We start from the raw sequence: 56,737 nt of genomic DNA on the forward strand, positions 1-56,737 counted from the left end.
GAAGGACCGCCTGCTGATCGTCACGCTGGCCGACGTGGCCAGCCGGGTGGAGATCGTCACCCCGGGCGAGTGGCGCCGGGAGCCGGTCGCGGGCATTCCGGCCGCGACCAACACCGTCGTCGTCGCGGCCGACGACACCGGCGACGAGTTCTTCCTCGATTCCAGCGGATTCGTCACGCCCTCCCGCCTGATGCGCGGCGCCGGCGACTCGCGACTCGACCCGATCAAATCCGCTCCGGCGTTCTTCGACGCCGAAAAGCTGTCCGTCTCACAGCATTTCGTGGGATCGAAGGATGGGACGTCGATCCCGTACTTCGTCGTGCGCCGCAGCGATGCCAACGACCCCGGCCCCACCCTGCTGAGCGGGTACGGCGGATTCGAAACGGCCAACACGCCCGCTTACAGCGGCGTGCTGGGCCGGCTGTGGCTGGACCGCGGGGGCACCTATGTGTTGGCCAACATCCGCGGCGGCGGCGAGTACGGGCCCGGCTGGCACACCCAGGCGATGCGCGAGGACCGGCACAAGGTCGCCGAGGACTTCGCCGCGGTGGCAACCGATTTGGTGGACCGGGGAATCACGACGGTCGGGCAGCTGGGCGCCCGGGGCGGCAGCAACGGCGGACTGCTGATGGGCATCATGCTGACCCAGTACCCGGAGAAGTTCGGCGCGCTGGTCTGCGACGTGCCGCTGCTGGACATGAAGCGCTACCACCTGCTGCTGGCCGGGGCCTCGTGGATGGCGGAGTACGGCGATCCGGACGACCCGGATGACTGGGGATTCATCTCCGAATACTCGCCATACCAGAACATTTCGGTGGATCGCAAGTACCCGCCGGTGCTGCTGACGACGTCCACCCGCGACGACCGGGTGCATCCGGGCCACGCCCGCAAGATGACGGCCGCCCTCGAGGCCGCCGGGCACGAGGTCTGGTACTACGAGAACATCGAGGGCGGGCACGCCGGCGCGGCCGACAATGAACAGGTCGCGTTCAAGTCGGCGCTCAGCTTCTCGTTCCTGTGGCGGATGCTGGCCTCCTGACGCCGGCCGGCATCAAGGGGCAGGGAACCGGGCGCGCGTCTCCCGCCACTTGTCCATGCCGCAGGGCACGGCGTCGCGGGTGTCGTACAGGATCAAGCCGTTAAGCTCGATGGTGATGTAGCGGATGTTGTCGAGGAAGGCGTGGATCATGAGAGCACTGAGGTTCATCGGCTTGGCGACATTGACGGCGGTCGCTCCAATCGCGGTCCTCATCGGAAGTGGCCCGGCGCACGCCGATACCGATCTTGGTAAAGCATGCTCGCCGGAAGGCGCGAAAGTATGGGGGAACCCCGGCCCGATCTACTGCGAGCGCCAGGCGGATGGGCAACTGCAATGGGTGTCCATTCCTGTCTCAGCAATGTGCGTGGCGTTCTGCGTGAATCACCCCTAGGGGCGATCGGGCATTGCGGGTAATTGGCTGCGCCGCAGGGGTTTACGGTCTTCACATGCCCGTCGCGGTCGAGAGGGCCCAAGCCACCCGGGCAAGCCGTCACACGTAATGCGCGGCTCGCGCAGCGAACCCGCCATGTCGCGCAGACGACGGACGACGGGCGGGCCGCTAGGAGCCAGCGGTCAGATCCTCGCGCCGTTTCCGACGATCGATCATCCAGGCGACAAGGCCCACTGCTATCGCGAGCCCCCCATACCTCAACGCCGGGGGCCACCAGGGTTCGGAGGGTTGGGTGGGCTCCTTGAGAGCGGTCAGCGCCACCAAGAAGCTGCCATTGTCCGTCGGCCCGGCACCCGGTAGCGACTGGGTCCTGGTAACCCTGATCTTGGCGAGGCCGCCGGGATCGTTCACCTCACCCCAGGCCAAGGTGGAGTCGTCGAGCAGGAAGGTGTCCTGGCTGCCCGCGGGTTGGCTATCGTCGTGGCCCAGCACCTCCACTTGGCCGACTTCGACGGTCTGGTTATCAGCGGCGACATAGGCGGAGACGTCTTGGTACACCTCCGGGGGCGCCGGCGGGGTGTAGCTCGGCGGCGGCGGGCCGTCCGAACCCGCCGGCGGTATCGAGGCCCCGCCGTAGAAGCTGCCCGCCGCGACATGACTGTAGCCGACCGCGGTGAACGGGAACAGGCCAACGGTGGCGACATCGAGCACGATCCGACCACCGGCTGGCACGAACGCCTCCCGATAGGCGCCGTTGTAGAAGTAGCGGAAGGTCATGGCCTCACCGAGCGGGTTGTACAGGGCCGGGCGGTGGTTGTCGTCGTAGTCGATGTAGTCCCAATGTCGGGGGCGCACCAGTTCCTGGTTGTCGACCTTTACCAGGTCAACGTTGCCACTATGGGCGTCGACCGCATTCTGCACCTGGTGATCGAAGTCGTACACCTGGCTCGGCGGCTCCAGTGGGCTGGCGGGGTCAATCCGCGTCGCCGGTGCGGCCTTGGCATCCGCGACCGCGTGCGGTGGCGCATCCAGACCCTTCGGCGGTGTCACCACCGAAGCGTTCATTGGCACCCCGGGGCCCGCCGGATTGAGCTTCGGGGTCTGCACGGCAACCGTGCTCGGGGGCAGGGGATTTGGCGGAACGACCTGTGGCGTGCGCACCGGCGGCGCGGGCTCCAGCGGCGCGGGCTCCAGCGGAGCCGGCTCCGGCGGAGCCGACACCGTCACCCTGCTCGGGGGCGGCTGGGCGGGTCGGGGCGGCGCGGCGTTGTAGCACACGTTCGCAGTGTGATATGCCTCCACGTAAGCCAGACAGTTCTGGCAGGACACGGGATTTGCCCCATCGCCGGCACATGGAGCCGCTTGTGCCACACCGGATTTGGTGGCTACCACCGAGAACGGGGCGAGCGCTATCGCAGCGGCCGCCGCCGCGATGACCTTGCCCATTCCGCCCTGGCCGATCAGCCCCGGCAGCCGGTAACGCTCGAACGCCACCCCGCGCACTGGCAGACCTTCCTACACCCCACCTGTTTGGCCATGCTAGCGACCCACCGGCTGAAGGACGAGTTTTGCGAGGGATAGGTATTCACCGAACGCCTCGTCGGCGGCCTGGCACTTCTCGACGGCCGCCGGGAAAGAACCGCTTCCACGCCGACTCGGGTCGGCGGGGCCCAGAACTTTCCTTGCCTTTCCTTGCCTTTCCTTGCCGGCCTCTGGCCCGGCCATAGGATCGTCGACGTGGCAGCGACCGAACGTATCGAACTCACCTTGCTGGCAACCGGGTTGATCTTCATCGTGGCCGGGGCGGCGCAGGCACGCTACCGCTTCATCGCCGACCGGCGTCCGGGTCGACGGTTCTACTGGGCCACCTCGATCATCGGCATCGTCTCTTTCGCAGCCGGGGTGGGCAGAATCTGGCCCAACGCCGTCGCCGTGGCAGCCATCTTTTCGGCGGTCGTTGTCTTCTCGGCCTACCTGACGACGCCCTATCTCAAGATTGGCAACCGAATCTATGCCTCGTCGCCCGAAAACCGTCAGCCCGACCCCTAAATTTGGGTCATGCGCAGACCCGACTTCGAAACCTTGCTGTACACGACTGCCGGCCCGGTCGCCACCATCACGCTGAACCGCCCGGAGCGCCTCAACACCATCGTCCCGCCCATGCCCGACGAGATCGAGGCCGCCATCGGGCTGGCCGAGCGGGACCAGGACATCAAGGTCATCGTGCTGCGCGGCGCCGGTCGCGCCTTCTGCGCGGGCTACGACTTCGGCGGCGGCTTCCAGCACTGGGGCGAGGGCATGATGACCGACGGCAAGTGGGACCCCGGCAAGGACTTCGCCATGATTACCGCGCGCGAGACCGGGCCGACGCAGAAGTTCATGGCCATCTGGCGCGCATCCAAACCGGTGATCGCGCAGGTACACGGCTGGTGCGTGGGCGGGGGCAGCGACTACGCGCTGTGCGCCGACATCGTCATCGCCAGCGAGGACGCCGTGATCGGCACCCCCTACAGCCGGATGTGGGGGGCCTACCTGACCGGCATGTGGCTCTACCGGCTGAGCCTGGCCAAGGTGAAGTGGCACTCGCTGACCGGCAGACCGCTCACCGGCGCCCAGGCCGCCGGGGTCGAGCTGATCAACGAGGCGGTGCCGTTCGAGCGTTTGGAGGCCCGCGTCGCCGAGATCGCGGCGGAGCTGGCGCGGATCCCGTTGTCGCAGTTGCGCGCGCAGAAGCTGATCGTCAACCAGGCCTACGAGAACATGGGCCTGGCCTCGACGCAGATGCTCGGCGGGATCCTCGACGGCCTGATGCGCAACACCCCCGAAGCGCTGGACTTCATCGAGACGGCCCAGGCACAGGGCGTGCGCGCGGTGATCGAGCGCCGCGATGGCCCGTTCGGCGATTACAGCCAGGCCCCGCCGGAGCTGCGGCCGGATCCCAGTCACGTCATCGTGCCTGATCGCAATGGATAGTGAGATGGACTACGAATATGCCCCCGGCCCCCCACCGGGACCCTGAAAGTGCTACGGTAACGACTATGTCTCGGCTGAGTTCCGGCCTGCGTGCAGGCGTCGTTTTTCTTGCTTTCCTGGTAGCCCTGGGCATCGCGGCTGCGACCTTCCCGAAGACGGCGGTGGCCGATTCCACGGAAGACTTCCCGATCCCCCGCAGGCAGATCGCGACCACCTGCGACGCCGAGCAGTACTTGGCGGCCGTCAGGGATACCAGCCCGGTGTACTACCAGCGGTACATGATCGACTTCAACAACCACGCCAACCTTCAGCAGGCAACGATAGACAAGGCGCACTGGTTCTACTCGCTGTCACCGGAGGACCGCAGAAATTATTCCGAAAACTTCTACAATGGCGATCCACTAACGTTCGCCTGGGTCAACCACATGAAGATCTTCTTCAACAACAAGGGCGTCGTCGCCAAGGCCACCGATGTGTGCAACCAGTACCCACCCGGCGACATGTCGGTGTGGAACTGGTCCTAGATCCACCCTGGCCTTTATTCGCCCGCCGGTTTAAGATCTGCGACTGTCGGGAATCATTTATTTCCCCGGTTTAAGGGGACAAATCAATAGTTCTTGACTGGTATTCCGCGCACGCGGCAACTCCAGTCCGCTCGACCACCGTTACAGGACTTACATCATGCTCATGCCGGGATGCTGCGGCCCAGTGGGGACGCGATGAGCGCGGTAGACCCCCAGTCAGACGCGCTGGCAACGCTCGACTGGCAGGAGATCACGTGCCAATCCGATGCCGGCTGCACCAACCGGGCAACGCACATCGTGTACCGGCACGCCGTGGACCAATGCAATCGGCCGAACCTCGACCCGTCCGGCAACATCGTCGAGATCCTGTGCATCGGTTGCTTGCGCCGGCTCAAGGCCCAGGTCTTGCAGCAGGTCGATCGAATCAACCGCTGCCCGGGCGGCTACTGCCTGACATGTGGGGCGCCGGTGCACAAGCTGAGTGACGTCATGCGCAAGATGGTGCAGCTGCGCACCTACGCCTGACCCCCCATCAGTAGTGCGCGCTCGTCCGGAACCGATCGGTGTCGGCGTCAGCCCTTTCACCATTCTGTCCGGGCGCCGTATCCCTCGGCAGTAGCAGGGCGCGAACCAGCGGACGGGGCCCGTACGCGCGCAGCAGCTGGCTGGCCGGGCGCGTCCGCACCTGCGTCGGCCACCAGAACCACCGGCCCATCAGCGCGGCGACGGACGGCATCATGAACGAGCGCACGATCAACGTGTCGAACAACAGGCCGAGGGCGATGGTGGTACCGACCTGGCCCATGACCTTCAGATCACTGGCGACGAAGGACGCCATCGTTGCGGCGAACACCAGGCCCGCGGATGTCACCACGGCGCCGGTGCCGGCCATCGAGCGGATGATCCCGGTCTTTATGCCCGCGGGGATTTCCTCTTTGAAGCGCGAAACCAACAGCAGGTTGTAGTCGGATCCCACCGCCAGCAGCAGGATGACCGACATCGCGAGCACCATCCAGTGCAATTCGAAGCCCATGATGTCCTGCCACACCAGCACGGAGAGCCCGAACGAGGCGCCCAGTGAGATCAGCACCGTGCCCACGATGGTGACCGCGGCGACCAGGCTTCGGGTGATGATCAGCATGATGATCAAAATGAGGCAGGCCGCGGATATTCCGGCGATCATGAGGTCGTACTTGGACCCGTCGCGCATGTCCTTGTAGACCGCGGCCGTGCCGCCGAGCCAGATCTTGGCGCCCTCCAGCGGCGTCCCCTTGATGGCTTCCTTAGCCGCGTTCTTGATCGGCTCGACGTGCGAAATGCCTTCCGGCGTAGCGGGATCGCCGTCGTGAGAGATGATGAATCGGGCCGCGTGGCCGTCCGGGGACAGGAACATCTTCAGGCCCCGCTTGAAATCGGGGTTGTCGAAGACCTCCGGCGGTATGTAGAAGGAGTCGTCGTTCTTGGCGGCGTCGAACGCCTGACCCATCGCGGTCGAGTTCTGGCTCATCACGTCCATCTGGTCATACAGCGACGACATCGAGCTGTGCATGGTCAGCATCATCTGCTTCATGGTCGTCATGGTCGCGATCATCGGCGGCATCTGGGCCAGCATCTGCGGCAGCAAGGCATCCAGCTGGGATATGTCGTTTGTCGGGTAACCGAACTTTTCGACGATCTGATCCAGGCCGTCGAGCGCGTCGAAGATGGACCGGAAAGCCCAGCAGATCGGGACGTCGAAGCAGTGCCTCTCCCACCAGAACAAGCTGCGAATCGGCCGGAAGAAATCATCGAAATCAGCGATATGATCGCGCAATTCGCTTGTGACATCAAGCATTTCATGCGTGAGGCCGTCCATGTGGTGCGTGACGGCGGCCATCTGCGCCGTGATGTTGTACATCCGCTGCATCGTGTCGATGGACTGCTGCATGGCATCGGCCTGCTGGAGCATGTCCGCCATGCGTTGATGCATGTACTGCTGGTTCTCGACCTGCGTCGTGTTCTGCATGCTGATCTGGAACGGGATCGAGGTGTGCTCGATCGGCGCTCCCAACGGCCTGGTTATCGCCTGCACCCGCGCGATGCCCGGGACGTGGAAGACGCCCCTGGCGATCCGGTCCAGCACCAACATGCCGGCGGGGTTGCGCATGTCGTGGTCGGTCTCGACCAGCAGCAATTCGGGATTCATCCGGGCGTTGGGAAATGCCGCTCCGCGGCGTCGTACCCGATATTCGCCTTGGTGTATCCCGGCAGATACTTGCGGTTGTCGTAATTCGTCTTGTACCCGGGCAGCGCGAGCAAGCCGATCAGGGCGATGGCGATCGACACGGCCAGAATCGGGCCGGGCCACCGCACGATCGCGGTGCCGACCCGGCGCCAACCCCTGGTCCTCATCTTGCGTTTGGGGTCGAACAGGCCGAAGCGGCTCCCCACCGTCAGCACGGCCGGGCCGAGCGTGAGCGCCGCGCAGACGGCGACGAGCATCCCGACCGCGCAGGGCAGGCCGAGCGTCTGGAAATACGGAAGCCGGGTGAAGCTGAGGCAATACATCGCGCCCGCGATGGTCAGGCCGGAGCCCAACACCACGTGCGCGGTCCCGTGGAACATGGTGTAGAACGCCTGGTCGCGGTCCTCTCCCAGCGAACGTGCCTCTTGATATCGGCCGAGGACGAAGATCGCATAGTCCGTGCCGGCGGCGATCGCCATCAACACCAACAGATTCACCGCGAAGGTGGAAAGGCCAATGATGTTGTTGTAGGCCAGGAAAGCGACGACCTGCCGGGACGCGAACAGCTCGAATACCACCATCAGCAGCGTGATGAACACCGTGACGATCGAGCGGTAGACCCACAGCAGCATCACGATGATGACGATGAAGGTGAGGATCGTGACCTTGATGACTCCCTTTTCACCGGCTGACGACTGGTCGGCGGTCAGCGCCGCCGCGCCGGTGACGTAGGCCTTGACCCCGGGCGGTGGCGGCGAGCTGTCCACGGCTTGGCGGACCGCCCGGACGGATTCGTTCGCCTTGCTCTCGCCCTGGTTACCGACGAGATAGACCTGCACATAGGCCGCCTTGCCGTCGTTGCTCTGCGCGCCGGCGGCCGTCAGCGGATCTCCCCAGAAGTCCTGGACGTGCTCGACGTGCTTCTTGTCCGCCTCGAGCTTCTTGATGAGCTGGTCGTAATAGTGGTGGGCGTCGTCGCCGAGCGGCTTGTCGCCCTCCAGGACGATCATGATGGCGCTGTCGGAGTTGAATTCGTTGAACACCTGGCCGACGCGCTTCATCGCCTGCATCGACGCCGCCTCTTTCGGGCTCATCGACACCGTGTGTTCCTTGCCGACGATGTCCAGCGAGGGCACGAACACGCTGAGGGCGACGACGAGCCCTATCCAGCCCAGGATGATCAGCGGCGCGAACTTGTGCACCGTGCGCGCGAAAACGGGCATGTGCGGGAGCCCTGCGGCCTGGTTATTCGCGGTCATGCGGACTTCACTATGCAGAAGGTCTGGGCATTCACTCCGTTGACGGACCTTTCGTCCTTGACCACGTCGTTCACGATGATCCTGCAGCCAATCTCGTCACTGGTGCTTTGCGCGACGACGTTGACGCTCACCGACGGAAGGGTCGTGATTACCGAAAGCGTCCACGGCAGCGGCACGTTGCTGACTTTCTGGGGCTGGGCATTGATGTCCAGGTAATTGATATTCGCCATCGTCCCCGGAGCGCCGAAGACCTCGTAGACGACGTGCTTGGGATTGAACGGCTTGATGTCATCGGCCATGCCGCTGGTGATCGGGCGATTGTCGTGACTGCCGAAGATGCTCCGCAGCCGCATCACGCAGAATCCCGCGACCGCGACGACCGCCACGATGACCAGTGCTATCCACACTTTCTTCACCGCATCGGCCACAGGAGTCTTTGCCACCCAATTACCTTCCGCTAACCCGCTTGCCCGCGACCAACAGACCGTTTGCTTTGGTGCGCTAAGTACGTTAACCGCATCGCATCACCGGCGCGTTATTGACCGATTCGACATCGGGCCCTTCGTTTGGCACACACCAATCCCCTTTCGGCTCATTGCGATTCGGAGACGAGGCCGATGCACGTTGCCGTGAGTACTCGGGTGAGGGCGGACGCGAAATCGATGTTCCACTCGGGCACCAGCACCTCCGACTCCTCGGCATAGGCGTCGGCGAGCCGCTCCGGCGGGTTCGCGATGTGCCAGAAAGCCGAGGCCAGGGAGTACGCGGCGATCAACGTGTCAAAGGCGCCGGACCGGCCAAGGACGGGCAATGCACGCTCGATCGCGTCGGCGAGCGCGACCGCCACGGCGGCAATGGTCCGCCGGATCTCGACGACGCGCTCGATCTCCACCTCGTGCTCGAGGTGCAGGTGCAGGTTGGCGAGCAGGTCACAAAACAGCGGGTCGGCCGCCAGGCCGTTGGCCAGCGTCTCGGCCACCCGCGCCGGGGACATCGGACCGGGCTCGCCGAGTTGCTCGCACACCGCATTCGACCAGCGCACCCAGCCTTCGGCGGCGAGGTGCAGCAGGACCTCCTTGTGAGAGGTGAAGTAACGCCGCACCGCGGAGTAGTGGATTCCGGCGCGACCGGCGACGGCGGTCAAGGTGACCGACGCGACGCCCGTCTCGAGCGCTAGTGACCGCGCGGCTTCGACGAGCGCCGCCGCACGCTGGCGCTTGTTTTCCTCCGTGCGGGCGCGCTGGAAGGCGAGTTGCGCCATCGGCAGAGGATAACGCACGTGGTGTGATTTGTATAACGCACGCCGTGTGATTTGTGCCAGGTCACAGCTCTGGTCGTAATTTTCCGGTTACGCACGTGATATGCGTTACACTCCAGGGCGCGAGGGGAAGGAGTCAACGGTCCCGGACAGACAAACCAGCCGTGATTTACTTAGGTAAGCCTTGGCTGTTCTCCCACCAGGGATCGGCGGACGGGCGCAGCGCGGCGATCCGTAGTTGACCACGTTCGGCGGCGACGGACCGAACGCACAATCACCGACCGCTGAAAGGGATTCCAATTTTCAAGGTGCTGTCCCGAACGTGGATTCCACTCGTCGTCGTGGCGGTGGTGATGGTCGGTGGCTTCATCGTGTACCGGGTCCACGGCTACTTCGGCTCGGAAAAGCGCGAATCGTATGCCGACAGCAACCTGCAGAATCCCAAGCCGTTCAACCCAAAACGAATTGTCTACGAGGTCTTCGGGCCGCCCGGAACGGTCGCCGACATCAGCTATTTCGACGTCAACGCGGACCCGCAACGCGTCGACGCCGCACCATTGCCCTGGTCGCTCCGCATCACCACCGACAAGGCGGCCGTGATGGGAAACCTGATGGCGCGGGGCAGCGGCGATAGCGTCGGCTGCCGCATCACGGTGGACGATGTGGTGAAGGCCGAAAGAACTTCCAACGAGGTCCACGCCTACACCTTCTGCGTGGTGAAGTCCGCGTGACGACACGATTCGCGAACCTTGCGGGCACCCACGCCGAAAGGCCGTTGCTCGCGAGGACGATCCACCGCCTTTCAGTGCCGATCATCCTGTTCTGGGTGGGGATGGCCGTCGTCTTCAGCCTGCTCGTCCCGTCGCTGGAAGTGGTCGGGCAGGAGCGGTCGGTGTCGCTGAGCCCCACGGACGCGCCGTCGTTCCAGGCGATGAAGCACATCGGCCACGCCTTCAACGAAGGCGAGACCGACAGCTCGGCGATGATCGTGCTGGAGGGCAACCAGCCCCTCGGCGACGACGCCCACAAGTACTACGACGCGATGATTCGCAAGTTGCGCGAGGACAGGGCGCACGTGCTGAGCGTCCAGGATTTCTGGGGTGACCCCCTCACGGCGGCGGGCGCGCAAAGCAACGACGGCAAGGCCGCAACCGTCCAGGTGAATCTCGCGGGCAATCAGGGCGAGCCGCTGGCCAACGAATCCGTCCAGGCCGTCCGCAAACTCGTGAACAGCGTGCCCCCGCCGCCCGGCGTCAAGGCTTACGTCACCGGGGTGGCGGCGCTCGCCGCGGATCTGCACCACAGCGGCGACAAATCCACGGTCCGGATCACGCTGACGACGGTCACGGTGATTCTGATCATGTTGCTGTTCGTCTACCGGTCAATCATCACCGTGGTTCTTCTGCTGGTCACGGTCGGTTTCGAGTTGACGGCGGCGCGGGGAGCAGTCGCGGTGATCGGCCACTTCGGATGGATAGGGCTTTCCACCTTCGCGGTATCCCTCCTGACCTCGCTGGCGATCGCGGCCGGCACGGACTACGGCATCTTCATCATCGGGCGGTACCAGGAGGCCCGGCAAGCCGGCGAGGACAGGGAGACGGCCTTCTACACGATGTACCGCGGGACGGCCCACGTCATCCTGGGCTCCGGTTTGACGATCGCCGGGGCGACGTTCTGCCTCAGCTTCGCGCGGATGCCGTACTTTCAAACGCTCGGTATCCCGTGCGCGGTGGGCATGCTCGTCGCCGTGGCGGTCGCGCTGACGCTGGGTCCGGCGGTCCTTACCGTCGGCAGCCGGTTCGGCCTGTTCGACCCCAAGCGCAAGCTCGCGGTCCGCGGCTGGCGGCGGGTCGGTACCGCGGTGGTTCGCTGGCCGCTGCCGATTCTGGCCGTCACGTGCGCCGTCGCCCTGGTCGGCCTGCTCACCCTGCCCGGATACAAGGCCAACTACAACGACCGGGAGTATCTGCCCGGCTCCATCCCCGCCAATGAGGGCCTGATGGCCGCGGATCGCCACTTCTCCCAGGCCCGGATGAAGCCCGAGATCCTGATGATCGAGTCGAACCACGACATGCGCGATCCGGCCGACTTTTTGGTCCTGGACAGGCTGGCCAAGGGCATCTTCCGGGTCCCGGGCATCTCCCGTGTCCAGACGATAACCCGGCCCGACGGTACGACCATGGACCACACGTCGATTCCGTTCCAGATGAGCATGCAGAACGCCGGTCAGATGCAGACCATGAAATACCAGCGTGACCAGATGAACAACATGCTCAAGCAGGCCGACGAGATGACCAAAACCATCGCCAACATGCAACGGATGTACGACCTGATGACGCAGCTCGTCGCCACCACGCACCGCATGGTCGGCGACACCGAAGAGATGCAGCAAATCACCAATGAACTACGCGACCGCATCGCGGACTTCGACGATTTCTGGCGGCCGATCCGCAGCTATTTCTATTGGGAGAGACACTGTTTCGACATTCCGATCTGCTGGTCGATTCGGCAGATATTCGACGCGCTGGACGGCGTGGATCAGATCACCGACAAACTCAACACGCTCGTCGGTGACATCAAAGATCTCGATCGGCTGATGCCGCAGATGGTCGCCCAGTTCCCGCCGATGATCGAGACCATGGTGAACATGCGCACCATGATGCTGGACATGCACAGCACCATGTCCGGGATCTTCGATCAGATGGACGAGATGAGCGACAACGCGACGGCGATGGGCCACGCTTTCGACGCCTCCAAGAACGACGACTCGTTCTACCTGCCGCCAGAGGTCTTCAAAAACAAAGACTTCAAGCGCGCGATGAACAGCTTCCTGTCCCCGGATGGGCACGCGGCGCGCTTCATCATCCTGCATCGCGGCGATCCCGCATCGGCCGAGGGCATCGCGAGCATCGAAAAGATACGCACCGCGGCCGAGGAGTCGCTCAAGGGAACACCTTTGGAGGACGCGAAGATCTATTTGGCGGGAACGGGTGCCGTCTTCAAGGACATCTCCGATGGCGCCAGATGGGACCTGGTGATCGCGGGAATTTCCTCGCTGTGCCTCATTTTCATCATCATGCTGATCCTCACCCGCGCCCTGGTTGCCGCCGCGGTCATCGTGGGCACGGTGGCCGTTTCCCTGGGGGCGTCCTTCGGGCTATCGGTGCTTTTCTGGCAGCACATTCTCGGCATCGAACTGCACTGGCTGGTGCTCGCCATGTCGGTCATCGTGTTGTTGGCCGTGGGATCCGACTACAACCTGCTGTTGGTCTCCCGGTTCAAGCAGGAGATTCACGCCGGCCTGAACACGGGCATCATCCGTTCGATGGGCGGCACCGGCAAGGTGGTGACCAACGCCGGCCTGGTGTTCGCGTTCACGATGGCGTCCATGGCCGTCAGCGACGTGCGGATCATCGGGCAGGTGGGCACCACGATCGGACTGGGCCTGCTGTTCGACACGCTGATCGTGCGCGCGTTCATGACCCCGTCCATCGCCGCCCTGCTGGGACGCTGGTTCTGGTGGCCGATGCGGGTGCGCTCCCGGCCCGCCAGGGTGGTATCGCAGCCGGTCGAACCCCATCCGCCGGACCGTTCCCTGGCCTACAGCGACTAGTCTCGACCCGTCCCTGGCCCCGGTCGTTCCGAATGACAGTCATGCCAACAGTCGCGCTGATCGGATTCCTCGGCGGCCTGATCACCGGCATCTCGCCGTGCATCCTGCCGGTGCTTCCGGTGGTGTTCTTCTCCGGGGCCGGCAGCACGCGTGACAGCAGCCCCGCGACCCGTCCGTATCTGGTGATCGCCGGGCTGGTCTGCAGCTTCAGCGTGGTCACCCTGGCTGGCTCGGCCCTGCTGTCCGCGCTGCGCCTGCCGCAGGACGCGATCCGTTGGGCCGCCCTCGGGACGCTGACCCTCATCGGCCTCGGATTGATCTTCCCGCCGCTGCAGCATCTGATCGAACGGCCCTTCGCCCGCATCCCGCTGCCTCAAATCGGCTCAAAAACCTTGGGCAGAAGTGGTTTCGGGCTGGGACTCACGTTGGGCGCGCTGTATGTGCCGTGCGCCGGACCGGTGCTGGCCGCCATCGTTGTCGCCGGCGGCACCGCCGCTATCGGCCCGGCGGTGCTGGTGTTGACCGCGGCGTTCGCGATCGGTGCCGCCCTGCCGCTGCTGGTTTTCGCTTTGGCCGGGCGGCGCCTCACCGAGCGCGTCTCCGCATTCCGCCGCCGGCAACACATCATCCGCGTCGCCGGTGGAATCACGATGATCGTGCTGGCCGTCGCGCTGGTCTTCAACCTTCCCGCCGTGCTGCAGCGCGCCGTCCCCGACTACACGACGGCGATGCAAAGGGGAATGGCGGCCGCTGACATCCAGGACATTCGGCACGAGCTGGGCGGCACGGTGAAGGGCCAGCTGGTCGACTGCAGCGGGGACTTTGGGGCCGCCGCCCAGCTGCAGCAGTGCGGGCCGGCGCCCGCCGTCACGGGGATCACCGAGTGGCTCAACACCCCGGGCGGCGCGCCGATCGACCTGGCGTCGCTGCGGGGCAAGGTGATCTTGATCGACTTCTGGGCGTACTCCTGCATCAACTGCCAGCGCGCCATCCCGCACGTGGTGGATTGGTACAACCGGTATCGCGACGACGGTTTCGTCGTCATCGGGGTGCACACCCCCGAGTACGCGTTCGAACGGGTCCCCGGCAACGTGGCCAGCGGCGCCGCCGCGTTGCACATCACTTACCCCGTCGCGCTAGACAACGACTACGCGACCTGGAACAGCTACCAGAACCTGTATTGGCCCGCCGAGTACCTCATCGACGCGAACGGGACGATCCGCCACACCAAGTTCGGCGAGGGCGACTACGACACGACCGAAAAGCTGATCCGCCAACTGCTCACTGAAGCTCTTGTCGCCAAGCCGGATGTCAAGTTGCCCGCCGCGACGAACACGGTGGACGCCACCCCGCACACCAGGCTGACGCCGGAGACCTACCTGGGCGCCGGCAAGGCCGTCAACTACGGCGGCGGCGGCGAATACAAGGCGGGCACCGCCACCTTCGCCTACCCGGCGACGTTGCCCGACGACCGGTTCGCCGTGCGCGGCCGCTGGACCTTGGACGACCAGGGCGCCACCGCCGACAGCGACGACACCGCCATCCGGCTGAACTACACCGGCAAAAGCGTCTATGTTGTCGTCGGCGGCACCGGCACCATCACCGTGACCAGGGGCGGCAAGACGACCGCGACATCGATCGGCGGACCTCCGGCCCTGCACCAGATCGTCGCGGACGACACCGCGCATCGCGACCTGCTCGACATGCAGGTCGGCAAAGGCCTGCAAGTGTTTTCGTTCACGTTCGGCTGAGACTTCGGCATTTTGGGAAAGCCCGTCCAGCGGGTCGGTGGCTCCGAATGACTGGTGTGGATCAGCCAGAAGCCCGCTCGGTAGCGGTAATCGGCAGCGGGGTCGCCGGCCTCACCGCCGCCTACGTCCTGTCCGGGCGCGACCGGGTCACCCTGTACGAGGCCGATGCGCGGCTCGGCGGCCACGCGCACACCCACTATGTCGACGACGGCACCGACGTCGGGGGCCGGGTTGTCGGCATCGACTCGGCGTTCCTAGTGCACAACGACCGGACCTACCCGACGCTGTGCCGATTGCTCACGGAACTCGCTGTGGCGACGCAAGAGTCGGAGATGTCGATGTCGGTGCGCGCCGACAACATCGGGCTCGAATACGCCGGGGCCCTGGGCATTCGGGGCCTGTTCGCCTGCCGGCAGTCGCTGCGGCCGCGCCATCTGCTGATGCTCGCCGAGATCGTCCGCTTCCACCGCGCCGCCTCCCGCCTGATGCAGGACAGCGCCCAGGACGGTCTGGAGACCCTGGCAGCCTTCCTGAACCGGCACCGCTTCTCCCCCTATTTCGTCGACTACTTCATCACGCCCTTGGTGGCGGCGGTGTGGTCCTGCGCCGGCGACGGCGCCCTGCACTATCCGGCCCGGTATCTCTTCGTCTTCCTCGCCCACCACGGCATGCTGTCGGTCTTCGGGTCCCCGACGTGGCGCACCGTGACCGGCGGTTCGGCAAACTACGTTCGGGCCATCGCTTCTCGCCTGCATCGGGTCTCGACCGGAACGCCGGTGCACTCACTGCGTCGGCTGTCCCACGGTGTGCTGGTGCGAGCGGGTCGCGACGCGCCGCGAATCTTCGACGCCGCCGTCATCGCGGTGCACCCCGACCAGGCGCTGCTGCTGCTCGACGACGCCACCCCGTCGGAGCGCGCCGTCCTGGGCGCCATTCCGTACTCGACCAACCGGGCGCAGCTACACACCGACGAGTCCGTATTGCCCCGCCATCGCCGCGCCCGCGCCTCGTGGAACTACTTGGTGACACCCGGAACCGATCACGTGGTGGTCAGCTACGACGTCAGCAGGCTGATGCGGCTGGACACCAAGCGCCGTTACCTGGTCACCCTGGGCGGCCGGGACCGGGTGAATCCCGGCTCGGTGATCGCCGAGATGACCTACAGCCATCCCCTGTACACACCGGACTCTGTTGCAGCCCAAGCAAAGTTGGCGACCCTCGACGACGATCGGGTCGCGTTCGCGGGCGCTTACCACGGCTGGGGATTTCACGAGGACGGCGCCGTGTCCGGACTGCGCGCGGCCCGCCGGCTCGGCGCCGACTGGCCCGCCACCGCCCGGCACGAGGCGGTGGCCCCGTGCTGACCCACGCGCTTACGCCCGCGATCTACCGCACCACGATCACCCATTCCCGACGGGCCCCGGTGCACCACTGCTTCGAATACCGAAGCTACAGCTGGTATGTCGACATCGACGACCTGCCACGCCTGCCGTGGTGGCTGCGACCGTTCGCGCGGTTCCAGGGATCAGACCACTTTTCAAACTATTCAGCCGGGCCTCCACGCGGCTCGCTGCGCGAGAGGCTCGGCGCCTTGTTCGCCGACCACGGGCTGACCCTCCCCGAGGGCCGCGTCACGGCCCTGCTGCAGGCGCGCGTCTTCGGCTACGTCTTCAACCCCCTGAGCGTCTTCTGGTGCCACGACCGAAAGGGCCGGCTGTGCCACGTGATCGCCGAAGTCCACAACACCTACGGCGAGCGCCACGCATATCTGTTGCCGCCGGCCGATCTCCCGGTCGTGACGCCCAAGAACTTCTACGTCTCACCGTTCAATCAGGTGGACGGCTACTACCTGGTGCAAGCGCCACGACCGGGCAACGAGGTGGACATCACCGTGGCGCTGCATCGTGAGCACCGGCAGGTGTTTCTCGCAAACCTACGCGGCACACGCCGACCGGCCACCACGAGACGGGTCGCCGTCATGCAGTTCATCTCGCCGCTGGCACCGCTGGTGGTGGCAGCGCGGATCCGGATACAGGGGATCACGTTGTGGCTACGTCGAGTTCCGGTGGTGCCGCGATGAGTGTGGCAGCCATCGAAACACCCGCGCCAGCAATCGATTCTGGCCGCTGGCCGGCGGTCGCGACCGTGCCGTCGGGCCCGTTCGCCGCGACGTCGGGGATCATCGCCGGCCGGCTGCTCCACCGCGCCGCCGCCCGCCTACCGCTTCGCCTGGTCTACCCCGACCGCACCGTCGTCGGCGCGGCCGACCCGGCGGCACCAACCCTGTTCATCCACCGACCGGAGTCGCTGGCACGCCGGATCGGGCGGTGCGGCCTGATCGGCTTCGGCGAGTCCTACATGGCCGGCGAATGGTCGTCGAATGACCTCACCGGCGCGTTGACGGTCTTGGCCACTTCGGTGGCCGACCTGGTGCCGGGCACGCTGCAGCGGCTGCGGCCGATCGGTCCGGCCTTCCGGCCTCGTTGGCGGGCTCCCAGCCGGGAGCGGGCCCGGCGCAACGTCGCCGAGCACTACGACCTGTCGAACGAGTTGTTCGCCGAGTTCCTCGACGACACAATGACTTACTCCGCCGCGCTGTTCACCTGGCTGCCGGCCGCGCCGGAGGAGCTGGCCGCCGCGCAACGGCGCAAGATCGATCGGCTGCTCGACGTGGCCGGAGTCGAACGCGGCGGCCGCGTCCTCGAGATCGGCACCGGCTGGGGCGAGCTGTGCATCCGCGCCGCCGCCCGCGGCGCACATGTCCGCTCCATCACTTTGTCGGTCGAACAGCAGCGGCTGGCGCGGCTCCGGGTTGCCGCGGCGGGTCTGTCGGACCTCGTGGAGATCGAGCTGTGCGATTACCGCGACGTCGCGGGCCGCGACGACGCCTGTGACGGCTACGACGCGGTGGTCTCGGTCGAGATGATCGAGGCGGTCGGATACCGTTCGTGGCCAACGTATTTCGCCGCGGCGGAGCGGCTGGTACGGCCCGGCGGGCGGGTCGCAATCCAGGTGATCACGATGCCGCACGCCCGGATGCTGGCAACCCGCAACGCGCACACCTGGATCCAGAAGTACATCTTTCCCGGCGGGCTGCTGCCGTCCACGCAGGCGATCTCCGCTATCACCGCGCGGCACACGACATTACGCACGGTCGACATGGTCTCGCTGCGAGAGCATTACGCCGAAACGCTGCGGCTCTGGCGCGAACGGTTCCTGCAGCGGCGAGATCCGCTGGCGCGCCTGGGTTTCGATGAGGTGTTCGGCCGCATGTGGGAGCTGTACCTGGCGTACTCGGAGGCGGGATTCCGGTCGGGCTACCTTGATGTGCATCAGTGGACGTTCGCACGCGAGGGGGGCCGATGAGCGCACTGGATCCGGTGAACCTCCTCCAAGTTGCCGGCGCTTCCGTCCTGGCCCTGGCGGTCGTGCACTCGGTCACCTTCGCCATCGGCAGGCGAATCGGCCGCTACAACGTCGTCGACGTGGCCTGGGGCGTGGGCTTCGTGGCCGTCGCCGCCGTCGCCGCCACGCTCGGCCGCGGTGACGCGCCCCGTCGGGGGCTGCTGCTGGCACTCGTGGCGATCTGGGGGCTGCGGCTGAGCTGGCACATCCAGCGCAAGACGGCGGGCAAGGGAGAGGACCCCCGCTATGCCGCCCTGCTCCGGGGCGCCACCGCTGCCCCGGGGGCACCTCCCGCTTGCGGGGGAGTCATCCGCAAGGTCTTTGTGCCGCAAGCCCTGATCACCTGGTTCGTCTCGTTGCCGCTGCAGCTGTCGTCGGTGACCGGTCCCACGCCGGCGCCGCTCACGGCCGTCATCGCGGTGGGGGTGGCCGTGTGGCTGGTGGGATTCGCATTCGAATCCGTCGGCGATTGGCAGCTGGGGGTCTTCAAATCCGATCCGGCGAATCGCGGTGTGGTGATGGACCGCGGCCTGTGGGCCTGGACGCGTCACCCCAATTACTTCGGTGACGCCACCGTTTGGTGGGGATTGTGGCTGATCACCATCAACGGCTGGTTGCCTTTGGTCACGGTGGGCTCGCCGCTGCTCATGACGTACTTCCTGGTGCAGGTGAGCGGCGCGCGGCTGACCGAGAAGCTGATGGCCGGGCGTCCCGGCTTCGACGAATACCGGGAACACACGGCGTATTTCTTCCCAAGGCCGCCGGGATCGGCAGATCGATGACTGGCGATAGGCTACCGATCGATGAGCAACGAGCTGGACGCCCTGCTGCGCCAGGCCGCGAGCGGGGACGGCGCCGCCTTCGCCACGATCTACGACCTCACCAAGGCCCGGGTGTATGGACTGGTGACGCGGGTGCTGCGTGACCCCGGCTACAGCGAAGAAACCACCCAGGAGATCTATCTCGAGGTGTGGCGCTCGGCGTCGCAGTACGACCCGGCAAAAGGTTCTCCCCTGGCCTGGCTGCTGACCATGGCGCACCGGCGGGCCGTCGACCGGGTGCGCGCCGAACAGGCCGGCAGCAGGAGGGAATCCCGCTACGGCGCCGCAAACACCGACAGGGCCGCGGACACCGTCGCGGAGTCGGCGATCGCGGGTGACGAGCGTCGCCGGGTGACCCAATGCCTGGACGCGTTGAGCGATGCGCAGCGGCAATGCATCGAGCTGGCCTACTACCAGGGGCTGACCTACAGCGAAGTGTCGCAGCGGTTGGCCGCCAATTTGTCGACGATCAAGTCGCGCATCCGCGACGCGCTGCGCGGCCTGCGTAACTGCCTGGACGTGCCATGACCGAACCGACCGATTTCGACCTGCTCGAACTCGCCGCGCCGTATGCCCTGCATGCCGTGTCGGACGCGGAACGCGCCGAGATCGAGCGCCGGGTTGCGGCGGCGCCGTCGCCGGTGGCGGCGGCCTTCAACGACGAGGTCCGTGCCGTCCGCGAGACGATGGCGGTCGTCTCGGCGGCGACCGCGGCCGAACCGCCGGCACACCTGCGGGCGGCCACGCTGTCCGCCGCAAAGCCGAACAATGTCCGCCAGATGGCTTGGCGCAGAACCATTTTGGCTTCCGCGGCGGCGGTGGTCGTGGTCGGTGCCGCGGCGTTCGGCGTCGGGGTGCTGATGCGTCCGCCGGCAAAGTCAACGGTCGCCGAACAGATTCTGACGGCCCCGGACGTCCAAACGGTCTCGCGCCCGCTGGCCAACGGGACCGCGACGGTGATGTTCTCCCGCGACCGCAACGCGGGGATGCTGGTGATGAACAACGTGCCGCCCCCGTCCCCCGGCACCGTCTATCAGATGTGGCTGATCGGGGCCAACGGCCCCACCTCCGCGGGGACGATGGGCGCCGCGGCGGTGTCGCCGTCGACGAAAGCGATGCTCACCAACCTGGGCGCCTCGACCGAGCTCGCGTTCACCGTCGAACCCGGCAACGGGTCGCCGCAGCCGACCACCCCGATCCTGGCCGAGCTGCCGTTGAGTTAGGCCTTCTTCGTGAGGCCGCCCAGGATCGCGAGGAGCACGCCCAAACCGACCAGCGCGGCGCCGGCGAGCAGCGTCAGGTTGAGCCATTGGCGCAGGCCGGCCTCGGCCTGGGCGACCATCACCTCGGCGATTTGACGGACGTTCCCGGTGGTGCGATTGAGCGCGTCGTTGATGTGGCGGCTGCCGGCCTCGATGCCCGCCCACCCCGCCGCGCCGACGAGCAGCGCCGAGACACCGAGGCTGGTCAGGGCCTTGCCGCGGTGGCGCGCGGCGGCCAGCGTCAGCAGCGCGAACAGACCGGTGCCGGCGGCCGCGCCGAGACTCACCCAGGGGCCCCACGTCGCCAGCCGGCTCAGCTGTCCCTGCCGTAGGGACGCGGGCATCGACTCCGCGAGCGGAACCGTCAGGTGCGCGGGCGGCTTCACGTTGTGGCTGCTCAGTATCTGCCGAAACGAGCTGTCGTTGAGCATCGGGGCCACGTCGACCACCCATTGATTTCCGTCCTGGCCCGGCCGCGGATCGGTGAACAACCAACTGTGCGCCACCCGGTTCGCCTGGGCGAACAGCGGCGGAAACCCTCGCCCGGCCGTGAAGGCGCTGGCGACGTCGTGCACCTCCGAGCTGTCCACGGGGTAGTTCTCCCCGCCGTGAGCGGCGATCAGCGCCATCGCCCGGGTGGTGAGTTCGGACGCCATGGCCGACTGCAGGGCGGGGTCGCCCGCCGCCTTGCGTGCCAGCGCGGCGTAGCCGTCCTCGCTGACGACATTGCGCTGCGCCCATGACGCCGGGATCGCTGCGGCCAGGGCAAGCGTCGCGGCCAGCCACAGCACCACGGTCGCGGCGAATCGCACGCCCTAGAACCTACTGAATTCCCCGCACATAGGCGGCCTGCCCGAGGTGCTGGGCGCAGTCATCGATGATGCTCACCAGCCGCGCACTGGCCGTCACCGGTGGGTCCCAGTTGGTGTCGACGACGCGGGACAGCTCGTCGGCGGTCACGCTGGCGATGTATTCGAGGGTCAGCTTGTGCACCGCGTGGTAGTAGCCGGCCAGCAGCTCGGCTGGCGCCTTCACCTTCGCCACCTCGTCGGGGCCGTGCCCGTAGCCGGTGTCGTTGCGCGGCAGGTCCAGCCCGAACCGGTCCACCCAGCCGTCGCGGGTCCACACCTGCTCGACGCCGGCCACGTGGGCCAGCTGAATGTCCTGCACCCGCGCGCTGTGCCAAATCAGCCAGGCGATGCTGTTGGCGTTCGGCGTCGGGCGGTAGACGGACACCTCGTCGGTCAGCCCGTCGGTGAGCTCGTCGACGTGCTCGATCAACCGGGTGAACGCGTCGCGAAGCAGTTCCTGAATGGCGGCATCGCTGCTCTGGGTGTTGGCCATACCAGCGACATTACGGGCCCCGTGCCAGACCGCCTCGACGTTATTGCCGTCGGGGTCGCGCACGAACGCACCGAAGTAACCGGGGTGATATTCGGGCCACTGCCGCGGCTCGTGCAACGACTCGGCGCCCAGTTCCACCGCCGCCCGGTGGAAGGCGCGCACCGCGTTTTCGTCGGCGGCCTCAAAGGCCAGGTGCACCTCCCGGGCGGGACCCATGCCCGCCCCATCCGCGATCCAGAACGATGCCTTGCCGTCACGGCCGTACCCGATGGCCCGGCCGAAATCCATCTGCCGCGAGCCGAGCACTCCCAGCACGTTGTCGTAAAAATCTTGCGATTTCGGATAATCAGCGCAATTGATTCCGAGGTGGTCGATCACGGAAGAGATCCTGGCACGACCACCGGCGCGGCCGTAGATTATTTAGATGACCTACGACCTCATCATCCGCAATGGCACCATCGTCGACGGGCTGGGGGCTGACCCGTACGTCGGCGACGTGGCGGTAAAGGATGGTGTCATCAAGAAGGTAGGGGCCGTCGGCTCCGCGAACGGCGATGGCGCCACGCGGGAGATCGACGCCACCGGTCTGCTGGTCACGCCCGGTTTCGTCGATCTGCACACCCACTATGACGGCCAGTCCATCTGGTCGGAGCGGCTGACGCCGTCGTCGGCGCACGGGGTTACCACGGTGGTGATGGGCAACTGCGGAGTCGGCTTCGCGCCGTGCCGCCAGGAGGACCACGACGTGCTCGTCGACGTGATGGCCGGGGTCGAGGACATTCCCGGCGTCGTCATGACCGACGGCCTGCCGTGGAGCTGGGAAACCTTCCCCGAATACATGGACGCAATAGAGGCGCGACAGCGTGATATTGACGTGGCGGCCTATCTGCCGCACTCGCCGCTGCGGGTGTACGTGATGGGTCAGCGCGGCGCCGACCGGGAGCCGGCCACGGCCGAAGACCTCGCCAAGATGCGGGCGATGGCCAAGGAGGCGATCGAGGTCGGTGCGCTGGGCTTCGCGTCGTCGCGGTTGACGATCCACAAGACCGAAAGCGGTTCGCCGATACCGAGTTACGACGCCGCCCGCGAGGAGATCGAGGAGATCGCCAAGGGTGTGGTCGACGGCGGCGGCGGCCTGCTCCAGTTCGTGCCGGACATCCCGGCCGGCGGCTACCAGCCCGTGCTGCAGACGGTGTTCGACGTGGCCGAGGACGTCGGGCTGCCGGTCACCTTCACCCTGGTCGTCGCCAACGCCGGCGACCCGACGTGGCCGGATGCCATCACCATGATCGAGAAGGCCAACGGAAGGGCGGGTGCCGACGGCGCACAATTCACCGCGCAGCTGCTGCCTCGTCCGATCGGGTTGATCATCGGGCTGCAACTGTCCGCTAACCCGTTCGTGCTCTACCCCAGCTACCGCGAGATCGCGCACCTGCCGCTGGCCGAGCGGGTCGCCGAGATGCGCAAGCCGGAGGTCCGGGCCCGCATCCTGGCCGACAAGCCGGGCGTCGGCCACCCGATCCTGTACGTGGCCCAGATGTGGGACTGGATCTTCCCGCTGGGTGACAGCCCCGACTACGAGCCCGACCCGTCGACCAGCATCGGGGCCCGGGCCCGGGCCCGCGGGGTGGACCCGATGGGGGAGGCGTACGACCGGCTGCTCGACGACGAGGGCCGCGCCATGCTGTTGGTCGCCACCAGCAACCTGCAGGGCAACTCGCTGGACACCGTCGGCGAGCTGCTGCACCGCGACGACGTGGTGCTCGGGCTCGGCGACGGCGGCGCGCATTACGGGATGATCTGCGACGCGAGCTACTCGACGTACTTCCTGGCGCACTGGGCGCGCGATCGCAAGTCCGGCCGGTTCACGGTGCCGGAGGCCGTGCGCGAGCTGACTTCCGTGCCGGCCCGCGTCGCCGGGCTTGGCGATCGCGGCCGCATCGGCGTCGGCTACAAGGCCGACCTCAACCTGATCGATCACGCGGCGCTGCGGCTGCACAAGCCGGTGATCCGGTATGACCTGCCCGCCGGCGGGCGACGACTGGACCAGACCGCCGAAGGATATGTGACAACGATCGTTTCCGGTGAAATAATTGCTGAAAACGGCGTTCCGACCGCGGCGCGGCCGGGGAAGTTGGTTCGCGGCCGGAGGCCTATTCCGGTACCTGGTCGATAACGCCACGAAGGGCGGCCCCGCCCCGTTAAGTTGGGTTAGTGACAAGCCCGCATTTTGCGTGGTTGCCGCCAGAAATCAACTCGGCGCTTATCTTCGCCGGTCCCGGAGCGGCGCCGCTGCTTGCTGCGGCCGCCGCGTGGGACGGGCTGGCCGAGGATCTGGCGTCGTCGGCTTCGTCATTCTTTTCGGTGACATCGGATCTGGCAAACGGTTCGTGGCAGGGTGCGTCGGCGGCGGCGATGATGACCGTGGCGACGCAGTATGTGAGCTGGCTCAGCGCGGCGGCGGCGCAGGCCGAGGCGGCATCGAGCCAGGCCGCGGCCATAGCGGCCGCGTTCGAGACGGCGCTGGCGGCCACGGTGCAGCCCGCGATGGTCGCGGCCAATCGTGGCCTGGTGCAGGCCCTGCTGGCCACGAACTGGTTCGGACTCAACGCCCCGGCGATCATGGACACCGAGGCGGCGTACGAGGCGATGTGGGCTTCGGACGTGGCGGCGATGTTCGGCTACCACGCCGACGCATCTACGGCCGTCGCACAATTGGCGCCCTGGCAGCAGGTCCTGCAGAAGCTCGGCTTCACGTTCAACAACGGTCGAATAGGTTTCGGTCCCCTCGCTATTACGGCGGGCAATTCAAATGTCGGTTTCGGAAACAGCGGCAGCCTGAATGTTGGCTCCGGGAATTCGGGTAACAACAACTTTGGCTTGGGCAACCTCGGCAATAGCAATTTCGGCTTTGGTAACAGCGGCAACAACGACTTCGGAATCGGGCTGACCGGGAGCAATCAGATCGGCTTCGGCGGCTTCAACTCGGGCACCGGCAACATTGGGTTGTTCAACTCGGGCAGCAATAACATCGGTTTCTTCAACTCCGGCACCGGAAACTTCGGCATCGGCAACGCGGGCGCCTCAAATACCGGCCTCCTGAACTCGGGGTCGATCAATGCGGGCTTGTTGAACAGCGGCACCGCCAACACCGGCTTCTTCCAAGAGAACGGACTGGGCAGTGCGGACTCCAGCATGCTCAACTCCGGCCACTACGCCACGGGCGGCGTCGGCGCGGCCAACGTCAGCTCGGGTCTGCTCAACTCGGTCACCGCGTCGACCGGCGGCCTGACCCCGGCCGCGGCGAGCTCGGGCCTGCTCAGCAACGCCGCCTTCACCGCGCCGACCGACGCCGGCGCCCTTGTCGGCGGCCTCGAAACCGGCCACGCGAATGCCGCCGTCAGCGCGGCGAGTGGCCCCACCCCCACCCCGCCGGCCCTGCGGACCACGACCACCTCCCCCTCGGGCTTCTTCGCCGCCGGCAGCAACGACCCCGGTATCCGGAATCTGGCCGCCCGTGAGTCGAACATCCCCAGCTCGGGCTTCTTCAATAAGGCCGACCGCGCCCCCGACGCTCCCGTCCCGGGCATCAGGGAGCCGCTTCTACCCGACTAGCCGCCTATCCTCGAAGCCATGCGCACGAAGAAAAAGGTCGACGTCCAGCGGCTGGCCGAGGCGCTCAGCGACTACCCGTTCGCGTATCTGATCACCGTCGACGACGACTATCGCGTGCACACCGTGACGGTCGAGCCGCGGCTGTGCGACGTGCCCGATGACGGGCAGGGGCCCGAACGGCCCAACGCACTGATTGACGTCGGGCTCATCGGCGGCCGCACGCGGACAAACCTGACCCACCGCCGCGACGTCACCCTGCTGTGGCCACCGCCCGAGCCCGGTGGCTACTCGCTGATCGTCGACGGCAGCGCCGAAGTCAGCGACCCCGGTGCCGAAACCGCCCGTCTGGCAGTCGTGCCCACCCGCGCGCTGCTGCACCGCGACGCCGACCCCGACTCCCCCGACGCCGCAAAGGGTTGCCTGCACGACTGCGTGGTGTTCTCGCTACCGGCCTAGGATTCGCAGGCGGCCCGGGATTCCCGCCCGGTCGCCGAGTGTGGGCCTTAAGCACGGGAACTGCCGTGAATTCGTGCGTAGGCCCCACGCTCGCCGAGTTTGGCCTTGACGCGCTCGACAATCGCGTCCGGCCGCCGCGCCAGCATCTCGGCACTGACTCTGACCACCAACCAGCCAGCCGCTTCCAGCAACGCGATGCGCTCGATGTCCCACGACCTCTGATATCGGTCCTCCGCAGTGCTGAAAGCCACTGGATGTCGGGTATTCGACGGCGACCTTCCACTCACGCCAGCCCATGTCGATTCGGATGCGCAGCTCCCCGAACTCAATCTGCGTCTCCGGCTTCGGAAGCCCCGCGCCCACCAACTGGGGGCACCTCCCGCTTGCGGGGGACAGCCGCACCCGCGTCTCCTGCGGCGACTCCGCACCGCCGTCGGCCAGCTCCAGCGCAGCCCGCAGCCGCCGAACGCCGCGGGCTCCCCGGTGCCGCTCGGCCACAGCAACGACGTCCGCCGGCTTGGTGGCCGCCGCACGCAGCAACGCGTCGAGGACCGGAACCGCCCTGGCGACGGGCAGGCGGCGACCGATGTCGAAGGCAGTCCGGGCCGCGGTCGTCACGCGCATTCCCCCGACCGTCTGCACCTCGTCGTCGGCCAGCTGATAGCTGTGGACAACCGTGCCTCGCTGAGCGTGCCGGTCGTCGCGCACAATCTCCGCGGGCGCGGCCGCATCGAGCCATTTGGTGCCCGGGATGGCGGCGGCGGAGAAGCCCGCCAGCGTTGCGCCCGTCGACAGCCATGCCGCACGGGCTTTGGTGACCGCCGTGAGCTCCGTTTCCCTGTGGATGTACACGTCGCGGAACACCGCTCGATATCGCGTCCGCAAATCGGTGCGGGTGACGGCGCCGCGGTGGAGCGCTTGGCTGCCTAGAAAGGGGTCCATGGCGGTATATTCGGCGGCCGGTCGCATTCGCGTAGCCGTCGAACGTGGGGCCTGTGGACGTATTTCGATGTGTGGACGTACCTAACCCCCACACTCGCCGATGACACGAAAAAGCCCGGCCCCAAAGGGACCGGGCTTTCTCGTACGTGCGGACTTAGAAGTCCATACCGCCCATTCCGCCGGTCGGGTCGCCCGCGGGAGCGGCCGCCTTCTCCGGCTTGTCGGCCACGACGGCCTCGGTCGTCAGGAACAGCCCCGCGATGGACGCCGCGTTCTGCAGCGCCGAACGGGTCACCTTCACCGGGTCGGCAACGCCGGCCTTCAGCAGGTCCTCGTACTCATTGGTCTGTGCGTTCAGACCGTGTCCCGCTGGCAGGTTGCGCACCTTCTCGGCGACAACCCCGGGCTCCAGCCCGGAGTTGAAGGCGATCTGCTTCAGCGGAGCCTCCAGCGCCACGCGGACGATGTTGGCGCCGGTCGCCTCGTCACCGGCGAGCTTGAGCTCGTCCAGCGCCGGAGCCGCTTGCAGCAGGGCCACGCCGCCACCGGCGACGATGCCCTCCTCGACGGCCGCCTTGGCGTTGCGGACCGCGTCCTCGATGCGGTGCTTGCGCTCCTTGAGCTCCACCTCGGTGGCGGCGCCCGCCTTGATCACCGCAACACCGCCGGCCAGCTTGGCCAGCCGCTCCTGCAGCTTCTCGCGGTCGTAGTCGGAGTCGCTATTCTCGATCTCGGCGCGGATCTGGGCCACCCGGCCGGCGATGGCGTCGGGGTCACCGGCGCCCTCGACGATGGTGGTCTCGTCCTTGGTGATGACCACCTTGCGGGCCTTACCGAGCAGGCTCACGTCGGCGGTCTCCAGCGTCAGGCCGACCTCTTCGCTGATGACCTGACCACCGGTGAGGATGGCCATGTCCTGCAGCATCGCCTTGCGCCGGTCACCGAAGCCGGGGGCCTTGACCGCCACCGACTTGAAGGTGCCACGGATCTTGTTGACAACCAGGGTGGACAGCGCCTCGCCCTCGACGTCCTCGGCGATGATCAGCAGCGGCTTGCCGCCCTGGATGACCTTCTCCAGTAGCGGCAACAGGTCCTTGACCGTCGAGATCTTGGAGCTGACCAGCAGGATGTACGGCTCCTCCAGCACCGCTTCCTGACGCTCGGCGTCGGTGACGAAGTAGCCCGAGATGTAGCCCTTGTCGAACCGCATGCCCTCGGTGAGCTCGAGCTGCAGGCCGAAAGTGTTGGACTCCTCGACGGTGATGACGCCCTCGTTGCCGACCTTGTCCATCGCCTCGGCGATCAGGTCGCCGATGGATGAGTCGCCGGCCGAGATGCCCGCGGTGGCCGCGATCTGCTCCTTGGTCTCGACGTCCTTGGCCGACTTCAGCAGCGTCTCGGTGACCTTCTCGACGGCCCTCTCGATGCCGCGCTTGAGAGCCAGCGGGTTGGCGCCCGCCGCGACGTTGCGCAGACCTTCTTTGACCAGCGCCTGGGCCAACACCGTGGCCGTCGTCGTGCCGTCACCGGCGACGTCGTCGGTCTTCTTGGCGACTTCCTTGACCAGCTCGGCGCCGATCTTCTCGTACGGGTCCTCCAGCTCGATCTCCTTGGCGATGGACACACCATCGTTGGTGATCGTGGGGGCACCCCACTTCTTCTCCAGGACGACGTTGCGGCCCTTGGGGCCCAACGTCACCTTTACCGCGTCGGCGAGGGCGTTGAGCCCGCGCTCGAGGCCGCGACGGGCCTCTTCGTCGTACGCTATTGTCTTGGCCATTGCGAAGTGATTCCTCCGGATTGGGGATGACACGTTCTGGCCGGGTGCAGTGCCCGCGACGGACGACCGCAGCTGTCTTGTGGCTAGGTCTCACCGTCCCGACCTAGCACTCGCTGGTCGCGAGTGCCAACGTCATTCTTAGCACTCGCCTATGCCGAGTGCAAGAACGGCCCACAGTTATCGCGCAGCGCGCAAACCGTCGACGACGACGTCGGTCACCCGTTCGGCCAGCGCCGAGTTGTACGCCTCCATCGCCTGGCATCCGACCAGGATCGCCTTCACTTCCCGCACACCGAGGTCCGGCCGCGCGGTGCCCGCGTCCTGCGCGGCGCGCAGCAGCTCGTCGAGCACGGCCAGGAATGCGCCCTCGGCGTCGGGCGCGGCGCTTGCGATGTCGATGCCTAACCCGGCCAGCGCGTCGACCAGGCCGCGGTCGGTCGCGCCCCACTGCAGCACCATGGAGCGCAGGAAGCTGAACAGCGCCTCACCCGGTCCGGCCGATTCGAGCAGGGCCCGCCCGTCGTCGACGAGGCGCCGCATCCGGTCTTCGATCACCGCCTGAAACAGCGCCTCCTTCGTCGGGAAGTGCCGGTAGACGGTACCGGCCCCGACTCCGGCGCGGCGGGCGATCTCGTCGATCGGCACCGACAGGCCTTCGGCCGCGAAGGTGTCGTAGGCGACCTCCAGCACGCGCGCGCGGTTGCGCGCCGCGTCGGCGCGCAGCTTCCGTGCGGGTTGCGCCATCTGTTCACCATCCATCGCTTGACAAAGCGGGGCGCGCGTTCCGTATAGTGGGAACAACCGGAGCGCTCGCCCCGTTTACCTTACTAGTTTAGGAGCTTGCATGGCCCCTTCTAAGGCCAAGTGGACCGCCGCGGACATTCCCGACCAGACGGGCCGGATCGCCGTCATCACGGGGGCGAACACCGGCCTCGGCTACGAGACCGCTCTCGCGCTCGCCGACCACGGCGCCCACGTGGTGCTGGCGGTGCGCAATCTCGACAAGGGCAAGGACGCCGCGGCGCGGATCACCGCCACGAGCCCGCACGCCGACGTCGCGCTGGCCGAGCTCGACCTCACGTCGCTGGAGTCGGTCCGTGCCGCGGCGGAACAACTGCGCTCCGCGCACGACCGCATCGATCTGCTGATCAACAACGCGGGCGTGATGTGGACGCCGAAGTCCACCACCAGCGACGGCTTCGAGTTGCAGTTCGGCACCAACCACCTGGGCCACTTCGCGTTCACGGGCCTGCTGCTGGACCGGCTCCTGCCGGTTCCGGGTTCCCGGATCGTGACGGTCAGCAGCATGGGCCACCGCATCCGCGCCGACATTCACTTCGACGACCTGCAGTGGGAACGCGGTTACAGCCGGGTCGGAGCCTACGGGCAATCCAAACTCGCCAACTTGCTGTTCACCTACGAACTGCAGCGACGGCTCGCTCCGCGCGGGACGACGATCGCCGCAGCCGCCCACCCCGGCGGCTCCCGGACCGAGCTGACCCGAAACCTGCCTCCGTTGCTTGTGCGCATCACCCCGGTGATCGAACCGCTTTTCCAGGGAGCGGACATGGGCGCCCTTCCGACGCTGCGTGCCGCGACCGACCCGGGCGTGCTCGGCGGGCAGTACTACGGTCCCGACGGCTTCGGCGAGCAACGCGGCTACCCGAAAATCGTTGCCTCCAGCGAGAAGTCGCACGACGTCGACGTGCAGCGCCGGCTGTGGGCCGTCTCCGAGGAGCTCACCGGGGTGGTCTATCCCTTGGACTAACCCGGTCTGACCGGCGACGGGGCGGCACACTGGAAAATATGTCCCTCGTCGTGCCCCCCTATCCGCCGCCCCGCTACACGAAGGACCAACCGGAGATCAGCGCGTGGCTCAAGCGCGCCGACGAGCCGCCCGACTACGAGACCTTCGGGACCAAGTACCACTACCTGGCCAATCAACAGGCCACCGACGGTGACTACGGCCTGTACCGGGTCGACATAGGCCCGGCCGGCGGTGGGCCGCCGGCGCACTATCACCGCGCGATGTCGGAGGCGTTCTTCGTCCTGTCCGGGACGATGAAACTCTTCGACGGCACGGAATGGGTCGACGGCCATCAAGGCGACTTCCTCTACGTCCCACCCGGCGGCGTCCACGGTTTCCGCAACGAGGCGGACGAACCGGCATCGATCTTGATGTTGTTCGCGCCCGGCGCACCGCGAGAGGCCTACTTCGAGGGCATCGCAGCGCTGGCCGACATGACCGACGACGAACGCCGGGAGTGGTTCATCCGCCACGACAATCACTGGGTTCACTAGCCCGCAACGGGTTAATGGTGAGCGAACTTTCGGTGCTGAGCCGCGATGCGCGGCATGGGTCAGACGTAGGGTTTGGCCGTGCAGGCGAGGTCGAAGCGGGCCGCGGCGTGGTTGCGGATGAAAGTCGAGACGGCGTTCAGCGCCCCGATCAGGACCGCTGAGCGGGTCAAGCGGCCGAGACGCCCGGGCTTGAGCCGGGGGCTGCCCGGTCGAACCTCCGCGCCCTCGAGGGCCCGACGCCGGCAGGCGGCGCCGACCGCGCCCGCCCGGGTCCGCGGGCTGCGGCGCAGGCCTCCGGCTAACTACCGGTCGAAGCGGTAGTCGCCGGCGACCAGCTCGCGGGTGCGTTCATAGAACGTCCGGCCGCTGTAGGGCAATTGGGTGACGACCTTGCCGCCGGGATGCCGGAAGTAGTTGGTGCAGGCGAGCCAGACCTTGCCCGCCATGTCGGCCTGGATCTCGTCGTTGTAGCGGCGCTGCGCCGCGGGCGTGACCTCGACCGAGCGCGCGCCGCGCTCACCCATGACGTCGAGGATGTGGCGGATGAACGTCGTCTGCGCCTCGTGGATGTACAGAATCGAGTTGACGCCGTTGGTGTTTGGGCCATACAGCGTGAAGAGGTTCGGATACCCGGCGATCAGCGTGCCGAGGTAGGCCTCCGCGCCCCCGCTCCACTCGTCGCGGAGGTGGCGGCCGCCGGACCCGTACACGTCGATGCTCGCCAGGTAGTCGGCGGCCTTGAATCCGGTGCCGTAGATGACGGTGTCGAAGCGGTGTTCGACGCCGTCGACGGTGCGCACCCCGCGCTCGGTCAGCTCACCGATGGCGGTCGTTTCCAGGCTGACGTTGGGCAGGGCGAACGTCGGGTACCACTCGCGCGACATCAGGGGCCGCTTGCAACCGACGGGGTAGTCCGGCGTCAGCTTCGCGCGCAACTCGGGGTCGGCGACCTTGCGCATCAAATAGCTGCGGGCGAGCTCCGTGGCCTCGCGCGTCTGCGCGGCGTCGACGTCGAAACTGGATGACTCGTATGCGTCGAAGGCCTCGTCGCGCAGCTTGAGTGCGGACTCGGGCTGGCGCTCGAACTGCTCGTGCTGCTCGGGTGTGAACGGGAAGTCGAATCGCGGCGCGATCCAGATCGGCGTCCGCTGAAACACGGTGAGCTGCACGGTCTCTCGCGCGATCGCGGGCACGTACTGGACGGCGCTGGCGCCCGTTCCGATGGACGCGACCCGCTCCCCGGCCGTCGACTTGCTGTGATCCCAACGCGACGAATGGAATTGGCGACCCCGAAATCGCTGTCCGCCGCGGATCTCGGGGATGTTGGGCACGTCGAGCATCCCCACGGCGCTCACCACGACGTCGAAGTGATGCTCGGCGCCGTCGTCGGTGCCGAGCGTCCACCGCCGCTCCCCATCCGACCAGCGCACCGTGGTGATCGGGGTGTTGGGCCGCAGGTGGGACGCCAGCCCGTGATCGGCCGCGACCTTCTCGAGGTAGGCCAGGATCTCGGGCTGGTTCGAGTAGGTCTTGCTCCACCGCGGGTTGGGCGCGAACGAATACGAGTACAGATGCGAGGGCACGTCGCAGGCCGCGCCCGGAAACGTGTTGTGCCGCCAGGTTCCGCCGAACCCCTCGGCCCGGTCGAAGATGGTGAAGTCGTAGCCGCCGTCGGCCAGCTGGATGCCCATCGCGATGCCGCCGGCACCCGCGCCGATGATCCCGACCTTCGGCTGCCTACCCATTTAGTCCCATTGGGAAAAGTACGGTCGCTCGGGCCGGCTTTTTTCCACGAGGATGAACACCACGCCCCACGGGTCGACGAACCAGGTGGTGCGAACCCGCGCGACCTGCGCGATCCCGCTGACCAGGAAGCGCACTCCCTTGCTCTCCAACTCCGCGCGGGTGGCGTCGAGGTCCTCACAGATCAGCCCGACGTGCGACAGCCCATGATCGGTCAGCGCCGCGCCCGCCCGCCGGTCACCCCCGTCGGCGCCGAGGTACTCGATCACCTCGAGCACCCGGTCGCCGTCGTCGTCGAACCCGACGATGGCCGCCTTCATGCTGGGATCGGAGACCAGCTCACCCATGTCCCCGCGAATGGCATTACCGCTCATCACATACGGCGGCGACAGCACACGCAGGCCCAATACGTCTCGGTAGAACGCCACCGCGGCCTCGCAATCGGGCACGCACACCCCGGCATGGGCCAACCCGGTAATCACGTTCTCAACCTTACGTCCCAGGGGTGGGACCGGATGACCATTTTTGGGCCCGTGCCCAGTCCCGCGACCGGCGTCAGATTCGGAGTCTGAGCCGGCTTGGATAATGGCCGGGTGCGGTCTGTCGAAGAGCATCAGCGAGTCGTAGCCGAGATGATCGGTGCCCGCCCGGCGGTCGCGGTCGCGCTGGCGGAGTCCCAAGGGCTGGTATTGGCCGACGACGTGGTTGCGCGGCTGGCGCTGCCGGTTTTCGACAACTCCGCGATGGACGGATACGCGGTGCGCGCCGAGGACATCTCGGGCGCCGCGCCCGAACACCCGGTGGTGTTGCCGGTCGTCGAGGACATTCCGGCCGGACGCATCGACGAACTCGCGCTGCAACCGAAGACCGCGCACCGCATCATGACCGGCGCGCCGGTGCCGGCCGGGGCGACGGCCGTCGTGCCGGTCGAGGACACCGACGGCGGCGTGGAGTCGGTGGCGATCCGGGAGCCTCGCGCGCCCGGCGCGCATATCCGGCGGGCCGGCGAGGACGTCGCGCCCGGCACCACCGTCCTGCGCAAGGGCCAGGTCGTCACGCCGGCGGTGCTCGGCCTGGCGTCGGCGCTGGGAATGGCGGAGCTGAAAGTGATTCCGCGCCAACGCGTGCTGGTGATGTCCACCGGGTCGGAGCTGGTGTCGCCGGGCGCGCCACTGCGGCCCGGGCAGATCTACGAGTCCAACTCGATCATGCTGGCCGGGGCCGTGCGCGACGCCGGCGCCGAGGTGATCGCCGTCGCGACAGCCGAAGACGATGTCGCGCAGTTCAGCTCGATCCTCGACCGGTACGCGGCCGACTGCGACCTGATCATCACCAGCGGCGGCGTCAGCGCCGGCGCCTACGAGGTCGTCAAGGACGCCTTCGGGCGAGACGGCGACCAAGGGGTGGACTTCGTCAAGGTGGCGATGCAGCCGGGTATGCCCCAGGGCATCGGACGCGTGGCCGGCGCGACGATCGTCACCCTGCCGGGCAACCCGGTCAGCGCGCTGGTGTCCTTCGAGGTGTTCATCCGTCCCGCGCTGCGCAGGGCCATGGGCCTGCCCGACCCGGAGCGGCCGCACCGGCCCGCGGTCCTCGCCGAATCCTTGACCTCGCCGCGCGGCAAACGTCAGTTCCGGCGGGCGATACTCGACCGCGAAGCTGGCAGCGTCACGAGCTACGGGCCGCCGGCCTCACACCATTTGCGGTGGCTGGCGTCGGCGAACGGGCTGTTGGACATCCCGGAAGACGTCGTCGAGGTGTCCGCCGGAACCCACCTGCAAGTGTGGGACCTGAGCTAGCCCGCTGGATGCGGCGATAAAACCCGGGCTCCGTAAGATGGCCGCGTGGCAAGACGCCCCCGCCCCGTCGGCCCCACCGCCGAGGACCCGGCCTTCAGCCCGCAGCACGCCCTCGAGCTGGTGCGCTCGGCCATTCCGCCGGTGCACCCGGCCGGGCGGCCGTTCATCGCCGCCGGCCTGGGCACGGCCCTTCTCGGGCGCAACCACCGATGGCTGCGGCGGGCGGGCCTGCTGGTCGCCGGCGCCTGCGCGGCGTTCTTCCGCCATCCCCCGCGGGTGCCCCCCACTCGGCCCGGCGCCGTCGTGGCCCCCGCCGACGGCGAGATCTGCGTGATCGACGCGGCGGCCCCGCCGGCCGAACTCGGCATGGGGGACGCGCCGCTGCCGCGGGTCAGCATCTTCCTGTCGCTGCTCGACGCCCACGTGCAGCGGGCCCCGGTGAGCGGCGAGGTGATCGCCGTGCAACACCGGCCGGGCCGCTTCGGGTCGGCCGATCTGGCCGCGGCGAGCACCGAGAACGAGCGGACCAGTCTGCGGATCCGGACCGACAGCGGCGCCGAGGTCGTGGCGGTGCAGATCGCGGGGCTGCTGGCGCGCCGCATCGTGTGCGACGCGCGCGTCGGGGACAGGCTGTCGATCGGCGACACCTACGGCCTGATCCGGTTCGGCTCCCGGCTGGACACCTACCTTCCGCCGGGGACGGAGCCGCTGGTGAAGGTGGGCCAGCGCGCGGTCGCCGGCGAGACCCTCCTGGCCGAATTGTCATGATCAGCAAGCCCCGCGCCCGGCGCGCGGTAAACCTGCAGATCCTGCCCAGCGCGATGACGGTGCTGTCCATCTGCGCGGGATTGACATCGATCCGCTTCGCGCTGCAACACCAGCCGGTGCCCGCGATGTCACTGATCGTCGCGGCCGCCATCCTGGACGGGCTCGACGGCCGGGTGGCCCGCATGCTCGACGCCCAGACGCGGATGGGCGCGGAAATCGACTCGCTGGCCGACGCGGTGAACTTCGGGGTGACACCCGCGCTGGTGCTCTACGTGTCGACGCTGTCGAAGTGGCCGGTCGGTTGGGCGGTGGTGCTGCTGTACGCGGTGTGCGTCGTGTTGCGGCTGGCGCGCTACAACGCGTTGCAGGACGACGGGTCTCAGCCGCCGTACGCGCACGAATTCTTCGTGGGGATGCCCGCGCCCGCCGGCGCCGTCTCGATGATCGGCCTGATGGGGCTCAAGCTGCAGTTCGGCGAGGGCTGGTGGACCTCGGTGTGGTTCCTGTGCATCTGGGTGACGGGCACGTCGATACTCATGGTGAGCGGGATCCCGATGCGAAAGATGCACACCGTGCGGGTGGCCCCCAAGTACGCCACCGCGGTGCTGCTGATGCTGGTGGTCTTCGCTGCCGCCGCGGTGCTGGAGCCGTTCCTCACGATCTGGGTGATCATCATCGCCTACCTGTGCCACGTCCCGTTCGCGGTGCGCACCAAGCGCTGGCTCGACGAGCACCCCGAGGTGTGGGACGACCAGCCCAAGCAACGGCGCGCCGTGCGGCGCGCGGACCGCCGGGCGCAGCCGAGCCGCCGGTCGATGACGCGGCTGGGGCTGCGGAAGCCGGGCGGGCGCCTGCGATGATCCCGGACGGCGCGGCCCGTCAGCTCACCCTCACCGCCAGGCTGAACACGTCCGCCGTCGACTCCCGCCGCGGCGTCGTCCGAATACATCCGAATGCCGTTGCGGCCCTTGGCATCCGGGAGTGGGACGCGGTGTCGCTGACGGGGTCGCGGACGACGGCGGCGGTCGCCGGCCTGGCCGGCCCGGACACCGCGGTCGGCATCGTGCTGCTCGACGACGTGACGCTGTCCAACGCCGGGCTGCGCGAGGGCACCGCCGTGATCGTCAGCGCGGTCAGCGTCTACGGCGCGCGGTCGGTGACGCTGTCCGGCTCGTCGATGGCCGCCACCTCCATCACGCCGGTCACCCTGCGACAGGCGTTGCTGGGCAAGGTGATGACCGTCGGCGACGCCGTGTCGCTGCTGCCGCGCGACCTGGGCCCCGGGACATCGACGTCTGAGGCCACGCGTGCGCTGGCGTCCGCGGTCGGGATCAGCTGGACCTCGGAGCTGTTGACCGTCACCGACGTCGACCCGCCGGGACCGGTCAGCGTGCAACCGAACTCGTTGGTCACCTGGGGAGCCGGGGTCCCGGCCGGGGCGGGGATTGTCGGCCCGCACGAACAGCTGAGTACCGGTACCCCGGAGATCCTCGCCGAGGAGCTCAAGGGCTCGCAGCCACAGGCCGCCAAGCTCGCCGAATGGCTCAAGCTCGCCCTCGACGAGCCGCACCTGCTGAAGAGCCTGGGCGCGGGCACCAACCTCGGCGTGCTGGTGTCGGGTCCGGCCGGCGTGGGCAAGGTGACGCTGGTGCGCGCGGTGTGCGACGGCCGCAGGCTGGTCGAACTCGACGGCCCGGAGGTGGGCGCGCTGGCCGCCGACGCCCGGCTGAAAACCGTTGCCGCGGCGGCGAAGAAGGTTCGCGACGGCGGCGGCGTGCTGCTGATCGCCGACGTCGACGCGCTGCTGCCGGCCACCGCCGAGCCGGTGGCCGCGCTGATCCTGGGCGAGCTGCGCACCGCCGTCGCCACCGGCGGCGTCGCATTGATCGCCACCTCGGCACACCCCGACCAGCTCGATGCCCGGCTGCGCGCCCCCGACCTGTGCGACCGCGAGCTGGGCCTGCCGCTGCCCGACGCCGCCACCCGCAAGGCGCTGCTGGAGGCGCTGCTCAAGCCGGTGCCCACCGGCGATCTCAGCCTTGACGAGATCGTCGGCCGCACACCGGGTTTCGTCGTTGCCGACCTCGCCGCGCTGGTGCGTGAGGCCGCGCTGCGCGCGGCGTCCCGGGCCAGCGCCGACGGGCAACCACCCAAGCTGAACCAGGAGGATCTCGTCGGTGCGCTGACCGTCATCCGGCCGTTGTCGCGCTCCGCCACCGAGGAACTGACGGCGGGCAGTGTGACGCTCGACGACGTCGGCGACATGGCCGAGGCCAGGCAGGCGCTCACCGAGGCGGTGTTGTGGCCGCTGCAGCATCCCGACACCTTCGCCCGGCTGGGTGTCGACCCCCCGCGCGGGGTGCTGTTGTACGGCCCGTCCGGCTGCGGCAAGACGTTCATCGTCCGCGCCCTGGCCAGCACGGGGCAGCTGAGCGTGCACGCGGTGAAAGGCTCCGAGCTGATGGACAAGTGGGTGGGCAGCTCGGAAAAGGCGGTGCGCGAACTGTTTCGGCGAGCCCGCGATTCGGCCCCGTCGCTGGTGTTCCTCGACGAGGTGGACGCGCTGGCGCCCCGGCGCGGGCAGAGCTTCGACTCCGGCGTGACCGACCGGGTGGTGGCCGCGCTGCTGACCGAGCTCGACGGGATCGACCCGCTGCGCGACGTCGTGGTGCTGGGCGCCACCAACCGGCCCGACCTGATCGACTCGGCGCTGCTGCGCCCGGGCCGGCTGGAGCGGTTGGTGTTCGTCGAACCGCCCGACGCCGCGGCCCGCGGCGAAATCCTGCGCACCGCGGGCAAATCCATCCCCCTGAGCGCCGACGTCGACCTCGACGAGGTGGCCGCCGGGCTCGACGGCTACAGCGCCGCCGACTGCGTGGCGCTGCTGCGGGAGGCCGCGCTCACCGCCATGCGGCGATCCATCGACGCCTCCCACGTGACGGCCGCCGACCTCGACGTGGCCCGCAGGACCGTGCGCCCCTCGCTGGATCCCGCGCAGGTGGAGTCCTTACGCGCGTTCGCGAAAGCTCTTTAGCACCGCCCGCGCCGACGCCGCGACATCGGCCTCGAGCCAGGGCGGCATCGGCTCGTCGTGCGCATGGCGCCGGACGACGGCATAGGGCAGGTCGGCGACCGCTCGCGCGACGGCGTCGACGGATCGCCGATCGCGTTTTCCGTACAGTTGCCTCGCCAGGGTGCCGATCCGCTCGTTCAGGGGCGCGTTCATCGCGGCCAGCGTCTGCCGGAACGCCTCGTCCGGCTCGCCGTCGAGCAGGTCGGTCGGCCGGATCGTCAACAACAGGCGGGCGTCCTCGGGCAGCTCGCGCGCAAAGCTGACGGCGACCACGGCCATCGCCACCGCGGTGCCGGCGGCCGTGTTGTCCTCGGCGGCCATCGCCCGCGTCTGGAAACGATCGAGCGCGCGCAGCCACGCCGCCGTCAGGATGCCGTCGCGGTTGCCGAACCGGTGATACAGCGTGCCGGCCGGCGCACCACTCGCCTTCGCAATCGCCGCGACGCTGGCCGCCCGCGGTCCCCCCTCGAGCACGAGTGCCCGCGCTGCGTCGAGGATCACATCGGTTTCATGCTTCCGCGGTGGTGCCACGATCTAGTACATTCCTTCTATATGGAACGGTTGCCCTATATCGATGAGCATGCCATAACCGTGGCTGCGAATCGCGCAGAAACATGGTCGGCGCTGCTGCGGGTGATGTGCCGCGACCCGCACGACCCGTCGACCGTGCCGACGGGGTTCGTGCTGGACGAGGCGCGCGCACCGGAGCGGTTCGCGCTGAAGGGCCGCCACCCGTTCGCCGTGTACCGGTGGGTGTTCGAGCTGGATGATGAGCCGGCGGGCGGCACCCGGCTGCGCGCGCTGACCTGGGCCGCTTTCCCGGGCGTCCACGGCAAGGCCTACCGCGCGCTCGTCATCGGCACCGGCGGCCATCGCGTCGCGGTCCGACGGACGCTGAAACGTGTGGCGGCTAAAGCGCTCGCCGAGCGGGCACCCACGGGCGAGGCCGAGGCCGATTACACCGACGTCTTTGAAGTCCCGATCCTGCACGGCGATTCGCGTACCGCCGAACAGGCGTTGCGCGACGCGGTGGGGGACGAACCGGGCGCGAGCGGAAGCCTTGTGTCGTGGATCCACCGCCACATACTGAGATTTCACCTCGGTCCGTATTCCTCGCCCGATCACATAATCGGCTGGCCGATCGCGCGTTCGGATCACGATGAGATCGTGCTGGCGGCGCGCGGGCCGCTCATGCGCGGCCAGCTGACGCTGCGACGCCGGGACGGCCGCGCCGTACTCACCACCCGCGTGCATTATCGTCACAAGATCGCCGCCCGAGTGGTCTGGGCCATGGTCGCACCACTGCATCGGATCGTGGCGCCGCGGTTGATGAAGCACAGCGCCCGTCGTGGCCGGGACTGGATGGCTGGAAGTTGAAACGCATTGTGGCGCACCCGCGCCTGAGCGCAGCGACCCGTAAGGCGATTCCCCGCACGACCCCCGCGTGAACCGTTTGGCTCGTCAGTTCGTTGTCGACTTCGTCGGCATCATCACGCGTTCGCCCACCAGCTGTAACCAGGTTGCCTACTAACAAACACCTGGCTCGAAGCCGGCTCAATCCGATCCGACACGTCCAAGGAGAAGAGCCTATGAACAAGGATCACCCGTGAAATTCCGCGATGTCGCGCCGACGACGCGGGTCATCACGGTGGCGGTCATGGTGTCGATGGTGGTCTTCCTCGATGGCACCGTCGTGAATCTGGCGCTGCCGGCCACGGCGCGCGACCTTGGCGGGGGCATGTGCTCGCAGCAATGGGTTGTCGACGGCTATCTGCTGGCCGTGGCGGCCATGGTTCTGCCGGGCGGTGCCATCTCCGATTTGTTCGGTCGCATACCGGTGCTGCGCTTCGGGCTCGCGGCCTTTGGGGCGGGCTGTGTGCTGGCTGCCACTGCGGGGACCCCGGCGATGCTGATCGCCGGGCGTCTCGTCCAGGGGTTGGGCGGCGCGTTTCTGGTGCCCGGCTCGCTGGCGCTGATCAGCTCGTCGTTCGACCGCGCGGACCGGCCCGCGGCGATCGGGTCATGGACGGCCTGGACCAGCACCGCCTTCGCGGTGGGGCCGCTGCTGGGCGGATTGGCCGTGGACTTCCTGAACTGGCGCTGGATCTACGTGTTGTCGGCGATCCCGATGGCCATCGGTTTCGCGTTGACGTTTTGGCTGCCCCGGATTTCCGGGCCCCCCGAACGCCCCCGCATCGACGTCGCGGGCGCCGCACTGTCGTCGGTCGGACTGGCCGCCACGGTCTATGCGCTGATCGAACAGGGCCGGCGGGGATGGGGAGACCCCCTGGTCAGAGCGGCGTTGGTGGTGGGGGTCGCGGCATTACTCGCGTTCGTGGCATGGCAGCGCCGGGCGCCGCACCCAATGGTGCCGCTAAGCCTGTTCAGGACTCGCAATTTCGCTGGGGCCAACCTGGTCACCGCGTTCGTCTACGGCGGCATCACGATGGGTTCGTTGGCCATCGGCCTGTACCTCCAAGAGGTCGCAGGGTATTCGGCCACCGCCGCGGGTCTGACTACCTTGCCCAGCCCCATCATGTCGTTCCTGTTCGCCCGCGGCGTCGGCGGCATGGCCGCCCGGCTCGGGCACCGGATCTTCCTGATAGCTGGACCGGCGCTGGCCGGGTTGGGGCTGCTGCTCATCGGCCCCACCACACACGGATTCCACGTCGCCACGGACGTGTTGCCGGGCAGGATCCTGCTGGCCATCGGTATGGTCCTCGCCATCACGCCGCTGACCGCGGTCAACTTGTCCGCCGTCAAGTCCGCGCACGGCGGGATCGCCGCCGCGATCCAGAACGCGACGGGGCGGACTTCCGCGTTGATCGCCGTGGCCTGCGTGGGCCTGATCACTGCCAACAGGCTGACCGATGTCAGCTTCACCCGGCTGTTGGAGGTCAGCGCGGCGTTGTTCTTCATCGGCGCCGTCATCGGCGGCCTCGGCATCAGAAACCCGGCCGCTCCGGCCGAGCCCGTTCCAGACAACATCGCCGGCCGGCCGCAGCTGGCGTCGAGCGCGCCAGCTGCGAATTCGGTCTGAGGTCAACCCGGCATTACTTTGCATATAACTGCATTCTTGCGTATTACTGCATCCTGGCGCTAATGTGATCGAGCGCGAGCGAATCGAGGATGCCATCACAGTCACCGGAACCACGGCCCCGTCGGTGAACGAATTCATGAACGACCCGATCGGCTTCTTCGGCCAGTCCTACACCCGGATGCACAGCATCGAACGACCCGAACTCGAAGAGCTGCAACGCCAAGCGATGGCCGACCGCTTCCTGGAGCACCACCAAAGCATCGAGATGCTGCGCAAGCTGGCCGACCGGCTCGGCATCACGGCCCTCAACGAGTTCAACGACATTGTCCCGCTGTTCTCTTCACACACGGCGTTCAAGTCGTACTCCGCCGCGCTCGTCGACAAGAAGCGCTTCGATCTGATGACCAAGTGGCTGGACAAGCTGACCAGCTACGACCTTTCCGGCGTGGACGCCACCGGGTGCACCGGGATCGACGACTGGATCGACCGACTCGACGAGCAGACCCCGACGCTGTGGAAGATCTGCTTGTTGAGCGTGTGAGCCCAGGCATTCGAGCGTGCGCGTGGGGCGGAATTTTGGCCGAATTTCCGCCCTGGATGCACAGGCAAGTGCACTAACGCACACTCACGGCTCAGGCAGAGCGGTCCAGTCGGCCGACAGCCGCGAGCTGAACCGCGGCGGCCGGCGATCCAGGAAGGCGCTGACTCCCTCGCGGGCGTCGGCGGTGCCCATCACGCGGTGGTGCAGCTGGGTTTCCAGCGACGCGACCTGTCGCGGGGTGTAGTTGTGGATGGCGCTGTCCCACAGCAGTCGCTTGCACAGCGCCGCGGACATCGGGGCCACGTGGGCCGCGATGTCGCGGGCCATCTCCACGGCGTGCCCGAGCACCCGCTCGGCCGGCAGCGCCCGGTTGGCGATTCCGAGCGCCACCGCCTCGGCACCAGTGAAGGTGCGCCCCGTGAGCAGCACCTCGGCGGCCACCCCCAGGGAGGCCAGATGCGCCAGCGTCCAATGCGACATGCAGTCGGGTATCACGCCCCGGCGCACTTGCACCACACCGTATTTGGCGTCCTCGGCGATCACGCGGATGTCGGCCTGCAGGGCGATCGTCAGGCCGATTCCGATTGCGTGGCCGTTGAGCGCGGCGATCACCGGTTTACGCAACTCGAAGGCGGCCGGGTCGATCGGCGACGCCGAGAACGCGCTGTCGTCGGCGGGGGCGTCGAACGGCGATATGTTGCCCGAGAAATCCGCTCCGACGCAAAAGGCGCTGCCCGCACCGGTTACCACGATGGCGCGGACGTCGTCGTCACGGTCACAGTCGCGGTACGCCCGGCTCAGCAGCGCGCCCATCTCGGCGGTATAGGCGTTGAGATGTTCGGGACGATTCAGCGTCAGCTCCGCCACGCCCTCGTTGATGTCGACCGTCACGTCGGCGCTCATCGCATTGCCCCCTATTCGGACAGCTGGAACTCCACCATGTCGGCAAGCGCGTCCACGGCCTCGCTGAGCGCGGCGAACCGACCGGCGGCCGACGACGCCGACAGCACGGTGTAGCGGTCGGCCGTGCCGATCGGAACGCGAGACGCCAACGCGAAAAGCCGGCGCCCGGCGTCGCTCTCGCGTGGGCCGAGTAGCGCGTCGCGCTCCGGCAGCCGGGCGTCGCGGGCCTCCGCGATCCGTTCGAAGAGCGCGATCACCCGCTCCTCGAGATCGAGCAGCTGCGCGTCGGTCACCGGGTCGCCCGGTTCGTCGGGCCAGAGCGTCACCGTCGCGCGCGGGTACGGGTCGTCGGGCAGCCACTCGCACACCCGGATCCGCTCGCCGGTGCGGCAGCGCAGCATGTACCGGCCGGCGCCCAGGTCGGCATGTTCGTCGATCCTGGACAGGACGCCCACATCGCAACGCGAATCACCGCCACCGACCTCGCGGCCCCGCGCGATCAGCACGACGCCGAACGGTTCCTCGCGGTCGATGCAGCGCCGCACCAGCGCGCCGTAGCGGGGCTCGAAGATGCGCAACGGCAGATCCTGGTCGGGTAGCAGCGCCGACTCGAGCGGGAACATCGCCAGCTCAATGCGTTCGGGATCCGCCATGATTCAAACTCAGATGTCCAGCTCGGCCACCAGCGCGTCGACGACCGCGCGCAGGTCGCCGTCGTGTTCCTCGGCCACCCGCCGCTGGCGCTGGTACGAGGCGCCGCCGGCGCAGATGTCGGCCACCGCGCGCAGCTCGTCGGCGCAATGCAGTGACTTGGCGACCGGCTCCAGCCGGTTCAGCACATCGGTGAGGTCGTCGGTGACCAGCCGCTCGTTGCTGTCGGCGTCCAGGATGATCACCGCGTCCAGGCCGTATCGCGCCGCGCGCCACTTGTTTTCCTGCACATGCCAGGGCGGCATGGTGGGCAACGTCTCACCGGCGTCGAGCCTGCGGTCCAGGTCGACGACCAGGCAGTGCGTCAACGCCACCAGCGCGCCGAGCTCACGCAGGTTGGACACGCCGTCGCAGACCCGCACCTCCAGCGTGCCCAGGTGCGGCGAAGGCCTTATGTCCCAACGTATTTCGTCCATATGGTCGATGATGCCGGTCTTCTTCTGGTCGTGGACGAAGCCTTCGAACTGCGACCAGCGCTGAAAGTGGAACGGCAACCCGGCCGTGGGCAGCTGCTGAAACATCATCGCGCGGTTGCTGGCGTATCCGGTGTCCTCGCCGACCCACCACGGCGACGACGCCGACAACGCCAGCAGGTGCGGGTAGTACTTGAGCAGTGACGTCATGATCGGCATCACCTTGTTCGCCGACGAGATCCCGACGTGCACGTGCACGCCCCAGATCAGCATCTGGCGGCCCCACCACTGGGTGCGCTTGATCAGCTCGGCGTAGCGCGGGGCGTCGGTCAACTTCTGGGCCGACCACCGGGCGAACGGATGGGTGCCGGCGCAGAACAGCTCCATGCCGCGATCCCGGACGATCCGGCGGGCCGGGCGCAGGGTCTCGCGCAGGTCCTCCATCGCCTGTCCGGTGCAGTCGCAGATGCCGCTGACCACCTCGACGGTGTTGCGCAGCAATTCCTTGTGCACGCGCGGATTTTCGCCGATCTCGGCGATGACCGCGGTGGCTTCGTTGCTCAGGTCGCGGGTCTGCGCGTCGACGAGCGCGAACTCCCATTCCACGCCGATGGTCGGCCGCGGCGAGGGGGCGAAATCGATGCGGGTTCTGGCCCTGCTAGCCGGCGCCGATGACACCGCACGCCACCCGCTTGCCGGCGTCACCGGTCGTCATCGTGATCTGGTCGGGGCCCGGTGTTCCGTTGGTCTGGTTGTAGCGATCCGACGGGATGTTGGCGAAGTTGTCGGCGCCGGCGTGGATGACGATCGCGGTCTTCTCGCCGGTCAGCAGGTCCTCCATGGCGAAGGCGTCCGTGGTGGTCACCAGCATCCCGACCCCGTCCTTGCGAACCTCCAGCGAGGTCAGGTCGCCGCTGGCGGGCTCGGCGGAATGCCCGGGCGCCTGGAAATGCCCGCCGGCGGACAGAAAGTCGCCGGGCGCGCCGCCGGTCGGGGCCGTCGAATTGGCCTCGCACTTGCCGACCTTGTGGATGTGTACGCCGTGGAAGCCGGGCGCGAGGTGACCGGCGCCGCTCGTCGCGATCGTGATCGTGGCATAGCCGTTGCTGAAATCGAACTTCGCGGTCGCTACCTCAATCCCGTCGGGACCCTTCAGTTGGGTGGTGATGCTCCGCCCCGCGGGCTGCTGCTGGTCGCCCTCGGTGCCCGCGCCCGCCGTCGGCGCGCTCGATCCGGTCCACACCGCGGGCGTGGTGCCGGGGACCGTCGAGGCGTGTTGGGGCGATGAGCACGCACCCACCACTGCGACGCAGGCCGTCGCGAACAGCGCGGGCACGGCGGCGGCATTGCGGTGCTTAGGCATAGCGGAAGCCTATCCCGCCGACCCACGAATATGGAGCAGCGATCCTCAGCCGGTCACCAGGACGATGACGCCGGGCGGCTGGCCGCCCAGCGCCGGAATCCGCGGCTGGACGGGCGCTCCCAGCTTCTGGCCCACCGCGTCCGCGGTGGCGTGCTCCCCGTCGGCATCGGTGTAGTACACCGTCGTGGCCGTGATGTCGGACATCGACAGGTTCCCGACGTCGGTCACCTTGAAACCGGCGGTCGCCAGCTGATCCTTGGTGTGCGCGGCGACGCCCTCTTTGGACGAGATGTTGTAGATGCGCACCTCGGCCTGGTTCGCCGGGGCGCTGCTGGCGGCGGCCGCCGAGCTGGTGGAGTTGGTCACGCCGGATGCCGGCGACGCCGACTCGTCATCGGACTTCCCGGAGGAACTCAGCGCCTGCCACCCGAGCAGCAGGAAGATGACGCCCAGGAACAACAGCACCATCACCATGGCCCGGAGGGGAAGACCCGTGGAGTCCGGAACGCGCTCTTTCATCGAGCCCACTGTAGCCAGGAAAGCACCGGAGCCTGCAAAGCCACCGAGCTGTCAGGTCACTTCGAAGCCGAGGCGGCGCGCCGCCCGCGCCTTCTGCCGGCTGGCGCGCAGCCGTCGCAGCCGCTTCACGAGCATCGGGTCGGCGGCCAGCGCCTCGGGTCGATCGACCAGCGCGTTGAGCACCTGGTAGTAGCGCGTCGCCGACATCGAGAACAGCTCTTTGATGGCGTCTTCCTTGACCCCGGCGTACTTCCACCACTGGCGCTCGAACGCCAGGATGTCGTGTTCACGGCGGGTCAGCCCATCGGCGATGTCAGCGTCGTCCCCCGATCGATTTGCCCGCGCCATGGCGCTGTCCATATCGCTTCCCCTGGACCCTTTCGGCGATTCCCAACGTGCTCGAATGACTTGACTTACATCGGGGCATGTTTCGGCGAATATTGAACCACGCTTCGAACCCTCAAGCCGTAATCCAGACCCGCGAGTCGGCCGATTCGCTGCGATTGCCCCGGCTGCGCTCAACGCGGCCGCGACACGCTTTAAGCTAGCCGACCATGGCAGTGGTACCCATTCGCATCGTGGGAGATCCGGTCCTGCACACCCCGACAACGCCGGTGGCCGTCGCCGCCGACGGTTCGTTGCCGGCCGACCTGCCCGCGCTGATCGCCACGATGTACGACACCATGGACGCCGCGCACGGCGTCGGGCTCGCCGCCAACCAGATCGGGCACGGGCTGCGGCTCTTCGTCTACGACTGCGCCGAGGACCGCGGCCTGACCGACCGCCGCCGCGGCGTGGTCATCAATCCGGTGCTGGAGACTTCAGAAGTTCCCGAGACCATGCCCGACCCTGGTGACGACGACGAGGGGTGCCTGTCGGTCCCCGGCGAGTCGTTCCCGACCGGCCGGGCGAAGTGGGCGCGGGTAACCGGACTCGACGCCGACGGCAGTCAGATCACCATCGAGGGCACCGGCCTGTTCGCGCGGATGCTGCAGCACGAAACCGGGCACCTGGACGGCTTCCTGTACCTGGACCGTCTCATCGGCCGGCACGCGCGCGCCGCCAAACGTGCCGTGAAGTCACAGGGTTGGGGCGTTCCGGGCCTGTCGTGGCTGCCGGGCGAGGGACCGGACCCGTTCGGCCACTGATGGTTTCGTGGCCGGACCTGGGAACGCGGGTGACGGTTCGCTACCGGCGCGCGAAAGGATCGGTCCCGCCGCTGACCGACGCGGTCGGACACCTGCTGGCGGTCGATCCGCTGGTACGGGTACGGACGAAAACGGGCGCGGTGGTCGAGTTTGCGCCCGCCGACGTCGTCGCGCTGCGGGCACTGACCGACGCGCCGGTGCGCACCGCCCAGATCAGGGCGCTCGAGCAGGCCGCCGCGAAGGCCTGGCCCGGCGACGAACGGGCCTGGCTTGACGGCTGGCTGCTGCGGGCCGGGCAGGGGGCCGGTCTGACCGCCAATTCGGCTATGCCACTTGATATCTCGGCTCAACTGAGCGCGCTCCCCGCGATCGTCACCTGGTACGAACGTCGCGGCCTCACTCCGTGGCTGGCCGTCCCCGAGCGCTTGTTGGCGCTGCCGCGCGGGGTGACGGGCGACGAAGAACGAGTCCTGGTGCGCGACGTCCCCGACGCGCGTGAGCCCGACCCGTCCGTCACCCTGTCGGCCCGGCCCGACGACGCCTGGCTGCGCATCTACCGGGGCGCGGTCCCCCTCGACGCGCTCACCGGCGTCATCGACGGCGAGCTGGTGTTCGGCACCCACCCGGGCGGGGCGGTCGCGCGCGCTGCGCTGACCAATGCACCGGACGGCACTGGCTGGTTGGGCCTGTCGTCGATCCGGGCCGCCGAGGAGCAGACCGCGGTGGCACTCTGCCGAGCGCTGCTGGCCTGGGGCGCGGATCGCGGCGCGTCCCACGCCTACCTGCGCGCCCGCGGCACCGGCGCGACCAACCTCGCCGATTTGCTCGGCTTCCTGCCGCATCACCGGCGCCGCTACATCGCGGCCCGACGGATCGATACCGTCTAGCCATGCCCGACGGCACCTTGCGGCTGGCCACCTGGAACGTGAATTCGATTCGCACGCGCCTGGACCGCGTCCTGGACTGGCTGGCCCGCGCCGACGTCGACGTGCTGGCCATGCAGGAGACCAAGTGCGCCGACGGCCAGTTCCCCGCCCTGCCGTTCTTCGAACTCGGCTACGAGGTCGCACACGTCGGCTTCAACCAGTGGAACGGCGTTGCCGTCGCGTCACGCGTGGGTCTCGAAGACGTCCAGATCGGGTTTGAGGGGCAGCCCACCTGGACGTCCAAGCCCGAGATCGCCGCCACGGCGGAAGCCCGCGCCCTGGGCGCCACCTGCGGCGGCGTGCGGGTGTGGAGCCTGTACGTGCCCAACGGCCGCGCCGTGGGCGATCCGCACTACACCTACAAGCTGAATTGGCTTGCTGCGCTGCGGGATTCGGCGGCCGGCTGGCTGCGCGACGACCCCGCGGCACCGATCGCGCTGGTGGGCGACTGGAACATCGCCCCGACGGACGACGACGTGTGGAGCACCGAATACTACGCCGGCGCCACGCACGTCTCCGAGCCGGAGCGCCGCGCGTTCGATGCCATCGTCGACGCGCAATTCGCTGACGTGGTAAGGCATTTCGCCCCGGGCCCCGGCGTCTACACCTACTGGGACTACACCCAGCTGCGGTTCCCGAAGAGACAGGGCATGCGCATCGACTTCATCCTCGCCTCACCGGCTTTGGCCGGCCGCGTAACGGGCGCGCAGATCGTCCGCGACGAACGCAAGGGCAAGGCGCCGAGCGATCACGCGCCCGTGCTGGTCGATGTGAGCCAGGTTTAAACTCGATGTGAGCCCGGTTTAAGAAGTTGCTCGTTGTACGCGCGTTTGTAACGTGGCAGGCTTTCGCCTTATAGATGCAGAGAACAATTTCGTTGTTGCTGTTAACCTCGCGTTCAACGGGTATACGGGTTGCCACGCGGTTCTCCAGTGAGAGCGATGAGATACCAGGGAGTAATCATGGGTGTCGTCGGTGGGGCAGTACGCAGCGTGGGCAAAACGGTGGGTCGTGCGGCGGACGCGAGCACGGCGGCCGCGGGCGCAGTGGGTGGCGCCGCGGTCAATGGAATCGTCGGCGGCGTCACGGGAGCCGCTGAGGGCATCAAGCGCGGAGTCAACAGCGGCAGTCACTCGACGCCGGCGGCCGCGTTGGCGTTGGGTGCGATTGGCGTCGCCGGACTGGTCGAGTGGCCGGTGCTGCTGGCCGTCGGCGGCGGAGCGCTGCTGCTGCACAGGATGAATCGCAAGCCGCAGAACGCCGCAGCGGCGAAGGCGAACCTCAAGCCGGTGCCTACCGCGCCGCCGCCGAAGAAGGCGGTGCCGCAGAAGGCCGCCGGCAAGTCGGCGGCCAAGAAGGCGGCCGGGCGCCGCGCCGGCGCCGCCGAGTTGCGCAGCACCAATTAAGAGCCGTTCGAGCAGCCTTTGAGCATTGTCACGTCGCTACCACGATTAACGCCGCTGCGGGCTCTCACTGCGCTGACCCAAGAGGTCTTGCACATCGCGGCGATTCCGCTGCGCGAAGGCGCCAGGGCGCTCACCGGCGATCTTCCCCACGAAACGCTGAGCCGGCGCTGCTGGCGCGGCGAGAGCCGCGCCTGGATCGAGGTGCGCGGCCTTGACGAGGCGAGCTCGGATGAACTAAGCGAACTGGGCCAGGCCGTGCTCGACGGCATCCAGGCCCACCCCGGCGTCACGTCGGCCAGCCTGAACCACCCCCTGTCGCGTGTGGTCGTGACCATCGGCGATCCGGACACCTCGCTGCGCGACCTGTGCGACGTTGTCGACGACGCCGAAAGGCGTTGCCGCTCAACCAACAAGGCGGCCGCGACGGCTTTGCCCGGCGACGGCGTGGTGGCGGCGACCCGGGCCGTGACCGTGGCCGCCAACGCGGCCGGGCTGGGCGTCGCGTTGGCCGGCCGGGCGCTGCACTGGCCGCGGTTGCCGATCGGTATCCAGGCGGGCGTGGTGGCGGTGGACTACCAACCCTGGCTGCGCCGGCAGGTCGAGGACCGCATCGGCGGTCCCGCGACGGACACCGTGCTGACGCTGGCCATGACGGCCGCGGAGACCGTCACCCTCGCCCCGGCGTCGCTGTCGGTGGGTCTGCTGATGCAGTCGCTGAAAGCCGCGGAATGCCGCGCCGAGGCGCGGGCCTGGCGCCACCACGAACCCGAGCTGGCCCGGCACGCCGACCAACCGCCCGCCGACGCGTCGTCGCCGAGGCCGCCGCGCGCCAGACCGGTGGAACGTAACGCCGGCCGCTTCGCGCTGGTCCAGGCGCTCAGCGCCGGGCTGGTCGGCGCCACCACCCGCAACCTGAACATGGCCGCCACCGCGGTGCTGGTGACCGCCCCCAAGGCCAGCCGCACCACGCCGGAGGCGTTCGCCGCCGCCCTCGGACGCGGATTGGCCGACCGGCACGCCGTCCTGTCGCTGCGGCCGGACGCGCTGCGCCGCCTCGACCGCGTCGACACGATCGTCATCGACCCACGGGTGTTGTGCACCACCGGCATGCGGGTGGCGCGCATCCGCGGCGCCGGCGAGCGGGAGCTGTCGGCGGCGTGGAACCGCGCCCAGCTGGTGCTGCAGAACAACGGCCAACGCCCGGGCTGGCACCGGGTGCCCGGGATGTCGGCCAGCGAGCCGCATTCGGCGGTCGAGGCGCTTTTCCGCCCCTCCCACGATCCATTGGCGTCGGTCCTGGTTGCCGAGGCGCATCGCACGGGATCGGATCTGGTATCGGTCGACCTGGATTCGCTGGGCGAGCTGCGGCCGGCGTTCGACGACTTGAGGCCTGTAGAGGGCACGTCCAACGCCTCGATCGACGACGCCCTCGCCCACGCCGTGGCGGACCTGCAACAAACGGGCCGCACGGTCGCCGTGCTGTCATCGTCTGGCGCACAAGCGCTTTCGTCCGCGGACGTGGCGCTGGGCGTGCTGCCACCGCCCGACGCCGGCCCGCCGCCCTGGTACGCCGATCTGCTGCTGCCCGACCTCGCCGCCGCCTGGCGGGTGCTGCACGCGCTTCCGGCGGCCAAGGCCGCCAGCCAGCGCGGGGTCGGGATAGCGGCCGGCGCGACGGCCATGGGATCGCTGCTGATGATCCCGGGCATCCGCGGCCTCGGCCCCGGACCGGTGACCACCGGAGCGGCGGCGGGCGCGCTCTCCGGTTACCTGCTGGCACGCGGGATCATGACCGCGGACGCACCGCGGTCGGCGCCCGTCCAGGAATGGCACGCGATGTCGGTCGACCAGGTCCGCAGGGCCCTGCCGCCGCCCCACCGGGAGCGGGCCGAGTCGGCCGCACAGGCGCAGCTGCCCGAGACCAACCCGAACGCGTTGTGGCAGCTCCTCAAGGCCGTCCGCGCCGAGCTGACCGACCCGCTGACCCCGGTGCTGGCGCTCGGGTCGGCGGCCAGCGCGGTGCTCGGGTCCCCCGTCGACGCCGTCTTGGTGTTTTCGGTCTTGACCGGGAACTCCATCCTGGCGGCCAGCCAGCGGCTGCGCGCCGAGAACCGCCTCAACCGCCTCCTCGAGCAGCAGATCCCGCCGGCCAGGAGGGTCGACACCGGTCCGGACGGGGAGCGGACGTACACCGACGCCATCGCGGCGCAATTGCGGCCCGGCGACGTCATCGAAATCCGGACGCACGAGGTGGTGCCGGCCGACGCCCGGATCGTCGAGGAGGTCGACGTCGAGGTCGACGAGTCGAGCCTCACCGGCGAGTCGCTGTCGGTGGAGAAGCAGGTCGACGCCACGCCGGGCGCAGAACTCGCGGAGCGTCGCTGCATGCTGTACGCCGGGACCACCGTCGTGGCGGGCACCGCGGTCGCCGTGGTGACCGCGGTCGGGGCCGACACCCAGGAACGGCGGGCCGCCGAGCTGGTGTCCGCCGACATGTCATCCGACGTCGGCCTGCAGCACCAGCTCAGCCAGCTCACCAATCGGGCTTTCCCCGTCAGCTTGACCGGCGGCGCGCTGGTGGGCGGGCTCGGGCTGTTGCGCGGGACGGGCTTGCGCCAGGCGGTGGCCAGCGGCATCGCCATCGCCGTCGCCGCCGTCCCCGAGGGGATGCCGTTGGTGGCGACGCTGGCGCAGTCGGCGTCCGCGCGACGGCTGACCAAGTACGGCGCGCTCGTCCGCGTTCCGCGTTCGGTGGAGGCGCTCGGCCGCATCGACGTGGTCTGCTTCGACAAAACGGGGACGCTGAGCGAGAACCGGCTGCGGGTGGCTGAGGTCCGCCCGGCGCCGCGGCACTCGCCCGAGGACGTACTGCGCCACGCGGCGCACGCCACCCCGGCGGCCAACGGCGGCCCGCAGGCGCACGCCACCGACGCCGCCATCCTCGAGGCGGCCGCCCGATCGCTGAACGGCTCCGCGCCGCACGCGAAACCTACTGGACCGGAGGCTCACCTTCCCTTCCGCTCCGGCAGGTCGTTCTCCGCCTCGGTCACCGGCACGGAGCTGACCGTCAAGGGTGCGCCCGAAGTGGTGCTGGCCGCCTGCGAGAACGCCGGCCCGAAGATCCAGCGAACGGTCGCCGAACTGGCCGCCGGCGGGCTACGTGTGATCGCGGTGGCGCAGCGCCGGCTGACATCGCAACAGGCCGGGGCGATCGAGGAGGACCCGGACGACATCGCGGAGTTCTGCCGCGACGGGCTGACGCTGACCGGGTTCCTCGGCCTGTCCGACACGCCGCGCGCCGAGGCCGTCGGCCTGCTCGCGAACCTGCGTCGGCAGGCGGTGGGCGTGAAGCTGATCACCGGCGACCACCCCATCACCGCGTTGGCCATCGCCAGGGAGCTGGGCCTGTCGGTGACCGACGAACAGGTGATCAGCGGTTCGGAGTGGGACTCGCTGTCGCGCAAGGACCAAGAGCGCGTCGTGACCGAGCGGGTGATCTTCGCGCGGATGACGCCCGAGAACAAAGTGCAGGTCGTCCAGACGCTGGAGGGTGCCGGCGTGCTGTGCGCGATGGTCGGCGACGGCTCCAACGACGCCGCCGCCATCCGGGCCGCCACGGTCGGTATCGGCGTGGTGGCGGGGGGCAGCGACCCGGCCCACATGGCGGCCGACGTGGTGCTGGTGGACGCCCGCATCGAGGCGCTGGTCCCGGCCATCGAGGAAGGCCGCCAGCTCTGGCGGCGCGTGCAGGCGGCGGTGTCCGTACTGCTCGGCGGCAACGCCGGCGAGGTGCTGTTCGCCGTCATCGGCAGCGCGATCACCGGCACGTCGCCGCTGAACACCCGCCAGCTGCTCCTGGTGAACATGATGACCGATGCGCTGCCCGCCGCGGCCCTGGCGGTCAGCGAGCCCAGCGGCGCCTTCGACCCGGGCATCCGCGGCCCGGACCAGCCCGCGTTGTGGCGCGCGGTGGCCATCCGCGGCGTCACCACGGCCGCCGCGACGACGGCGGCGTGGGCGATGGCAAGCGTCACCGGGCGCCCGCAGCGGGCCTCCACCGTGGCGCTGGTCGCGCTGGTGGGCGCCGAATTGGGCCAGACGCTGCTGGACTCTCACGCCCCGCTGGTGGTGCTCACGGCGGTGGGCTCGCTCGGCGCGATGGGAACGCTGATCAGCATCCCGGTCGTCAGCCAATTGCTCGGCTGCACACCGCTTGGTCCGGTCGGCTGGGGACAGGCTCTGGGGGCCGCCGCGGGGGCGACCATCGCGATAGCCGTTCTGAACCGGGTTTCGGAAGATTGGGGCACGCCGCACCGGCCGGACACGCTGCCCCCCGGGCCTGATGTGGCCGTGACGAACGGTGAAGCGTCCGATCGGAGTGCCGAATCTCAACCACCCCGACGCGCCAGAGCAGCGCATAAAGTTCTACCAGGGGCACCTTCAGCACCAAAGCGATCGACGAAACGAGCGGATCGGCCACAGAGTCGGTCGTCGACATAAGTCCGACGTTGACCTGACGACCCGGCCGGGCGGCAAACCCTTCGTTACTGAAAGGCAAATGATGGCGGAAAAGAAGTCGCGCAGGGGCACACCCCAGGGCGAAGCGGTGCAGAAGATCCGCGAGGGCGAAACCTTCGTGGTGAACGTGCCGGTGGTGGGGCAGGTGGAGATTCCGCGGCCGGAGCAACTGGCCTACTACGGCGGTCTGGCCGCCCTGGCGGCGTTCGAACTCATCGACTGGCCCGTCGCCCTGGTCATCGCCGCCGGACACGTGTTGGCGAGCAACCACCACAACCGGCTCCTCGAGGAGCTCGGCGATGCGATGGAAGAGGTCTAGCCGCTCGCGGCGTGCTCGAACTGCGGCCGGCAGCGGGTTCATCGCCCCCGGTCGCGTTGCAGCGCATCGGAAAGCGTCGGGTAGACCTCGAGGATGCGATCCAGCTCGGTCACCTGGATCGGTCGGAGGACCAGGTCGTTGTCCGCCACCAGTCGCACCGATGTGCCGGCTTCTTTCCCTCCCTCGTGGCAATCGAGCACCGCGTTCAACGCCGCGCTTCCGAAGAAGGTCACCGGTTGCAGATCCACGATCACCAGCCGGGCCGGGTGCTTCGCGGCCACCTGCAGCGCGGCGGCGAGGTGGGGGGTGAGCTGGCCGACGGTGCTCGAATCGACATCGCCTTTTACCCGAACGAGGACAGCGTCCTCTCGTGCCTCATGGTCAACCGCCAACAATTCCATGCCTTTCATCGCCTTGAACAAGCCGAATTCCTTCGCTAGACGAAGCTGCCGTGCCCGGATAGGCAGCATGCCCGGGAGAGAATGTTTCGAAGCCTAGCGATTACGCGGAAGGCTCGGGAGGAATCCGTTCGTGCACCGTCAGCAACAAATGATCGAACTGACTCTGGGCGGCGGCCGCCGGCGAGGGCAGGTTCATGACCTCGGCGAGCAATTGTTTCGCCAGCGCGCGCAGCTTCACGTTTGTCTCTTGGGAGCGCCATTGCAAGACGCGGAAGGCCTGCTCCGCGCTGACCCGATAGACGTACATCAGCACGCCCTTGGCCTGTTCGATGGCCGCGCGGTTCTCGAATAGGTCCGGCAGGGCTTCGTCGAGCACTTCCTGCCGGGTCTCGTCGAAGGTGTTTGTGAGGTCGATGTAGTAACCGGCGGTGCCCACCACCGTGCCGGAGTCGTCCAGCATGCGGTCGGCCACCACGATCGCGTCGTGCACGTTGCCGGCGGTGTCCAGAAACCGGTGACGACTCGAAAACGACTCCTCAGATTGCAGGGCGTAATCCAGCAGATCCTGGACGTGGGCGCGGTCGTCGGGATGCTTGTGCGACAGCAGCAGTTTCGTCGTCGGCACCACGGACCCCGGTTCGTAGCCGTGCATCCTGGCCACCTCGTCGGACCATTCCCAGCGTTGACCGACAAACCAGAAGCGGAAGGTGCCGACGTTCAAGTACCTGGCTGCAGCCTCCGTCGCGCTGGTCGGCTGCGCTGGGCTCTCGGCGGGTTGCACGTTTGCATCCTCCCATCCGGGTGGTCTCCCCGGCTACCGTCGTTGGGGGTAACGTCGCGTGCGGACCCATCCATAAGACGCGGGAGCGCACGCCGAATGCGCTGAGAGGACGGCTCGGGGCCGTCGACCGTACGAACCTGACCGGGTAATGCCGGCGTAGGGAGATGAGAATGACCGTCACCGTTGAGCCGTCCGTCACGACTGGACCGATCGCCGGCAGCAGCAAGGCCTATCGCGAGCTGGAGGGGGTGCCCGGCGCGCGCGTTCCCTTCCGGCGGGTCAACCTGTCGACCGGGGATCACTTCGATCTTTATGACACCTCCGGGCCCTACACCGATCAGGACGCGCCGATCGATCTGGCGGCCGGACTGCCGGCGCGGCACGGCGTGGTCCGCGACCGCGGCACCCAGCTGCAGCGGGCCCGCGCCGGTGAGATCACCGCCGAGATGGCGTTCATCGCCGCCCGCGAGGGCGTGCCCGCCGAACTGGTACGCGACGAGGTCGCCCGCGGCCGCGCGGTGATCCCGGCCAACTACAACCATCCCGAGAGCGAGCCGATGATCATCGGCAAGGCGTTCGCGGTCAAGGTCAACGCCAACATCGGCAACTCGGCGGTGACGTCGTCGATCGCCGAAGAGGTCGACAAGATGGTGTGGGCCACCCGCTGGGGCGCCGACACCATCATGGACTTGTCCACCGGCAAGAACATCCACGAGACCCGCGAGTGGATCCTGCGCAACTCGCCGGTGCCGGTCGGCACCGTGCCGATCTACCAGGCGCTGGAAAAGGTCAACGGCGATCCGACCGAGCTCACCTGGGAGATCTACCGCGACACCGTGATCGAGCAGTGCGAGCAGGGTGTGGACTACATGACGGTGCACGCCGGCGTGCTGCTGCGGTATGTCCCGCTGACCGCCAAGCGGGTCACCGGGATCGTGTCCCGCGGCGGGTCGATCATGGCGGCCTGGTGCCTGGCTCACCACCGGGAGTCGTTCCTCTACACCAACTTTGCGGAGCTCTGCGACATCTTCGCGCGCTACGACGTCACGTTCTCGCTCGGCGACGGGCTGCGGCCGGGCTCGATCGCCGACGCCAACGACGCCGCCCAGTTCGCCGAGCTGCGCACCCTGGGCGAGCTGACCAAGATCGCGAAAGCCCATGGCGCACAAGTGATGATCGAAGGGCCGGGGCACATCCCGATGCACAAGATCGTCGAGAACGTGCGGCTGGAAGAGGAGCTGTGTGAGGAGGCCCCGTTCTACACGCTGGGGCCGCTGGCCACCGACATCGCGCCGGCCTACGACCACATCACGTCGGCGATCGGCGCGGCGATCATCGCCCAGGCCGGTACCGCGATGTTGTGCTACGTGACCCCGAAGGAGCACCTCGGGTTGCCGGACCGCAAGG

Annotated in this window: 53 protein-coding genes, 4 pseudogenes and 1 riboswitch (1 of these 58 cut by a window edge); of the genes and pseudogenes, 34 read left to right on the forward strand and 23 right to left on the reverse strand. The window is 68.0% G+C overall.

Annotated elements, in window-relative coordinates; all coding sequences use genetic code 11:
• The coding region (locus JWP83_RS05760; RefSeq protein ID WP_297727048.1) for a prolyl oligopeptidase family serine peptidase at positions 1–1,039 on the forward strand (1,039 nt) is incomplete at its 5' end.
• A gap of 12 nt (positions 1,040–1,051) precedes the next feature.
• Here the strand turns inward: JWP83_RS05760 and JWP83_RS05765 are convergent.
• The gene (locus tag JWP83_RS05765; protein ID WP_297727219.1) at positions 1,052–1,252 is read right to left on the reverse strand and encodes a hypothetical protein; all 201 of its coding nucleotides are present in this window, start codon (positions 1,250–1,252) and stop codon (positions 1,052–1,054) included.
• Between JWP83_RS05765 and JWP83_RS05770 the strand changes: the two genes are divergently transcribed.
• Positions 1,188–1,430, forward strand: coding sequence for a hypothetical protein (locus tag JWP83_RS05770; RefSeq protein ID WP_297727051.1), 243 nt, complete (start codon positions 1,188–1,190; stop codon positions 1,428–1,430). The two genes, JWP83_RS05765 and JWP83_RS05770, sit on opposite strands and share 65 nt — an antisense overlap.
• Before the next feature lie 168 nt (positions 1,431–1,598).
• On the opposite strand, the gene JWP83_RS05775 is transcribed toward JWP83_RS05770, so the two are convergent.
• Positions 1,599–2,876: a hypothetical protein gene (locus JWP83_RS05775; protein ID WP_297727204.1), complete on the reverse strand. Its 1,278-nt coding sequence runs from the start codon at positions 2,874–2,876 to the stop codon at positions 1,599–1,601.
• Positions 2,877–3,167: 291 nt separating this feature from the next.
• Here JWP83_RS05775 and JWP83_RS05780 point away from each other — a divergent pair, with 291 nt between their 5' ends.
• From JWP83_RS05780 to JWP83_RS05795, 4 genes are all read left to right on the forward strand, one after another.
• On the forward strand, positions 3,168–3,479 hold the full coding sequence (locus JWP83_RS05780) for a hypothetical protein (protein WP_297727054.1): 312 nt from the start codon (positions 3,168–3,170) through the stop codon (positions 3,477–3,479).
• A 9-nt stretch (positions 3,480–3,488) separates the two neighbouring features.
• On the forward strand, positions 3,489–4,403 hold the full coding sequence (locus JWP83_RS05785) for a crotonase/enoyl-CoA hydratase family protein (RefSeq protein ID WP_297727056.1): 915 nt from the start codon (positions 3,489–3,491) through the stop codon (positions 4,401–4,403).
• A 65-nt stretch (positions 4,404–4,468) separates the two neighbouring features.
• Positions 4,469–4,927 (forward strand): DUF5078 domain-containing protein, encoded by a 459-nt coding sequence (locus tag JWP83_RS05790; RefSeq protein ID WP_297727058.1) that lies wholly within the window; start codon positions 4,469–4,471, stop codon positions 4,925–4,927.
• Positions 4,928–5,122: 195 nt separating this feature from the next.
• On the forward strand, positions 5,123–5,452 hold the full coding sequence (locus tag JWP83_RS05795) for a hypothetical protein (RefSeq protein WP_297727061.1): 330 nt from the start codon (positions 5,123–5,125) through the stop codon (positions 5,450–5,452).
• Positions 5,453–5,459: 7 nt separating this feature from the next.
• Here JWP83_RS05795 and JWP83_RS05800 read toward each other — a convergent pair.
• The 3 genes and pseudogenes from JWP83_RS05800 to JWP83_RS05810 all read right to left on the reverse strand — a co-directional run bounded on the left by JWP83_RS05800 (position 5,460) and on the right by JWP83_RS05810 (position 9,689).
• Positions 5,460–8,374: pseudogene (locus JWP83_RS05800) on the reverse strand (RND family transporter).
• A gap of 32 nt (positions 8,375–8,406) precedes the next feature.
• On the reverse strand, positions 8,407–8,838 hold the full coding sequence (locus tag JWP83_RS05805) for an MmpS family transport accessory protein (protein WP_297727063.1): 432 nt from the start codon (positions 8,836–8,838) through the stop codon (positions 8,407–8,409).
• A gap of 164 nt (positions 8,839–9,002) precedes the next feature.
• Positions 9,003–9,689: a TetR family transcriptional regulator gene (locus JWP83_RS05810; RefSeq protein WP_297727066.1), complete on the reverse strand. Its 687-nt coding sequence runs from the start codon at positions 9,687–9,689 to the stop codon at positions 9,003–9,005.
• Between the two features lie 287 nt (positions 9,690–9,976).
• Here JWP83_RS05810 and JWP83_RS05815 point away from each other — a divergent pair, with 287 nt between their 5' ends.
• Genes JWP83_RS05815 through JWP83_RS05855 form a run of 9 tightly spaced genes read left to right on the forward strand, consistent with a single transcriptional unit; the run spans position 9,977 to position 20,481 of the window.
• Positions 9,977–10,399 carry an MmpS family protein gene (locus tag JWP83_RS05815; RefSeq protein ID WP_297727069.1) on the forward strand — a complete coding sequence of 141 codons (423 nt, stop codon included), beginning with the start codon at positions 9,977–9,979 and terminating at the stop codon, positions 10,397–10,399.
• Positions 10,396–13,281: an RND family transporter gene (locus JWP83_RS05820; protein ID WP_297727071.1), complete on the forward strand. Its 2,886-nt coding sequence runs from the start codon at positions 10,396–10,398 to the stop codon at positions 13,279–13,281. The genes JWP83_RS05815 and JWP83_RS05820 overlap by 4 nt, the downstream gene beginning before the upstream one ends.
• Positions 13,282–13,322: 41 nt before the next feature.
• The gene (locus JWP83_RS05825; protein ID WP_297727074.1) at positions 13,323–15,032 is read left to right on the forward strand and encodes a cytochrome c biogenesis protein DipZ; all 1,710 of its coding nucleotides are present in this window, start codon (positions 13,323–13,325) and stop codon (positions 15,030–15,032) included.
• Positions 15,033–15,079: 47 nt separating this feature from the next.
• Positions 15,080–16,396 (forward strand): FAD-dependent oxidoreductase, encoded by a 1,317-nt coding sequence (locus tag JWP83_RS05830; RefSeq protein WP_297727077.1) that lies wholly within the window; start codon positions 15,080–15,082, stop codon positions 16,394–16,396.
• Complete coding sequence (locus JWP83_RS05835) at positions 16,390–17,112, forward strand: DUF1365 domain-containing protein (RefSeq protein ID WP_297727079.1); 723 nt, start codon at positions 16,390–16,392, stop codon at positions 17,110–17,112. The genes JWP83_RS05830 and JWP83_RS05835 overlap by 7 nt, the downstream gene beginning before the upstream one ends.
• A complete protein-coding gene (locus JWP83_RS05840) occupies positions 17,109–18,398 on the forward strand; it encodes a class I SAM-dependent methyltransferase (protein ID WP_297727082.1) in 1,290 nt (429 codons plus the stop codon). The genes JWP83_RS05835 and JWP83_RS05840 overlap by 4 nt, the downstream gene beginning before the upstream one ends.
• Positions 18,395–19,219, forward strand: a complete 825-nt coding sequence (locus JWP83_RS05845; protein WP_297727085.1) for a DUF1295 domain-containing protein — start codon at positions 18,395–18,397, stop codon at positions 19,217–19,219. Before JWP83_RS05840 ends, JWP83_RS05845 begins: the two co-directional genes overlap by 4 nt.
• Before the next feature lie 21 nt (positions 19,220–19,240).
• On the forward strand, positions 19,241–19,786 hold the full coding sequence (locus tag JWP83_RS05850; protein ID WP_297727088.1) for a sigma-70 family RNA polymerase sigma factor: 546 nt from the start codon (positions 19,241–19,243) through the stop codon (positions 19,784–19,786).
• A complete protein-coding gene (locus JWP83_RS05855) occupies positions 19,783–20,481 on the forward strand; it encodes an anti-sigma factor (RefSeq protein ID WP_297727092.1) in 699 nt (232 codons plus the stop codon). The genes JWP83_RS05850 and JWP83_RS05855 overlap by 4 nt, the downstream gene beginning before the upstream one ends.
• Here JWP83_RS05855 and JWP83_RS05860 read toward each other — a convergent pair.
• The 3 genes and pseudogenes from JWP83_RS05860 to JWP83_RS05870 form a co-directional block, all read right to left on the reverse strand.
• Positions 20,478–21,332, reverse strand: a complete 855-nt coding sequence (locus JWP83_RS05860; RefSeq protein WP_297727095.1) for a hypothetical protein — start codon at positions 21,330–21,332, stop codon at positions 20,478–20,480. The genes JWP83_RS05855 and JWP83_RS05860 overlap by 4 nt on opposite strands.
• A 10-nt stretch (positions 21,333–21,342) precedes the next feature.
• Positions 21,343–21,864, reverse strand: coding sequence for a mycothiol transferase (locus JWP83_RS05865; RefSeq protein ID WP_297727207.1), 522 nt, complete (start codon positions 21,862–21,864; stop codon positions 21,343–21,345).
• A 15-nt stretch (positions 21,865–21,879) separates the two neighbouring features.
• Positions 21,880–22,242 (reverse strand): annotated as a pseudogene (locus JWP83_RS05870) (VOC family protein); the annotation flags it as partial.
• A 46-nt stretch (positions 22,243–22,288) separates the two neighbouring features.
• On the opposite strand from JWP83_RS05870, the gene JWP83_RS05875 reads away from it, so the two are divergent.
• Genes JWP83_RS05875 through JWP83_RS05885 form a run of 3 tightly spaced genes read left to right on the forward strand, consistent with a single transcriptional unit; the run spans position 22,289 to position 25,935 of the window.
• The gene (locus JWP83_RS05875) at positions 22,289–24,040 is read left to right on the forward strand and encodes an amidohydrolase family protein (protein WP_297727097.1); all 1,752 of its coding nucleotides are present in this window, start codon (positions 22,289–22,291) and stop codon (positions 24,038–24,040) included.
• A gap of 38 nt (positions 24,041–24,078) precedes the next feature.
• Positions 24,079–25,479: a PPE family protein gene (locus JWP83_RS05880; RefSeq protein ID WP_297727100.1), complete on the forward strand. Its 1,401-nt coding sequence runs from the start codon at positions 24,079–24,081 to the stop codon at positions 25,477–25,479.
• Between the two features lie 18 nt (positions 25,480–25,497).
• A complete protein-coding gene (locus JWP83_RS05885) occupies positions 25,498–25,935 on the forward strand; it encodes a pyridoxamine 5'-phosphate oxidase family protein (RefSeq protein ID WP_297727102.1) in 438 nt (145 codons plus the stop codon).
• Between the two features lie 47 nt (positions 25,936–25,982).
• On the opposite strand, the pseudogene JWP83_RS05890 reads toward JWP83_RS05885, so the two are convergent.
• From JWP83_RS05890 to JWP83_RS05900, 3 genes and pseudogenes are all read right to left on the reverse strand, one after another.
• A pseudogene (locus JWP83_RS05890) lies at positions 25,983–26,877 on the reverse strand (hypothetical protein).
• Positions 26,878–27,031: 154 nt separating this feature from the next.
• Positions 27,032–28,657 (reverse strand): chaperonin GroEL, encoded by a 1,626-nt coding sequence (gene groL, locus JWP83_RS05895; protein ID WP_297727105.1) that lies wholly within the window; start codon positions 28,655–28,657, stop codon positions 27,032–27,034.
• A 177-nt stretch (positions 28,658–28,834) separates the two neighbouring features.
• Complete coding sequence (locus JWP83_RS05900; protein ID WP_297727108.1) at positions 28,835–29,401, reverse strand: TetR/AcrR family transcriptional regulator; 567 nt, start codon at positions 29,399–29,401, stop codon at positions 28,835–28,837.
• Positions 29,402–29,501: 100 nt separating this feature from the next.
• On the opposite strand from JWP83_RS05900, the gene JWP83_RS05905 reads away from it, so the two are divergent.
• Together JWP83_RS05905 and JWP83_RS05910 are read left to right on the forward strand one after the other, a co-directional pair.
• Positions 29,502–30,425, forward strand: coding sequence for an SDR family NAD(P)-dependent oxidoreductase (locus JWP83_RS05905; protein WP_297727111.1), 924 nt, complete (start codon positions 29,502–29,504; stop codon positions 30,423–30,425).
• 38 nt (positions 30,426–30,463) lie between these two features.
• Entirely contained in the window at positions 30,464–30,958 is a 495-nt protein-coding gene (locus JWP83_RS05910; protein WP_297727113.1) for a cupin domain-containing protein, read from the forward strand.
• Positions 30,959–31,260: 302 nt separating this feature from the next.
• Here JWP83_RS05910 and JWP83_RS05915 read toward each other — a convergent pair whose 3' ends face one another.
• Both JWP83_RS05915 and JWP83_RS05920 read right to left on the reverse strand, forming a co-directional pair.
• Entirely contained in the window at positions 31,261–32,703 is a 1,443-nt protein-coding gene (locus JWP83_RS05915; protein ID WP_297727116.1) for an NAD(P)/FAD-dependent oxidoreductase, read from the reverse strand.
• Positions 32,704–33,183, reverse strand: a complete 480-nt coding sequence (locus JWP83_RS05920; RefSeq protein ID WP_297727119.1) for a VOC family protein — start codon at positions 33,181–33,183, stop codon at positions 32,704–32,706.
• Positions 33,184–33,294: 111 nt separating this feature from the next.
• Between JWP83_RS05920 and glp the strand changes: the two genes are divergently transcribed.
• From glp to JWP83_RS05940, 4 genes are read left to right on the forward strand one after another with little or no spacing between them, the layout of a single operon-like run.
• A complete protein-coding gene (gene glp, locus JWP83_RS05925) occupies positions 33,295–34,500 on the forward strand; it encodes a gephyrin-like molybdotransferase Glp (protein ID WP_297727122.1) in 1,206 nt (401 codons plus the stop codon).
• Positions 34,501–34,545: 45 nt separating this feature from the next.
• Positions 34,546–35,268 carry a phosphatidylserine decarboxylase gene (locus tag JWP83_RS05930; protein ID WP_297727125.1) on the forward strand — a complete coding sequence of 241 codons (723 nt, stop codon included), beginning with the start codon at positions 34,546–34,548 and terminating at the stop codon, positions 35,266–35,268.
• The gene (gene pssA, locus JWP83_RS05935; RefSeq protein WP_297727129.1) at positions 35,265–36,128 is read left to right on the forward strand and encodes a CDP-diacylglycerol--serine O-phosphatidyltransferase; all 864 of its coding nucleotides are present in this window, start codon (positions 35,265–35,267) and stop codon (positions 36,126–36,128) included. Before JWP83_RS05930 ends, pssA begins: the two co-directional genes overlap by 4 nt.
• Positions 36,125–38,302, forward strand: coding sequence for an AAA family ATPase (locus JWP83_RS05940; protein ID WP_297727132.1), 2,178 nt, complete (start codon positions 36,125–36,127; stop codon positions 38,300–38,302). The genes pssA and JWP83_RS05940 overlap by 4 nt, the downstream gene beginning before the upstream one ends.
• On the opposite strand, the gene JWP83_RS05945 is transcribed toward JWP83_RS05940, so the two are convergent.
• Entirely contained in the window at positions 38,276–38,872 is a 597-nt protein-coding gene (locus tag JWP83_RS05945) for a TetR/AcrR family transcriptional regulator (RefSeq protein ID WP_297727135.1), read from the reverse strand. The genes JWP83_RS05940 and JWP83_RS05945 overlap by 27 nt on opposite strands.
• A 21-nt stretch (positions 38,873–38,893) precedes the next feature.
• Between JWP83_RS05945 and JWP83_RS05950 the strand changes: the two genes are divergently transcribed.
• From JWP83_RS05950 to JWP83_RS05960, 3 genes are all read left to right on the forward strand, one after another.
• Positions 38,894–39,718 carry a hypothetical protein gene (locus tag JWP83_RS05950; protein ID WP_367185580.1) on the forward strand — a complete coding sequence of 275 codons (825 nt, stop codon included), beginning with the start codon at positions 38,894–38,896 and terminating at the stop codon, positions 39,716–39,718.
• Positions 39,719–39,947: 229 nt separating this feature from the next.
• Entirely contained in the window at positions 39,948–41,381 is a 1,434-nt protein-coding gene (locus JWP83_RS05955; protein ID WP_297727142.1) for an MFS transporter, read from the forward strand.
• Between the two features lie 64 nt (positions 41,382–41,445).
• Positions 41,446–41,922, forward strand: coding sequence for a hypothetical protein (locus JWP83_RS05960; protein WP_297727146.1), 477 nt, complete (start codon positions 41,446–41,448; stop codon positions 41,920–41,922).
• Between the two features lie 84 nt (positions 41,923–42,006).
• On the opposite strand, the gene JWP83_RS05965 is transcribed toward JWP83_RS05960, so the two are convergent.
• Genes JWP83_RS05965 through JWP83_RS05990 form a run of 6 tightly spaced genes read right to left on the reverse strand, consistent with a single transcriptional unit; the run spans position 42,007 to position 46,191 of the window.
• The gene (locus JWP83_RS05965) at positions 42,007–42,825 is read right to left on the reverse strand and encodes an enoyl-CoA hydratase-related protein (RefSeq protein ID WP_297727150.1); all 819 of its coding nucleotides are present in this window, start codon (positions 42,823–42,825) and stop codon (positions 42,007–42,009) included.
• Positions 42,826–42,836: 11 nt separating this feature from the next.
• The gene (locus JWP83_RS05970; RefSeq protein WP_297727152.1) at positions 42,837–43,478 is read right to left on the reverse strand and encodes an LON peptidase substrate-binding domain-containing protein; all 642 of its coding nucleotides are present in this window, start codon (positions 43,476–43,478) and stop codon (positions 42,837–42,839) included.
• 9 nt (positions 43,479–43,487) lie between these two features.
• Positions 43,488–44,627 (reverse strand): glutamate--cysteine ligase, encoded by a 1,140-nt coding sequence (locus JWP83_RS05975; protein ID WP_297727210.1) that lies wholly within the window; start codon positions 44,625–44,627, stop codon positions 43,488–43,490.
• A complete protein-coding gene (locus tag JWP83_RS05980; RefSeq protein WP_297727154.1) occupies positions 44,608–45,312 on the reverse strand; it encodes a superoxide dismutase family protein in 705 nt (234 codons plus the stop codon). Before JWP83_RS05980 ends, JWP83_RS05975 begins: the two co-directional genes overlap by 20 nt.
• Before the next feature lie 45 nt (positions 45,313–45,357).
• A complete protein-coding gene (locus JWP83_RS05985; protein ID WP_297727157.1) occupies positions 45,358–45,831 on the reverse strand; it encodes a LytR C-terminal domain-containing protein in 474 nt (157 codons plus the stop codon).
• Positions 45,832–45,882: 51 nt separating this feature from the next.
• Positions 45,883–46,191: a DUF3263 domain-containing protein gene (locus JWP83_RS05990; protein ID WP_066917645.1), complete on the reverse strand. Its 309-nt coding sequence runs from the start codon at positions 46,189–46,191 to the stop codon at positions 45,883–45,885.
• A gap of 194 nt (positions 46,192–46,385) precedes the next feature.
• Between JWP83_RS05990 and JWP83_RS05995 the strand changes: the two genes are divergently transcribed.
• The 5 genes from JWP83_RS05995 to JWP83_RS06015 all read left to right on the forward strand — a co-directional run bounded on the left by JWP83_RS05995 (position 46,386) and on the right by JWP83_RS06015 (position 53,811).
• The gene (locus JWP83_RS05995; RefSeq protein ID WP_297727167.1) at positions 46,386–46,979 is read left to right on the forward strand and encodes a peptide deformylase; all 594 of its coding nucleotides are present in this window, start codon (positions 46,386–46,388) and stop codon (positions 46,977–46,979) included.
• Positions 46,979–47,866 (forward strand): GNAT family N-acetyltransferase, encoded by an 888-nt coding sequence (locus JWP83_RS06000; protein ID WP_297727171.1) that lies wholly within the window; start codon positions 46,979–46,981, stop codon positions 47,864–47,866. Before JWP83_RS05995 ends, JWP83_RS06000 begins: the two co-directional genes overlap by 1 nt.
• Before the next feature lie 17 nt (positions 47,867–47,883).
• On the forward strand, positions 47,884–48,690 hold the full coding sequence (locus tag JWP83_RS06005; protein ID WP_297727213.1) for an exodeoxyribonuclease III: 807 nt from the start codon (positions 47,884–47,886) through the stop codon (positions 48,688–48,690).
• 177 nt (positions 48,691–48,867) lie between these two features.
• The gene (locus tag JWP83_RS06010; RefSeq protein ID WP_297727174.1) at positions 48,868–49,311 is read left to right on the forward strand and encodes a hypothetical protein; all 444 of its coding nucleotides are present in this window, start codon (positions 48,868–48,870) and stop codon (positions 49,309–49,311) included.
• Between the two features lie 54 nt (positions 49,312–49,365).
• The gene (locus JWP83_RS06015) at positions 49,366–53,811 is read left to right on the forward strand and encodes an HAD-IC family P-type ATPase (protein WP_367185581.1); all 4,446 of its coding nucleotides are present in this window, start codon (positions 49,366–49,368) and stop codon (positions 53,809–53,811) included.
• Here JWP83_RS06015 and JWP83_RS31160 read toward each other — a convergent pair.
• Positions 53,735–53,974 (reverse strand): annotated as a pseudogene (locus JWP83_RS31160) (hypothetical protein); the annotation flags it as partial. The gene JWP83_RS06015 and the pseudogene JWP83_RS31160 sit on opposite strands and share 77 nt — an antisense overlap.
• On the opposite strand from JWP83_RS31160, the gene JWP83_RS06025 reads away from it, so the two are divergent.
• Positions 53,873–54,148 carry a hypothetical protein gene (locus tag JWP83_RS06025; protein WP_297727177.1) on the forward strand — a complete coding sequence of 92 codons (276 nt, stop codon included), beginning with the start codon at positions 53,873–53,875 and terminating at the stop codon, positions 54,146–54,148. The pseudogene JWP83_RS31160 and the gene JWP83_RS06025 overlap by 102 nt on opposite strands.
• 38 nt (positions 54,149–54,186) lie before the next feature.
• On the opposite strand, the gene JWP83_RS06030 is transcribed toward JWP83_RS06025, so the two are convergent.
• The gene (locus JWP83_RS06030; protein WP_297727216.1) at positions 54,187–54,549 is read right to left on the reverse strand and encodes an STAS domain-containing protein; all 363 of its coding nucleotides are present in this window, start codon (positions 54,547–54,549) and stop codon (positions 54,187–54,189) included.
• Between the two features lie 100 nt (positions 54,550–54,649).
• Positions 54,650–55,330 carry a PAS and ANTAR domain-containing protein gene (locus tag JWP83_RS06035; protein ID WP_297727180.1) on the reverse strand — a complete coding sequence of 227 codons (681 nt, stop codon included), beginning with the start codon at positions 55,328–55,330 and terminating at the stop codon, positions 54,650–54,652.
• A gap of 69 nt (positions 55,331–55,399) precedes the next feature.
• Positions 55,400–55,510: riboswitch (TPP riboswitch) on the forward strand.
• On the opposite strand from JWP83_RS06035, the gene thiC reads away from it, so the two are divergent.
• On the forward strand, positions 55,501–56,737 hold the 5' portion of the coding sequence (gene thiC / locus JWP83_RS06040) for a phosphomethylpyrimidine synthase ThiC (protein WP_297727183.1). It continues 398 nt past the right edge of the window; the window shows 1,237 of its 1,635 coding nt (coding positions 1–1,237); it begins with the start codon at positions 55,501–55,503; the stop codon falls past the right edge of the window. It overlaps the preceding riboswitch by 10 nt.

Source organism: Mycobacterium sp., from assembly GCF_025965855.1.
GTDB lineage: Bacteria > Actinomycetota > Actinomycetes > Mycobacteriales > Mycobacteriaceae > Mycobacterium.

What these genes read in the sequence shown, in the direction of transcription:
- JWP83_RS06030 (WP_297727216.1), bottom strand. Translation starts at nt 54,549, where the DNA reads ATGGAATTGTTGGCGGTTGACCATGAGGCACGAGAGGACGCTGTCCTC.
- JWP83_RS05855 (WP_297727092.1), top strand. Translation starts at nt 19,783, where the DNA reads ATGACCGAACCGACCGATTTCGACCTGCTCGAACTCGCCGCGCCGTAT.
- JWP83_RS05775 (WP_297727204.1), bottom strand. Translation starts at nt 2,876, where the DNA reads ATGGGCAAGGTCATCGCGGCGGCGGCCGCTGCGATAGCGCTCGCCCCG.
- JWP83_RS05785 (WP_297727056.1), top strand. Translation starts at nt 3,489, where the DNA reads ATGCGCAGACCCGACTTCGAAACCTTGCTGTACACGACTGCCGGCCCG.
- JWP83_RS05795 (WP_297727061.1), top strand. Translation starts at nt 5,123, where the DNA reads ATGAGCGCGGTAGACCCCCAGTCAGACGCGCTGGCAACGCTCGACTGG.
- JWP83_RS05845 (WP_297727085.1), top strand. Translation starts at nt 18,395, where the DNA reads ATGAGCGCACTGGATCCGGTGAACCTCCTCCAAGTTGCCGGCGCTTCC.
- JWP83_RS05985 (WP_297727157.1), bottom strand. Translation starts at nt 45,831, where the DNA reads ATGAAAGAGCGCGTTCCGGACTCCACGGGTCTTCCCCTCCGGGCCATG.
- JWP83_RS05965 (WP_297727150.1), bottom strand. Translation starts at nt 42,825, where the DNA reads ATGAGCGCCGACGTGACGGTCGACATCAACGAGGGCGTGGCGGAGCTG.
- JWP83_RS05770 (WP_297727051.1), top strand. Translation starts at nt 1,188, where the DNA reads ATGAGAGCACTGAGGTTCATCGGCTTGGCGACATTGACGGCGGTCGCT.
- JWP83_RS05765 (WP_297727219.1), bottom strand. Translation starts at nt 1,252, where the DNA reads ATGAGGACCGCGATTGGAGCGACCGCCGTCAATGTCGCCAAGCCGATG.
- JWP83_RS05940 (WP_297727132.1), top strand. Translation starts at nt 36,125, where the DNA reads ATGATCCCGGACGGCGCGGCCCGTCAGCTCACCCTCACCGCCAGGCTG.
- JWP83_RS05830 (WP_297727077.1), top strand. Translation starts at nt 15,080, where the DNA reads ATGACTGGTGTGGATCAGCCAGAAGCCCGCTCGGTAGCGGTAATCGGC.
- JWP83_RS05790 (WP_297727058.1), top strand. Translation starts at nt 4,469, where the DNA reads ATGTCTCGGCTGAGTTCCGGCCTGCGTGCAGGCGTCGTTTTTCTTGCT.
- JWP83_RS05905 (WP_297727111.1), top strand. Translation starts at nt 29,502, where the DNA reads ATGGCCCCTTCTAAGGCCAAGTGGACCGCCGCGGACATTCCCGACCAG.
- pssA (WP_297727129.1), top strand. Translation starts at nt 35,265, where the DNA reads ATGATCAGCAAGCCCCGCGCCCGGCGCGCGGTAAACCTGCAGATCCTG.
- JWP83_RS05900 (WP_297727108.1), bottom strand. Translation starts at nt 29,401, where the DNA reads ATGGCGCAACCCGCACGGAAGCTGCGCGCCGACGCGGCGCGCAACCGC.
- JWP83_RS05875 (WP_297727097.1), top strand. Translation starts at nt 22,289, where the DNA reads ATGACCTACGACCTCATCATCCGCAATGGCACCATCGTCGACGGGCTG.
- JWP83_RS05865 (WP_297727207.1), bottom strand. Translation starts at nt 21,864, where the DNA reads ATGGCCAACACCCAGAGCAGCGATGCCGCCATTCAGGAACTGCTTCGC.
- JWP83_RS05950 (WP_367185580.1), top strand. Translation starts at nt 38,894, where the DNA reads ATGGAACGGTTGCCCTATATCGATGAGCATGCCATAACCGTGGCTGCG.
- JWP83_RS05980 (WP_297727154.1), bottom strand. Translation starts at nt 45,312, where the DNA reads ATGCCTAAGCACCGCAATGCCGCCGCCGTGCCCGCGCTGTTCGCGACG.
- JWP83_RS05990 (WP_066917645.1), bottom strand. Translation starts at nt 46,191, where the DNA reads ATGGACAGCGCCATGGCGCGGGCAAATCGATCGGGGGACGACGCTGAC.
- JWP83_RS06000 (WP_297727171.1), top strand. Translation starts at nt 46,979, where the DNA reads ATGGTTTCGTGGCCGGACCTGGGAACGCGGGTGACGGTTCGCTACCGG.
- JWP83_RS05970 (WP_297727152.1), bottom strand. Translation starts at nt 43,478, where the DNA reads ATGGCGGATCCCGAACGCATTGAGCTGGCGATGTTCCCGCTCGAGTCG.
- JWP83_RS05995 (WP_297727167.1), top strand. Translation starts at nt 46,386, where the DNA reads ATGGCAGTGGTACCCATTCGCATCGTGGGAGATCCGGTCCTGCACACC.
- JWP83_RS06025 (WP_297727177.1), top strand. Translation starts at nt 53,873, where the DNA reads ATGGCGGAAAAGAAGTCGCGCAGGGGCACACCCCAGGGCGAAGCGGTG.
- JWP83_RS05825 (WP_297727074.1), top strand. Translation starts at nt 13,323, where the DNA reads ATGCCAACAGTCGCGCTGATCGGATTCCTCGGCGGCCTGATCACCGGC.
- JWP83_RS06010 (WP_297727174.1), top strand. Translation starts at nt 48,868, where the DNA reads ATGGGTGTCGTCGGTGGGGCAGTACGCAGCGTGGGCAAAACGGTGGGT.
- groL (WP_297727105.1), bottom strand. Translation starts at nt 28,657, where the DNA reads ATGGCCAAGACAATAGCGTACGACGAAGAGGCCCGTCGCGGCCTCGAG.
- JWP83_RS05915 (WP_297727116.1), bottom strand. Translation starts at nt 32,703, where the DNA reads ATGGGTAGGCAGCCGAAGGTCGGGATCATCGGCGCGGGTGCCGGCGGC.
- JWP83_RS05910 (WP_297727113.1), top strand. Translation starts at nt 30,464, where the DNA reads ATGTCCCTCGTCGTGCCCCCCTATCCGCCGCCCCGCTACACGAAGGAC.
- JWP83_RS05840 (WP_297727082.1), top strand. Translation starts at nt 17,109, where the DNA reads ATGAGTGTGGCAGCCATCGAAACACCCGCGCCAGCAATCGATTCTGGC.
- JWP83_RS05885 (WP_297727102.1), top strand. Translation starts at nt 25,498, where the DNA reads ATGCGCACGAAGAAAAAGGTCGACGTCCAGCGGCTGGCCGAGGCGCTC.
- JWP83_RS05850 (WP_297727088.1), top strand. Translation starts at nt 19,241, where the DNA reads ATGAGCAACGAGCTGGACGCCCTGCTGCGCCAGGCCGCGAGCGGGGAC.